This is a genomic window from Colwellia sp. 75C3 (assembly GCF_002836255.1).
In the GTDB taxonomy this organism is placed as follows: Bacteria; Pseudomonadota; Gammaproteobacteria; order Enterobacterales; family Alteromonadaceae; genus Colwellia.
In genome coordinates this window covers 115,344-173,014 of the sequence record NZ_PJAU01000055.1, presented here as the reverse complement: position 1 = coordinate 173,014, position 57,671 = coordinate 115,344, and the positions used below count along the sequence as shown (strand labels likewise).

The 57,671-nt window shown below is 37.4% G+C and carries 40 protein-coding genes (2 of these 40 cut by a window edge); 10 read left to right on the top strand and 30 right to left on the bottom strand.

The genetic code is table 11. From position 1 onward, the window contains the following. Positions 1-1,348, bottom strand: partial view of an adenylate/guanylate cyclase domain-containing protein gene (locus CXF85_RS14855; protein ID WP_269801187.1) — the 5' portion only. The gene continues 473 nt to the left of window position 1, outside the view; only the first 1,348 of its 1,821 coding nucleotides appear in the window; the start codon lies at positions 1,346-1,348; its stop codon lies off the left edge, out of view. A 454-nt stretch (positions 1,349-1,802) separates the two neighbouring features. Between CXF85_RS14855 and CXF85_RS14850 the strand changes: the two genes are divergently transcribed. Further along, the gene (locus CXF85_RS14850) at positions 1,803-3,359 is read left to right on the top strand and encodes a GAF and HD-GYP domain-containing protein (protein WP_101229428.1); all 1,557 of its coding nucleotides are present in this window, start codon (positions 1,803-1,805) and stop codon (positions 3,357-3,359) included. 32 nt (positions 3,360-3,391) lie between these two features. Here CXF85_RS14850 and CXF85_RS14845 read toward each other — a convergent pair whose 3' ends face one another. The 4 genes from CXF85_RS14845 to CXF85_RS14830 form a co-directional block, all read right to left on the bottom strand. Next, on the bottom strand, positions 3,392-4,396 hold the full coding sequence (locus CXF85_RS14845) for an adenosine deaminase (RefSeq protein WP_101229427.1): 1,005 nt from the start codon (positions 4,394-4,396) through the stop codon (positions 3,392-3,394). Positions 4,397-4,657: 261 nt separating this feature from the next. Continuing rightward, positions 4,658-5,908, bottom strand: a complete 1,251-nt coding sequence (locus CXF85_RS14840; protein WP_198555652.1) for a GGDEF/EAL domain-containing response regulator — start codon at positions 5,906-5,908, stop codon at positions 4,658-4,660. Next, the gene (locus tag CXF85_RS14835; RefSeq protein WP_101229425.1) at positions 5,901-9,926 is read right to left on the bottom strand and encodes a PAS domain S-box protein; all 4,026 of its coding nucleotides are present in this window, start codon (positions 9,924-9,926) and stop codon (positions 5,901-5,903) included. Before CXF85_RS14835 ends, CXF85_RS14840 begins: the two co-directional genes overlap by 8 nt. 98 nt (positions 9,927-10,024) lie before the next feature. After that, entirely contained in the window at positions 10,025-10,597 is a 573-nt protein-coding gene (locus CXF85_RS14830; protein WP_101229424.1) for a response regulator, read from the bottom strand. 218 nt (positions 10,598-10,815) lie between these two features. Between CXF85_RS14830 and CXF85_RS14825 the strand changes: the two genes are divergently transcribed. After that, the gene (locus CXF85_RS14825) at positions 10,816-12,804 is read left to right on the top strand and encodes a methyl-accepting chemotaxis protein (RefSeq protein WP_101229423.1); all 1,989 of its coding nucleotides are present in this window, start codon (positions 10,816-10,818) and stop codon (positions 12,802-12,804) included. Between the two features lie 454 nt (positions 12,805-13,258). Here the strand turns inward: CXF85_RS14825 and CXF85_RS14820 are convergent, their stop codons facing one another. The 5 genes from CXF85_RS14820 to CXF85_RS14800 all read right to left on the bottom strand — a co-directional run bounded on the left by CXF85_RS14820 (position 13,259) and on the right by CXF85_RS14800 (position 20,776). Continuing rightward, a complete protein-coding gene (locus tag CXF85_RS14820) occupies positions 13,259-13,591 on the bottom strand; it encodes a PBPRA1643 family SWIM/SEC-C metal-binding motif protein (protein WP_101229422.1) in 333 nt (110 codons plus the stop codon). Positions 13,592-13,859: 268 nt separating this feature from the next. Further along, positions 13,860-16,271 (bottom strand): ABC transporter permease, encoded by a 2,412-nt coding sequence (locus tag CXF85_RS14815; protein WP_101229421.1) that lies wholly within the window; start codon positions 16,269-16,271, stop codon positions 13,860-13,862. Next, entirely contained in the window at positions 16,264-17,034 is a 771-nt protein-coding gene (locus tag CXF85_RS14810; protein WP_232771214.1) for an ABC transporter ATP-binding protein, read from the bottom strand. Before CXF85_RS14810 ends, CXF85_RS14815 begins: the two co-directional genes overlap by 8 nt. A 108-nt stretch (positions 17,035-17,142) precedes the next feature. Further along, complete coding sequence (locus CXF85_RS14805) at positions 17,143-18,423, bottom strand: efflux RND transporter periplasmic adaptor subunit (protein ID WP_101229420.1); 1,281 nt, start codon at positions 18,421-18,423, stop codon at positions 17,143-17,145. A 187-nt stretch (positions 18,424-18,610) separates the two neighbouring features. Beyond that, entirely contained in the window at positions 18,611-20,776 is a 2,166-nt protein-coding gene (locus CXF85_RS14800; RefSeq protein WP_101229419.1) for a winged helix-turn-helix domain-containing protein, read from the bottom strand. Positions 20,777-21,593: 817 nt separating this feature from the next. On the opposite strand from CXF85_RS14800, the gene CXF85_RS14790 reads away from it, so the two are divergent. Further along, entirely contained in the window at positions 21,594-22,169 is a 576-nt protein-coding gene (locus tag CXF85_RS14790; protein WP_101229417.1) for a type 1 glutamine amidotransferase domain-containing protein, read from the top strand. A gap of 128 nt (positions 22,170-22,297) precedes the next feature. Here CXF85_RS14790 and CXF85_RS14785 read toward each other — a convergent pair whose 3' ends face one another. The 3 genes from CXF85_RS14785 to CXF85_RS14775 form a co-directional block, all read right to left on the bottom strand. Beyond that, complete coding sequence (locus tag CXF85_RS14785; protein WP_101229416.1) at positions 22,298-22,984, bottom strand: MaoC family dehydratase; 687 nt, start codon at positions 22,982-22,984, stop codon at positions 22,298-22,300. Positions 22,985-23,134: 150 nt separating this feature from the next. Continuing rightward, positions 23,135-24,595, bottom strand: a complete 1,461-nt coding sequence (gene rimO, locus CXF85_RS14780) for a 30S ribosomal protein S12 methylthiotransferase RimO (protein ID WP_101229415.1) — start codon at positions 24,593-24,595, stop codon at positions 23,135-23,137. Between the two features lie 301 nt (positions 24,596-24,896). After that, positions 24,897-25,478 (bottom strand): TetR/AcrR family transcriptional regulator, encoded by a 582-nt coding sequence (locus CXF85_RS14775; RefSeq protein WP_101229414.1) that lies wholly within the window; start codon positions 25,476-25,478, stop codon positions 24,897-24,899. Between the two features lie 128 nt (positions 25,479-25,606). Between CXF85_RS14775 and CXF85_RS14770 the strand changes: the two genes are divergently transcribed. Beyond that, positions 25,607-26,662 (top strand): alkene reductase, encoded by a 1,056-nt coding sequence (locus CXF85_RS14770; RefSeq protein WP_101229413.1) that lies wholly within the window; start codon positions 25,607-25,609, stop codon positions 26,660-26,662. Positions 26,663-26,860: 198 nt separating this feature from the next. Here the strand turns inward: CXF85_RS14770 and CXF85_RS14765 are convergent, their stop codons facing one another. From CXF85_RS14765 to CXF85_RS14745, 5 genes are all read right to left on the bottom strand, one after another. Further along, positions 26,861-27,265, bottom strand: coding sequence for a hypothetical protein (locus CXF85_RS14765; protein ID WP_101229412.1), 405 nt, complete (start codon positions 27,263-27,265; stop codon positions 26,861-26,863). A gap of 102 nt (positions 27,266-27,367) precedes the next feature. After that, the gene (locus CXF85_RS14760) at positions 27,368-29,338 is read right to left on the bottom strand and encodes a serine protease (protein ID WP_101229411.1); all 1,971 of its coding nucleotides are present in this window, start codon (positions 29,336-29,338) and stop codon (positions 27,368-27,370) included. A 342-nt stretch (positions 29,339-29,680) separates the two neighbouring features. After that, entirely contained in the window at positions 29,681-31,054 is a 1,374-nt protein-coding gene (locus tag CXF85_RS14755; RefSeq protein WP_101229410.1) for a sensor histidine kinase, read from the bottom strand. Beyond that, a complete protein-coding gene (locus tag CXF85_RS14750; protein WP_101229409.1) occupies positions 31,047-31,733 on the bottom strand; it encodes a response regulator transcription factor in 687 nt (228 codons plus the stop codon). Before CXF85_RS14750 ends, CXF85_RS14755 begins: the two co-directional genes overlap by 8 nt. Positions 31,734-32,127: 394 nt before the next feature. Then, the gene (locus CXF85_RS14745; RefSeq protein ID WP_101229408.1) at positions 32,128-34,077 is read right to left on the bottom strand and encodes a BCCT family transporter; all 1,950 of its coding nucleotides are present in this window, start codon (positions 34,075-34,077) and stop codon (positions 32,128-32,130) included. A gap of 237 nt (positions 34,078-34,314) precedes the next feature. On the opposite strand from CXF85_RS14745, the gene CXF85_RS14740 reads away from it, so the two are divergent. Together CXF85_RS14740 and CXF85_RS14735 are read left to right on the top strand one after the other, a co-directional pair. After that, positions 34,315-36,966: a TonB-dependent receptor gene (locus CXF85_RS14740; protein WP_101229407.1), complete on the top strand. Its 2,652-nt coding sequence runs from the start codon at positions 34,315-34,317 to the stop codon at positions 36,964-36,966. Between the two features lie 133 nt (positions 36,967-37,099). After that, positions 37,100-39,085, top strand: coding sequence for a tetratricopeptide repeat-containing sulfotransferase family protein (locus CXF85_RS14735; protein WP_101229406.1), 1,986 nt, complete (start codon positions 37,100-37,102; stop codon positions 39,083-39,085). A gap of 86 nt (positions 39,086-39,171) precedes the next feature. Here the strand turns inward: CXF85_RS14735 and CXF85_RS14730 are convergent, their stop codons facing one another. From CXF85_RS14730 to CXF85_RS14695, 8 genes are all read right to left on the bottom strand, one after another. Beyond that, positions 39,172-40,497: an aspartate aminotransferase family protein gene (locus CXF85_RS14730; protein WP_101229405.1), complete on the bottom strand. Its 1,326-nt coding sequence runs from the start codon at positions 40,495-40,497 to the stop codon at positions 39,172-39,174. A gap of 225 nt (positions 40,498-40,722) precedes the next feature. After that, the gene (locus CXF85_RS14725) at positions 40,723-41,199 is read right to left on the bottom strand and encodes a MarR family winged helix-turn-helix transcriptional regulator (RefSeq protein ID WP_101229404.1); all 477 of its coding nucleotides are present in this window, start codon (positions 41,197-41,199) and stop codon (positions 40,723-40,725) included. Between the two features lie 52 nt (positions 41,200-41,251). Continuing rightward, entirely contained in the window at positions 41,252-41,956 is a 705-nt protein-coding gene (locus tag CXF85_RS14720) for a TorF family putative porin (protein WP_101229509.1), read from the bottom strand. Between the two features lie 34 nt (positions 41,957-41,990). Next, positions 41,991-43,208 (bottom strand): choline transporter, encoded by a 1,218-nt coding sequence (locus CXF85_RS14715; RefSeq protein WP_101229403.1) that lies wholly within the window; start codon positions 43,206-43,208, stop codon positions 41,991-41,993. Between the two features lie 523 nt (positions 43,209-43,731). Beyond that, on the bottom strand, positions 43,732-45,414 hold the full coding sequence (gene betA / locus CXF85_RS14710; RefSeq protein WP_101229402.1) for a choline dehydrogenase: 1,683 nt from the start codon (positions 45,412-45,414) through the stop codon (positions 43,732-43,734). A gap of 111 nt (positions 45,415-45,525) precedes the next feature. Further along, positions 45,526-46,989, bottom strand: coding sequence for a betaine-aldehyde dehydrogenase (betB, locus tag CXF85_RS14705; RefSeq protein WP_101229401.1), 1,464 nt, complete (start codon positions 46,987-46,989; stop codon positions 45,526-45,528). A 159-nt stretch (positions 46,990-47,148) separates the two neighbouring features. Continuing rightward, positions 47,149-47,748: a transcriptional regulator BetI gene (betI, locus tag CXF85_RS14700; protein WP_101229400.1), complete on the bottom strand. Its 600-nt coding sequence runs from the start codon at positions 47,746-47,748 to the stop codon at positions 47,149-47,151. 487 nt (positions 47,749-48,235) lie between these two features. Beyond that, entirely contained in the window at positions 48,236-49,159 is a 924-nt protein-coding gene (locus CXF85_RS14695) for a LysR family transcriptional regulator (protein ID WP_101229399.1), read from the bottom strand. 132 nt (positions 49,160-49,291) lie between these two features. Here CXF85_RS14695 and CXF85_RS14690 point away from each other — a divergent pair, with 132 nt between their 5' ends. Then, on the top strand, positions 49,292-49,744 hold the full coding sequence (locus CXF85_RS14690) for a VOC family protein (RefSeq protein ID WP_101229398.1): 453 nt from the start codon (positions 49,292-49,294) through the stop codon (positions 49,742-49,744). After that, positions 49,741-50,856: an alkene reductase gene (locus CXF85_RS14685; RefSeq protein ID WP_101229397.1), complete on the top strand. Its 1,116-nt coding sequence runs from the start codon at positions 49,741-49,743 to the stop codon at positions 50,854-50,856. Before CXF85_RS14690 ends, CXF85_RS14685 begins: the two co-directional genes overlap by 4 nt. A gap of 34 nt (positions 50,857-50,890) precedes the next feature. On the opposite strand, the gene CXF85_RS14680 is transcribed toward CXF85_RS14685, so the two are convergent. Both CXF85_RS14680 and CXF85_RS14675 read right to left on the bottom strand, forming a co-directional pair. Then, the gene (locus tag CXF85_RS14680; RefSeq protein WP_101229396.1) at positions 50,891-52,270 is read right to left on the bottom strand and encodes an ATP-binding cassette domain-containing protein; all 1,380 of its coding nucleotides are present in this window, start codon (positions 52,268-52,270) and stop codon (positions 50,891-50,893) included. 183 nt (positions 52,271-52,453) lie between these two features. Next, positions 52,454-54,052, bottom strand: coding sequence for a cation:proton antiporter domain-containing protein (locus CXF85_RS14675; RefSeq protein ID WP_101229395.1), 1,599 nt, complete (start codon positions 54,050-54,052; stop codon positions 52,454-52,456). Between the two features lie 610 nt (positions 54,053-54,662). Here CXF85_RS14675 and CXF85_RS14670 point away from each other — a divergent pair. Further along, positions 54,663-56,129: an ATP-binding protein gene (locus CXF85_RS14670; RefSeq protein WP_101229394.1), complete on the top strand. Its 1,467-nt coding sequence runs from the start codon at positions 54,663-54,665 to the stop codon at positions 56,127-56,129. Positions 56,130-56,202: 73 nt separating this feature from the next. Further along, a complete protein-coding gene (locus CXF85_RS14665) occupies positions 56,203-56,880 on the top strand; it encodes a response regulator (RefSeq protein WP_101229393.1) in 678 nt (225 codons plus the stop codon). A gap of 214 nt (positions 56,881-57,094) precedes the next feature. Here CXF85_RS14665 and CXF85_RS14660 read toward each other — a convergent pair whose 3' ends face one another. After that, a complete protein-coding gene (locus CXF85_RS14660) occupies positions 57,095-57,511 on the bottom strand; it encodes a type IV pilin protein (protein ID WP_101229508.1) in 417 nt (138 codons plus the stop codon). Positions 57,512-57,526: 15 nt separating this feature from the next. Further along, positions 57,527-57,671, bottom strand: partial view of a type IV pilus modification PilV family protein gene (locus CXF85_RS14655; RefSeq protein ID WP_101229392.1) — the 3' end only. 1,868 nt of this gene lie beyond the right edge of the window; the window shows 145 of its 2,013 coding nt (coding positions 1,869-2,013); its start codon lies off the right edge, out of view — the gene reads right to left on this strand; its stop codon occupies positions 57,527-57,529.

Genomic DNA, 57,671 nt, shown 5'->3' with positions numbered 1-57,671 from the left:
AATATTGATTAAGTAACTTAACAACTGCTTCGGCTTCACTTTGTTCTGCAAGCTGGGTAAAATTTCTAATATCCGAAAACAACACTGTGATTATTTGCTTTTTATTCATTTTTTCAGGTAATAATGCATTATTTTCAAGCAACTTATAAACGACTTTAGGATCTAAAAAACGTCCAAACATGGCTAGTGCTTGTTGCCTGTGTCTATATTCTAAGTAGCCATAAAAAAAAGAAAACGTAAGGAAAGTGACCAAGATAACAAACAGTATTCCTCCAATAAATAACACCTGTTGCTGCATTAACAATAAAGTACTAATACCTATTAACGCTAAGCTACTGGCTACCATAAATAACAAGGCGTAAACAACTTGTTTTACGAAGCTATTAACTAAAAGAAAACAAGCGCAAGTGAGTATAATTAACGTAATAGCGATGAGTATTTGGCTATAAAGACTTACTTCAATTAAATAGCGTTCATTTTTAAGATTATCTATCGCGGTGGCCAACATATAAACACCGGGTAAATTGTCGTTTAAGGGGGTTGTTCGTTCATCAAATAGACCTGATGCTGTAGCGCCAATTAAGACTATTTTTCCCGATAACGCCTGCAATGAGTCAATATCATTATTGATTATCGCCTGGTAAACATCAGCATAACTTAAGGTGAGATAAGGTTGCTCAGCTGCGCCTCTCCATTGTAATAATATTTGCCGTTTTTTGGGTATTGGTAGCGATAATGAACTAACCAACTTTACCGGTAGTGATAACAATTGCCAACCAGAAATATCTCTATAAACATCGTAATAGCGACCGACGCCGTCAAATTCTGCACTAAAATTAATACTACCCAGTTGCCAGTGTTTTCTATTTATTGCCCTAGGTAGAATAAAGTTGCCTTTGGCATTATCACTCGCTAAAGGTGTTTTTATTAAGCCTAACTCCTCGGGCAGCTGTTTTAGTAACACACCACCGCCCGCAACAAGTCTTTGTTCTAATGTAGAAAAATATACGTTACTTGTACGTGCTATTACCTCATTAAAATAGCTGTCTGCGTCCGGTCGGTAAATATCTTGCTCAGCAAAAAGAATATCAAAGACTATCGCCGTTAAAGACATTGGTTGTAACGCATCAATAACTTGCCCGTGCACCGTTCTGGGCCACACCCATCGTCCAGCGATTTTATTCATATGTTTTAAGCTGTAATCATCTATAGCGATCACCACAATATCTTCATCAACTGTTAACTGACTTGCCAAATACTTTGATTGTCGATCAAAAACAGTAAAATCAACCGTTTTCAAAAAATGTCCTTGCTGAGCGATAAGATAAAATATGATTATGAAGGCCATAATGCATAATGATAGAACTTGGATTCTAGGTATTATCATAAAGTGAATACTATTCTTTATCGGCCAAGGTTAATGGAAAAATATGTATACCCAATACATAGGGATGCAAACTTCAATTGGGTTCAGATACGCCTTAAGCAACGCTACAACGCCATTTGGGACATACACCACAAAACATTTCGAGTCATCAGTATAGAGCGGTAATTCAAATATTTTATACGTTGAAATTAAGCCCGCGAATCAAAGACACAATTAACCGTTAAAATAAGTAGGTACATACTTTGGCAAGTATAGGAGATAAATGGAAAATGTTTATTTTGCTAACGTTCAAACAACATAATTTCGGTTTAATGGGATCTTATCTCATTTATTAGTGCGCTAACTTTTCAATTTCTTTACTGCGAGCCTATACTTTTTAATAACTCATTGCGGTTAACTCTCTACAGGACATAAAATGAATAGCATGGAACATTTTATTGAAATAGGCATCGCGTTATCGTCAGAAAAAGATCACCACGTACTATTAGAAAAAATCATTAAAAGTGCGATGGAGCTAGCCAATGCCGATGGCGGTACTATCTATTCTATTTCTGAGCAAAATGAATTAGTTTTTGAAACTATCATTAATAAAACTTTACAGCTTCATTTAGGCGGAACTACAGACAATACAATTAACTTTCCCCCTATCCCTGTATTAAAATATGGCGAAGTGAATGAGAGTGCCCTGGTTTCAATAGCAGCAGCGACAGGAGAAGTGATAAATATTGAAGATGTTTATGACTGTCAGAATTACGATTTAAGTGCAGCTAAAACGATGGATAAACAAACCGGCTATAGAACTCAATCAGTTTTAACCCTACCAATGAAGAATCATCAAGATGATCTTAACGGCGTTATTCAACTCATTAATGCCAGTGACGCTCAAGGAAATATCATCCCTTTTAGCAAAGAAAGCGAAAAGTTAACTCACGCGCTTGCCTCACTCGCCGGGGTTATTATTACCAACAAGCAGCTTATTGATGAAATGGAGAATTTATTCTCTGCCTTCTCAAAACTTATTGCTTCGGCTATTGATAAAAAGTCTCCTTATACCGGAGGTCATTGCCGCCGTGTACCACTCATTACTATGATGTTGGCTAGAGCTTGTAATGAAATAGATTACGGGCCACTTGACGAATTTTCCATGAGTAAAGAGGATTTCCACGAACTAGGTGTAGCCGCCTGGTTACATGATTGCGGTAAAGTTGCCACACCTGAATATGTCATGGACAAGGCTAAGAAACTTGAAACAGTATTTGACCGAATAGAGCTCATAGATGCTCGTTTTGAAATAGCCTCTAGAGATATCTATTATTCTGATAAATATGATAATAACGATAAAGCTTTACGATTAAAATCTTTAGAATCCGACCGTGAGTTTATCCGCGTTGCTAATACCGGCGGTGAATTTTTTGATGATTCGAAAATTGAGCGTGTTTATAAAATTGCTAAAAATTATCAAGTAAACATAAAAGGAGTAAAACAAGACATCATAAACGCTGATGAGATCTACAATTTAATTACCAAGCGAGGTACCTTAAATCCAAAAGAGCGCAGAATTATTAATGGACATATGGATGTTACCGTTGAAATGCTTGAATCTATGCCCTTTCCAAAACACTTAAAACGAGTGCCTGAATACGCCTGTGGTCATCATGAAAAAATGGATGGCACTGGTTATCCGAAAGGCTTAAAAAGAGATGAAATGTCTATACCTGCCCGAATAATGGGTATTGCCGATGTTTTTGAAGCATTAACCGCAAACGACCGACCATACAAAGATCCAAAAACCTTGTCCGAAACCCTTACCATTATGGGAAGAATGAAATTAGGTGATCATCTTGATCCTGATCTGTTTGACGTTTTTATTCAAGAAAAAGTCTACCTGGTATTTGCAAAAGAGTATTTAGAAAGCAGCCAACTTGATGACTTTGATATTACTCAAATACCTGGCTGCCATAATAACGATTAAGTTTATAGCTATTATCAATCAAAGTGCGAGTATCAGTTCTGTTCTAGGTAATTCAGCGTTAACGTTAATAATCGCTGTTTTTCCTGATCTGAAATGAAACTGGCTTTAATGGCATTAATGGTAAATTGCGCTATTTCAGCTTTTTCCATTGGATGAACATCCGCTACCGCATTAAAGTTATCCGTCATATAACCACCAAAGTATGCCGGATCATCAGAGTTTATCGTCACGCAAACGCCTTGACGAAGTAGCTCAACAACATTGTGGTGAGCCATTTGCTCAAATACTTTTAATTTAGTGTTCGATAAAGGGCAAACCGTCAGAGGAGTCCCCTGATCTATAAGTTGTGCTAACAAAACCTCATCTTCTGTGCATCGCACACCATGGTCTACGCGATCAACTTGTAGTAACTCTAAGGCGTCACGAATATTACTTGCTGGCCCCTCTTCCCCTGCATGGGCAACAGATTTAAAGCCCTGTTTTATCGCCTCTTGAAAAACGCGTTCAAATTTCTGTACTGGATTACCTATCTCTGACGAGTCTAGCCCCACCGCAATAATTTTATCTTTATGAGCGAGTGCATGATTTAGCGTTATAAAAGCATCATCCTCATCTAAATGACGTAAAAAACACATTATTAATTGGCTACTAATGCCTAATTCTTGTTTTCCTTGAGTCAAAGCCTTGTGAATTCCATTAACGACTGTTTCAAAAGCAATGTCTCTAACCGTATGTGTTTGTGGGTCAAAGAATATTTCAGTGTGCAATACGTTATCTGCTTTACAGCGTAATAAATAAGCCCAAGTTAAATCATAGAAGTCTTGTTCATGAATAAGAACATTCGCCCCTTGGTAGTAAATATCTAAGAATGATTGCAAGTTATGAAAATCATAAGCGGCGCTTACTTCTTCATAGGAATTAAAAGGGATGTCAATATTGTTTCTTTTGGCTAACTCGAACATTAGCTCAGGTTCAAGTGTGCCTTCTACATGTAGGTGAAGTTCAACTTTTGGCAAAGATTCGATGAATGCTTTCATAAATTAGCTCTTAAGCGAAGGTCAGGGTAGATAAACAAATTAACAAGATGTTGTTATGAATATCCAGGATGAATAAAACAAAGAGTTAAGGGGGCAAGTAGTCCTTTGTCTTAATATTTAAGGGACTATACGAAAATAAATTAATAACCTGCTGCGATTAAACCCTGTAAATTATTTTATACCCGCTCGACTTCATGGCGCAAGCACTCAATGTTTCATAAAGTGGAAATTAAACAGTAAAGTATTAATATACTTTACTGTTTAATAATAGTGCAGAATTGAATCTTTTACTTTACTTACACCACTATGCATTAAAAGTTCCCGTTCACATTGCCATTTATCAAATTCATTTACAGGCATAGGTTTGGCAATATAATATCCTTGCGCTATATCACATCCTTCGGCTAATAATAAATCCCATGTTTGCTTATCTTCAACACCTTCAGCGACTACTTCCATATTAAGCTTATGTGCCAACATAATACAGGTTTCAACAATGGCCTTACTCTCATGCTCTTTTTTCATATTAGCAACAAAAGACTGGTCAATTTTTAATTCAGTAAAAGGTATTTTATGTAACTGAGACAGTGAAGAATAACCCGTTCCAAAATCATCAATAGACAGTTGAAAGCCCTTTAATCTAAGACGAGTTAGAATATCTAATGAAGTGACCTCACTGTCCATTAAGGTACTTTCGGTCAACTCTAAAACAATCAAAGAGGGATCAAGTTCGTACTGCTTAACAAGCATTTTTAGCTGTTCTGGCAGTTTCAAACTATTTATATTTTGTGCAGATATATTAATAGATAAGCGAATAGCTTTATCTACATTTTGCCACTGTACACTTTGACTTATGGCTGACTGGATTACTACTTCAGTAACCTGCTCTATTAAGCCAGTTCTTTCCGCAAGGGCAATGAACTTGTCCGGAGGAACTATGCCAAATTCAGGGTGTAACCAGCGGATTAACGCTTCAGCGCCATGAATGCATTGAGTTTCCATATTAATTTGAGGTTGGTAATATAAAACAAGTTGCTTGTTATCAATAGCGTCACGTAAATCTTTTTCTGTTGGAATGAATTCAAACGTATCTTGCTTAAATTCATCATTATGTGTACCGGAAAATTCTCTTTTCGTTTGTTCATCCGATAATGTTGTCAATAAATCCGTTAATACGTTGGTATTAATGGGTTTGGTAAAGGTCTTAGTGACATTTAAACCACAACTTAGTGCTAACGTTTCAGCTGAGTGCAATACCCCGCTATCATAACCACTGATTAACATTAAGCTTGCCGGACAATTTTGCTGGGCTAAGTGACGAATAACTTCAATTCCATCCATTTCTGGCATCATCAAATCTAATAAAATAATGTCTTCGGAATTTAGAGCTAAGGTCAAAAACTCAAGCGGATGTTGAAATATTTCCACCTGCTTAAAAATAGGCTCAACGATAGTTTTCAGTAAATTACACGTTAACCTATCATCATCAACAATAAAGACTCTATTATGCATTATCATCCCCTTCGGCAATTTTTTTTAATACATTGCCCTCTAGTCCTTTGTTTTTCATAAGGTACTTATGTAATGGTTTATCCATTACCATGAAGTGGTCAACTAGCCATTCGCACATTTCTGTACTTAACCACAATAGAATTTCTTTGTCTGAACAGGAGTTAAGCTTTTGGCTCAGCTGTTTAACAATCATCTGATGAACGTCACAATGATTTTTGGTATAGGGATAATGGCAACGTCTCATCGCCGATTCTTCTCTAGCAAAATGATCCTGAGTATATTCAACTAACTCAGTAATGATTTCTTGTAAGGGTTGGTGAAAATCGTCTACCACTAACAAGTCTTGACAACGATTAAGTAGGATACACATAAACTGATGATCAACATCAAGTTCTCCTCCATCATCAATACTCATTTCATCCGTCCATATTAATCGTTTCATTGATGAAATTTCAGCGACATTTTGAGTTATCGGCTTATTCTGTTCAATTGCATCGACGTTTGGTTTGTCTAAACACTTTCTAATTCGACTCAATAAAAAATTATTTTCATAGGGTTTTTCAATGATAACTTCGTCTAACTTTATTTTATTATCTGCTGGATTTCCTTGAAAACCACTAGCTAATAATATTTTCACGTTGGGGTATAATTGCTGTACTTTTTCGGCCAAAAGGTAGCCGTTCATTTTAGGCATAATAATGTCTGAAAACATCAAGTCTATTGCGTTATTTTCTAGAACTTTTAACGCTTCGATACCATTCTCAGCGGTTAAAACACGATAACCTTTACCCATCAAGATGGTTTTAGCTAGGGTACGTAATTGAGGTTCATCATCGACAACAAGAATGCTTTCAATCCCTTCTAAATTTAGGTTTTCATCTATATCAACTTTTATATTATCTATTTTGTTTTCTGCTTTAACTACGGGGAAGTAAAGTGAAAATCTCGTTCCTTCACCAAGCTCTGAGTAAACATTAATAGCGCCCATCGATGATTTCATAAAACCATACACTTGGGATAACCCTAATCCTGAACCCTGATCTCCTTTCGTTGAAAAAAACGGTTCGAAAATTTTATCTTGCACTGTTCTACACATGCCAGAGCCATTATCTTCAATGGATAATTGAACATATTTTCCCTGAGCAATATTAAAACTGCTCGCTTGGTCTTTTGACAATGTCGCCTCACGCGTTGATAAAGTTAAAACGCCTCCGTTTGGCATTGCATGCATCGCATTAATAGCCATGTTCAATAACATATCTTCAAAAGAGTTTTGGTCTATATTAACCTGACTAATATCATGCTTAAGGTTAAGTACTAATTCTACTGACAGTAAGGTCTTACGCAGCACATCATTATTGCTTTTGATAATATCATTTAGATTTGATTCTTGGCTCGACTCCGGTGTTTGTCTAGAAAAAGAAAGAAGTTTACGGGTAAGTTGTGCACCACGATTACCTGCTTGATTAATTTGGTCAACAAAATCAAACAAGATCGGTTGTTCTTTTAATTGAGCTTTGAGAATATCGCTATAACCAATAATAACCCCCAGCACGTTATTATAATCATGAGCAATACCTCCTGTTAATTGTCCAAGGGCTTCCATTTTTTGTGTTCTATTTAAGAGTTTTTCATGTTGTTTTGTTTTTGATAAGTCATGACATACCCCAACAAAACGTTTTCGTTCGTCAAGGTTCTCAGGTAGTTCAGCAATAGTTAAGTGCAAAGGAAATGTTGTGTTATTTTTATTTATTCCGACCAGCTCCCTACCTTTTCCTATTATTTTGTTTTCACCTGTATTTAAATGGGTCTTAATATAATCATCATGTTGCGAAGCTACATTGTTAGGCATAAGTAAACTAACATTTTTGCCAACTAATTCGTCAGTGGTATAACCAAACATTAGCTCTGTTGCTCTATTACAACTTTGTATCAAACCTAAGTCATTAATAGTAATAACAGCATCAAATATCGCATCAATAGTTTGTGTTAACTCTCTTTGTTTTATAGATATTTCGGCAATATTATCAATGTGTTCTGTAACATCATGACCGATATATATGATGCCATCTATGTCACCATTTTCTTTCTTTAAAGGGTATTTAGAGGCATCAACCACTCTCTTATTTTCATAAATCGACCGACAACTAGAAATAGGAATACTATTGCCTTTTAAGATCTCTTGGTCTTGGATTTTATATTTTTTTATTTGTTCATTAGTAAAACCAAGTTGTTGATCCGTTTTACCCATTAAAAATGATACCGGTTGTTTTAAATAGTGGGCAAAAGCATTATTCGCTAAAATATATTGGTGGTCTGAATTCTTAGCATAAATCAAATCAGGTGTTGAACTAATAACGTTTTTTATTAAGGTGTTAGATTGTTCTAGCTTTATTTCTGCTTTCTTTTTTTCTGTTATATCAACAATAAGACCTTGAAAAAAAGTAACGACGCCATCTTTATCACGTTCAACCGTTGTTCTATCATCTATCCAAAATATTTTACCTGAAGGAGAAATAATACGGTATTCATGGCTAAAGTGTTCTCTTGCTTTTTCAGTGAAATACTTAACTTCTCTTATCACACGCGGTAAATCGTGAGGGTGTACCATCTCTGAATATTTGACTTTTCCACTGAGTAAGTCACTTGCCTGATAACCCAATAAATCAACATTGCTCGATACGTAGTCAACTGACCAGTCCTCATCACCCCGCCAACGAAACGCGATGATCGGACTGTTTTCAATGACAACTTTTGATTTTTCTAGGTTATCTTGATAATGCTTTAATTGAGTAATATCACGTGCATTGACCATAATGCCATGAATATTGCCGTCATTTTGATAATAAGGGGCTATTTCAAGCTCTATAAAAAATTTATGCCCTGAGCGACATTTCATCCACTTTTTTTGTATTATTACTTCTCCAGCTAAACTTCGTTCAGCGAAACTTATAAATTCTGCATCAAAATAGGATTTGCCAAAAATATCGCTAAAATGCTTACCTACCACCTCATCAATGGTTAAATTAAGCTTGTTTACATAGGCCTGATTGACGGCTAAAAATACAAAATTATTATTAAGTAACGCTTGCATGCCCGACGATAAAGTCACCATAGATTTATATTGATGTAAGTATTTATTGTTATTATCCTGAAATTCCATCAACTTTTTAGTGACCAACATAGCCATGAAACCACACATGACAGAAAGTAATGTAAGAACAATAGCCGCGAAAAACGTAGAATTATTAACTGGATTTAATGTGAATATGCCATGTTGAATTAGCCCTGTGATGAAAACACTTAACACGGTAAAAGGGGTAATAAATCGAATCAAAGTAGCCGAGGGTGATAAGTCAGTGAATTGCTCAATTAAATAGTTTTTCTTATCATTTGTTATCAGTATTGCGGCAAGACATAAAAACCCTAAACTGGTGGATAGCGCCATTGGTATTATGTCTTGTGTATTATAAAACAACGGCGACTTATAAAGGTAAGTAACCATAAATAACAATGAGATTAGTAATATAAGCGTGGTACAAATATTTTTGATCCAGGTTGTTACTTGAATAGTGAAGTAATTACCTTCTCTGTTATTCTTTTGATCCAATAGTATCAATAAAACACAACTAGTAAGAAAAAAACAAAAACCTGTTACAGGTGACATTCGAGCAAGAGGAATGCCATCATGGTAGCCCAAATGTGGCACCAGGTAATTTTCAAAATTAAGATCAATTCCAATAAAATACTCAGCGACCTCTAACAAACCAAATAGAGCAACAATCGATAGTGCTAACGTTGCCTGCTTTTTGTAGTGATAAAATTGCCTATTATAGTTAACCCAAATTATTGAGGTAATAATAGTCACTAAAAATGAAACCGCTGTTGACGGAGCCATTGGTATAAAGCCCTCATCAATATTTAAAACAAATTCAAACAAAGGTATATATGAAATCCCTCCGATTAAAGCGAGGCTAAATACACTTATAAACAGCATAAAATTAAATTTTTTATTCACTTACATTCCTATTTTTTATAAAAACATCAAAAGTTTCTATTATCCATTGTTGAATTTCAGACCTTATATCCCTTTTAAAAACGTGCTATGTCAAAAAGTCAACTCAAAGCCAGATGTTTTAATAACGCAGGGACATCTATAGGTTTCTTTAAACAAGTTTCAGCACCAATAGCTTGAAGTCTTTCAATCTTTTCTTGGTTAACGTCGCCAGAAATAGCGATCACCCGAATATGACTTTGAAGAGGATTATTCTTTACACGTTGGCATACTTGAAAACCGTCTAGACCAGGCATTTTAAGATCTAGCAGCATAATATTTGGGGTGAAATCATGTAGTTTATTCGCCGCATCAAACCCATCTAAACTTATTTCGACTTCAACGTTTTTTATTTCTATTTTTAGAAGGGTCTTTAGGTATTCAGCAAAGTGAATATCATCATCAACAATCAAAATGTTAGGGTTTTCACTTGTTTTTGTATTAAGTTGAATGTTTTTCTTGGTGGCAAATTCTTTAATATCATCAAGTTTAAAACGACGATGGCCTCCCGCAGTAAGTCTTGCGTTTAAGTCGCCACTTTCGGCCCATAAACGAACGGCGGCAGTAGAAACCATAAGTAATTCGGCAACCTCTTTAGGTGTTAAATAGCTTTTTACTGACTTTTTTACTGACATTTAGTACCCATAATTGTTAATTTAGCGGTTGAATTATCCGCTAACATATAAGAAGTATCTTAATTTTAAAATCACTTTACGCGTTTTAATTGATTAAAAATGATCCAGATCAAACGACTTTGATGTTTGTTGCGAATTTTGCGAATTTGATTGTTTTCATATTTTTATTCAGTAGACTTTGCATTCATAAATACTTAAATATTTCATGGAAGGCCCTAATGCGACTTATCGATATCTCTTTTAATAAGAAAATATTTGTTTTATTACTTTTCCCTTTATTGGGTTTTTTAGGCGTTGGAATAAACGCTATTATGTCTTCCATTTCGACCAACAATGAAATGGAAAACCTTGGCAAATACACAAAACTTTCTTCGGTGTATAGTGAACTTGTACATGAGCTACAAAAAGAGCGAGGTATGACCGCAGGTTTCCTTGGTTCAAACGGAGATAAATTCTCCTATGAGTTACCAAGCCAAAGAAATAAGACTTCCGATAAGGTATTAAAAAAGTCAAATTACTGGCAAGAGAATCAATTTGAGAATAAAGAAATTCAACAACTACATAACCAGATTAATCAGCGTCTAACTATGCTTACTCAAACGAGAAGTGATGTTGATGATCTATCAATGCCTTTAGCTGATGCCCTCTCCTTCTATACAAAAACCAACGAATTATTGTTAAGTGTTTCAACTATCATTGCTAAAATTTCTACTAATGCTGAGATAACAAAAGCAACAGTCGCTTATTATAATTTTCTTCAAGGTAAAGAAAGAGCCGGTATTGAGAGAGCGGTATTAACGGGAACCTTTGCGGCTGATAAGTTTAACCAAGGTATGTATCAAAAATTCATTCGATTTCTTTCCGAACAAAACACCTATTTTTATAGTTTTAATGCCTTCGCAAATGACGAAAATAAAAATTACTTCAGTCAGAAACAAAATGCCCCATCAATCAAAGAAGTGACAAAACTTCGAAAAATAGCGATAGATAATGCAACAACAGGAAATTTTAATGTTGACGCTACTTATTGGTTTGAACAATCAACTAACAGAATTGGCGTATTAAAAAATATAGAAGATAAATTAAATCAATCGTTATTGACGCTAACCAAAGACACTCAAGAAAAAGCATTTAGTACTTTACTTTACCTAGTCATATCTTCACTTGTCATTCTCTTATTAGTTGCCATGATAAGTTTCTATATTATTAAAGAACTACATAGCCAAGTGTCGGATTTAACGTCTGTGATGTCTAAAGTCAGTAATGAAAATGACTTAACAGTCAGAGCAAAATTTACCGGCGAGAGCGAATTGGGCCAAATTTCTACTGCCTTGAACCTAACACTTGAAAAGTTTTCAGGTGCAATAGATGAAATTTCAACTTCAAGTACAGCTCTGGCTACAGCAGCAGAAGAAACATCACAAACCTGTGAACATAACTCACAATCTTTGGTGGAGCAACAAGACGAAATCACCCTTATTGCTACCGCAATTGAGGAGTTATCAGCCACCGTTAAGGAAGTTGCAGGAAACACTCAATTAGCGGCTGATTCAGCGAAAGAAGCTGATGAGCAAGCACAAAATGGCGCAGGAGTTGTACAAGACTCTTACCACTCAATTGAAAGCCTTGCTGCAGAAATAAATAATCTAGCAGAAAGAATAACAAGTCTGCACGAGAGTAGTAACAATATCACTAATGTAGTTGATGTGATTAAATCAGTAGCTGAGCAAACAAATTTACTCGCCTTAAATGCAGCCATTGAAGCAGCAAGAGCGGGTGAACAGGGCCGTGGATTTGCGGTTGTTGCTGATGAAGTTAGAACATTAGCCCAGAGAACTCAGCAATCAACAAGTGAGATTGAAAACTTTATTTCAGCGCTACAGTCAGATGCCAACTCCGCATTTAGTGTGATAGAAAACAGTCAAAAGATGGCAAGTAATGCCGTAGAAAGTTCAAAGAATGTAGAGAAAACCTTAGGTGATATCACCGATTCAGTCAGTAATATTTTTGCGATGACCGAACAGGTTGCGGTTGCTGTAGAAGAGCAAGCAATGGTTACGCTAGATGTCGCTAAAAATGTAGTAAATATTGAACATAAGTCAATGGAATCGACAACTGGTTCAACGCAGATAACGGCGACGGCTAAAGAACAAGCGATGCTTGCGGTTACATTACAAGACATTGCGACAATGTTCAAAATATCTTAGAGATACTTATACCAAGTTGATTAAGTTCTTTCCCACTCAGCGAGAATTAAAGGGTTTAGAAGCAAGGCATTGATTGAAGAGAATGGTTATTCCCTTGTTTAAATCAATAACGCTGCATATAAACCCTTTAAACTCGCCCTTTGGGAGCTTACTCAACGTCCACTAACATCGTTAAATTTATTTGGTTTAGAATGACTAAAATTAAACAAATTCGCCTTGTTATTGAACATTGAGTACAGCTCTGAGTTGGGAAGAAATTTAATCAAATTGGTATTACCTAGCGACAGTAAAATAGAGAGGATGTAGCCAACATATATCAATGTAATGGCAGAACTACAACAATGGATTGTCGTAATAGGTGAAAGTGCGAGAGGATATTGATTATTATAACCAAGGCGCCTCAGAAAAATTGAGTGGCCTTGGTTTAAAGAAGTGTCGGATAACAGGGAGTTTATTAGCCGCAACACTTTTTATATTTTTTGCCACTGTTGCATGAACAAGGATCATTACGGTTCGGCGTTTTGTCGAACGTAGTAGTGCTTATCTTGTTTAGTATGGCGTTAAGTTCAATGATATTTTCATCGATAGCGCTATCTACGGTAATGTCAGCAAATAACCCATTATCAGCAACTAATACTGCTACTTCGATTTTTCTTTCATCACTATTAACCGATAAAGTTAATGGATATTTTTCTGTGCCGAGCTTAGCGGAACGCTTAGTATTATAACCTGTTGTTACATGGTTTTTTCTAGTGTGGATACGCCCTTTGTAATACAGATCGTGCATAATATTAACTCCGCTAATTAAATACTTGGTTTGAGCGCGGCAGTATACCGTAATACAGTAAATAGTCACGGTAGATTTAAGGAAATAGTCCTTGTTTAGCTTTTATTTTGGTTTTTATCAAAAAATACCTCTCTATCTGCAATAGCACAGCTTTCTTCTGCACCAACTGACTAGATAGAGAGAACCACGGATTATTTAGCGTATTTTCTAAAAAGCATGATGATTTTTTTATTGAATAAATTTGATAGCTAATTTATCACTCTTCTGATTACTCACAATGTAATGAATCTACCGGTTTGGCTGTTGCTGCTCGATAAGCTATAACCATTACTGTTATGTAAGCGATCACTAAACTAAAAACAGCACTTAATATAAAGGCGCTATAGGGCATATCAATGCGGTAAATAAAGTTATCCAACCAGTCTCGCATTAAAAAATAGGCTAAAGGTAGTGCAATCACATTGGAAATAATGACTAAGCTTGAAAATTGATTTACTAGCATGAAACATAACTGCCCCGTACTCGCACCTAATATTTTACGTACAGCAATTTCTTTCACTCTGCGTTGTGTATTAAATGCTGCTAAGCCAAATAAACCAATGGCCGTAACCACAATAGCTAACAGAGTAAAAACATTTAGCATCTCTGTCTGCTGGTTTTCATTACGGTAACTTGAATCAAATAAATCTGTGATCCAATCATATTTAAAAGCTAAATTTGGTGCTAATCCTAGCCATATCTGCTCAACTTCTTTTAAGCTTTGTAAACTAGTACCCACCTTAAAGCGAATTGATGTCCAACGTAGTGATAAGTCTTTTGGCTCTGCTGATAATACGTAGGTCATTGGTGCGACAGTATTTTTAACATTAACATAATGGCTGTCTTCAACTACACCAATAATTTGATGGTTGTGTAAACCGTCTTGACCGCCACCTAAGGTAAGTAATTGACCCACAGCTTCTTCAGGACTCCAACCTAAAGTAGCCGCTAATGTTTGGTTGATAACCAACTTACCTATTGATGATTGCCAATCGTCTTTATTTTCTTTATACGCATCATTAACATAGGCCTTAGAGAATATACGACCACTTAATACTTTAATGCCATAGGTTTTGAAAAAATCTAAGCTTACCGGGTTATTGCCTACCCAAATTTCATTGGTTATATCATCTAGTCGTCTTACCGTGTTTGAGGTTCTTGTTGCCTTGGTCGGTACCGTATGAGACATAGTGACTGAAGTAATGTCTGGATGCCGCAATGCTTGGCTTTTAAACGCGTTATAAGTGTTATCACCTCGAGACACAACAATCACACCCTCACGGTTAAAGCCTTGTTCCATGTTCTTTATATATTGCATCTGCCAGTTCACCACTAAGCTGGCGACCAATAAAAAAGCCGCAATAGCAAACTGCAAAATAATCAGTGATTGTCTCAAAAGTACACCCGATTTGGACGTACTCACTAAGCCTTTCAGTACATGGGCTGGTGACAGATTACTTAAATAGAATGCTGGGTAACTACCTGCTAATACCCCCACTAATAAAGTCAAAGCAAGTAGCTGTAATAATTGTGCGATTGAAACATTAAAGACCATTTCGGCAGTCATTAATTGATTAAAAGCAGGCAGACAAAGATAAACTAATACCAGAGCAAGCATACAAGCTAGGGCAGATAACATAACGGCTTCTGACAAGTATTGAGTGACCAATTGTATTTTACTGGCGCCTAAGGCTTTACGAACACCTACATCCTTGCCTCTGCTCATTGCAGCTGCGGTTGAAAGGTTAGTAAAATTGACACAAGCCAATAACAATATCATGAATGAAATAATGCTAAACACCGTAACCATCACTTCACTACTGGGTGGCGTTAAACTACTGGTAGTAGTGTTATCAAGATAGATATCTAATAACGGCTGAATAATGACACGATTTGTTTTAAATGATGACAGCCCTTTAGCGCGACTATCGTAATAATCACTAACGGTTTGGATTAAGGTATTAATATTTGCTGGTTGTCTAATTTTGGTATAGGTTCTGGTGGCATTAAAGTTCCATGCTTCAATCCACTCTTGAGAAAGTTGTCCATAAAAGTTCTCCATAGGTAATATCATCGTTAAGGGCATAGTAGTGGGTGTTGTTGGTTTTTTCACAACGCCCGTAACCTGATGTTCTTTACCATTAATAGTTAAACGCTTGCCAATCACGCCTACTGTTGTTGAGAAATATTTAATCGCTAAGTCTTGATGCAGTAGTAAACTATCGGGTGCATCTAGTGCTGTATTCACATCCCCTTCTATTAATTGAAAGTCAAAAAAATCTAAATAGTTAGCATCGGCATAAAGTGCACGTTCTGAGTAAACCCCTTGTAAATGCTTCACTGAAACACTCGATGGTGAAATGCGGGTAGCGTCTTCTACTTCGGTAAAGTTTTGTGTTAGCTCTTTTGCAAGTCTCAATGGTGTTTGCGCTTGTGGTTTATTCTCACCACGAATTAAATTAATTCGATATATATCCTTCGCATCCGTAAACGCGGTGTTGTAGCTTTTTTGATGATCTACATAAAACTGAATTAAGATAAAGCTGGCAATGCCAATAATTAAGCCTGTTAGTTGTATGAAACTGGTTAGCTTATCTCTACAGAAGTTTCTCCAGGCAACTATAAATAATAACTTACCCACAAGTCACCTCCGCTACCGCTTTTATTGTATTTACAACTTCTGTTGAGCCAGCATCGACAATCTGACTTGTTTTATCATTAAGCTTTTCTTTAACTAATTGATCATTAACCACTTTGCCATCAAGTAACTCAATAACTCGAGTTCCATAAATAATATGCTCAGGTGCATGGGTAACCATCACTATGGTTGCCCCTTCTTGATTAAGCTGTTGCAATAACTCCATCACCTGGGTTGAATTTTTTGAGTCTAAGTTACCGGTAGGCTCATCCGCTAGAATTAAATCTGGATTAGTCACTATGGCTCGTGCAATAGCCACACGTTGCTGCTGACCCCCTGATAGTTTTGCCGGTAAGTGCTTACGACGATGGCTGATATCAACACGCTTTAATACCGCATCAACCAAACGCTTACGCTCAGCTTTTGCTACATTATGATAATAAAGTGGCAATTCAATGTTTTGTTCAACGGTTAATTCATCAATTAAGTTAAAGTTTTGAAAGATAAAACCTATATGCTGTTTTCTTAAACGAGCACGTTGTTGCTCGCTATATTTATCAACCGGATTTTCTAAAAAGCTAAACTCCCCTGAATCTATGCTATCTAACATGCCTAGCACGTTCAGTAAGGTAGACTTACAGCAACCTGACGGCCCTAGAATAGATAGAAACTCACCTTCATTAATGGTTAAGTTCATTTGGTCTATGGCTACTGTTTCTACTTCATCACCAATAAAAGATCGGCTTATTTGGTTAAATTTAATCATAGTGATTCCTTATTTTCCCTTAGAGGAAGTTAATTGTCTGCGTTATTTGAATACTTACTTAGTGATTTACTCAATTATTTACAGCTTTTTTTATTGGCTTTTAATGGGTTAATCGCTCGCTGAAAGGCTTAATTGTTCCGCATCAGCAAAGCTGGCATATGAGGAGGTAATGACGCGTTCTCCTGGGGTTAATCCCGAGAGTACTTCAATGCTTTGAGGGTTTTTTCTGCCTAAACGAATGCCTCGTTTACTGGCTTGAGTACCATTTTTGTCAACAACAAATACCCAACTACCTGCGGTGTTTTGCATAAAGCCACCATTCGCTATTTGCAGCTTAGATTCGCTAGAAGAAAGGTTTAATTTTAGTTGTACGCTTTGTCCTAAACGTAATTTCTTGGCAATGACTTTATCCGAAAGACTAAAATCAACCTTGAAGGTACCGTTATTGATCCCTGGATAGACTTTAGCAACATCTATTTGGTAAGCTTGCTGGTTGAGTTCAAAACTGGCTGTTTGTCCTTTTGCCACACGGCTGACATAAAATTCATCCACTTGTGCCGTGACTTTGTATTGCTCAATTAAATCGACTTGACCTAAACGCTGCCCATTACTTTTCGCTTCACCGACTTGTGCATCAAGAAACGTTAACTGCCCGTTGCTCGGTGCGCGGATAATCAACTTGTCTAAGCTGCCCTGAGAAATGGCTAAATTAGACTCTAAGGTTTTTATGCTACGCTCAAGCTGTTGAAGTTGTTGGCGTTGTAATAGCGCCTCTTTTTCTTGGCTGTGCTGTACTATTTCACGGTATTTAAGTTGAAAGTCCAATTCATCTTTTACCGTTTCAAAGGTATGCTCTGAGATAAGGTTTTTCGCAATCAGTACTTTATTGCGAGTAAACTGCTTTTTCAGGCGTAATACTTTGAAATCAAGTTCAATAACATCACGCTTTAATGACAGTTGGTTTTGCTCCAGTGCTAGGCGAGTATTGCGCATATTGTTAATTTGCTCTGAGACTTCAGCTTCTCTGGCTAGAACATTTAATTGCAAGTTAGTATTACTCAACTTTAAAATGGCTTGTCCTTGCTTAACTAAAGCACCTTCTTGAATCATTACCTCTTCTACGCGGCCGCCATCAATAGCATCAATAAAAATTGTTTTTTCCGGCTCCACAACACCACGCAATGGTAGATATTCAGCAAACTCTGCTTGCTTAATAGTGCTAATAACTAAATTGTTAGTAGTCACATTATAATTTTTTCCTGAGTTACTTAAGGAAGCATTACTTTGAGTGAAAGTAAAAACAGCTATAAATACGCTAGTACTAAGGCCGGCAAATATGTACTTAGCTTGATATTTTTTGTTTGTTTTTTTTACTAGTGGCTTGTCCATAATTATTCCTACTCATTGATTTGATAAGCAGTGTTAACCAGAACAGCGATGAAATAAGGAAGAAAGTGGGATTAAAGAGTGATTAATGCTGAAAAAGTTGTGACCACCATGATGGTCATAACTTTAATAATGTAAAAACAAGGGGTTATAGTTTTTATTGCGGGTTATTTGAATAATTGAGTTTTACTTAAAGGCTACTTGTTTGCATGATATCCGCAACTGATCGTTTCATTTTTGCGTAAATCACCCCATTTTTATTGACGATAAAATCATTACCCGATGTTGGGCTTTGCCACATCTGGCTAGTTTTCTGAGTAAAGGAGTAGTGACTATATTGTTTATTTTCAGTATTTGATTGACACACTAAGCCGTCAGGTGTTGCTTTTAAATTGAGCTTTCTATTTATAATGCTCGGCTGACAGACTAAACCGGTTGAGAGTGGCTCTGCTGATATTTCAGAGAATTTCATCACTTGAGAACTATCATCAGCGATCAAATAAAAACTATTGTCGACTGCGGAATAAAGCCCGCCTTGATAACCTACCTGCATACGGGATAACTTTTGCTCACGAATGTTATAAGCCATTAATGTCCAATCTGCATTTTTGACGGTAGAAAGCAGCAAGTTATTTTCATCTTGCCAACTTACTGCCACAATCGCGATATTCTCAAATGGCAACTTTTTCATCGACATCTCGTCAATATTCGCAACATAGATTTGATTATCAGCCAATATCATTAGTTGACTATCATTCGGCGAAAAAGCTAAGTCGTATAACTTCACAGGATTATTGAAATGACTTAACTGTTTAGCATTTTCTGTGCTGTTATTTTGTTCACCTGGTATGGTGCCAAGGTAAACCTCTGCTGAACTAGAACGTTTAGAGACAAAGGCATATTGGTTTGTGTTATTTGCCAACGTGGGCAAATAATCCATCACCGTTGAATTATTCAGCTCAACATTGACTTGCTCTTTTGTTTTAGCAATGCTTTTAAAATGAATATCTTTATTAAGTAAATAAGAGACAAAGCTAAAGTCTTCGCCATTATTTACTCGAGAAACTTGTTTTACCCTTGAGGTATTACTGGCCACTACCGCTAACTTGTTACCCGTTAGACTACTTTGCCATAGCTCATAAGCTGGATGAGGCGATGGATGAATAATGGTTTCATTGTCATGATGCCAAAGTACTGAGCGCATTAAATAATCTAACTGAGCAGTTTGCTCAAGGGTTGAACTTTTTATTTCTAAGGTATAAATACGCGTTGTCGGTGAAAATTCACTGTTAATCATCAGCAATCTTTCGCCATCGGGCGAGATATCAAAACTGTAATTACCTAAACCATTAGTGATGGGTTGATTAACAATATCTTTCTCATTATTAGCTAAGTTGACCCTAAAAATTTGATAACCATGACTTGCCGATTGCCTGTCGTTAAAATACAGGTATTGACCATCTGGTGAAAAAACAAAGTGAGGACTCGCTTGAGCACCACATTCAGTAATGTCTTGCCAAGTATCTTTGTTCTTAATATCCGCAAGCTCAGCCCAGAAAATCATACAAACACTATTGTGCTGATATAAAAAGGCCAATTTATCTTGTGTAGGTGACCAAACAGGTTTGCTTAATGCGCCTCTTGCATGAGTAATAGACAGCTTTACATGACTGCTAAGGTTTTCAATGTTGATGTATGACGGTTTACCTGAAATATCTTTACGATAAGCTAACTGTGTTAAATCGGGTGATACCGCCGGATATTGCTCAACCCCAACTTCACGAGTTAGTGGTTTAACTTGTTTTGTTTGTAATAGCACAGTGCTTTTCAACGAGAGTGCATAGATAATTGCAAGAAGTATCATGACAGCAGTTGCTATCAATAAAGTATTTTTAGTTACGCTGAAATTTTTACTGGCTGATGGTTCAATAGGGTCGATATATTGCTGGTTTTCGTTAGCCAGTGTTTCGGATTTTCCACTACGATTAAACCCATCAGTTTGCTCAATAGAGGGTTCACCTTCAGGTTGGTTACTTACCGTATCCGAAGCAACAAAGTCTGCCACCATACGATAACCTTTACGTGGAACAGTGATAATAAACTCTGGATTTTTTGGATCGTCAGCTAACGCTTTCCTCACTTTCACTAAGGTACGACTTATCGCATTTTCAGTAACTAATGTGCCTGTCCATACTTGTTCCATCAGTTCATCTTTGCTGATCACTCTGTGGCTATTTTGACAAAGAAATACCAATAGGTCATATACTTTAGGTGCCAAATTAATAGTTTCACCTTGGCGATAAAGCAGTTGGTTGTGGGTATCAATGCAAATATCAGCAAAGTGTAAGTAGCGCAAAGTAAATCCTTATTTTGATTTTCATTCGATTAGCTTCAAAGTTAACGCGTTTATGGTACTGCACTTTGATAAAGTTATTAAGGTTTTAAATCGTACTTGACCACCCAAGGGCGACTTATCTGACAAAGCTCCCTGTACAGCCTTTAAATACGGCCTAGGTCACAGTTTGGTCATAACAGTTTCCAACATTGTTCCTAACAAGTCATCCACATTTCATTATTTTCATCAATCAATTATCTAAAATGCTTACACCTTAAACAGTATTGCACTCGAACTATGGAGTAATAGATGAATAATATTCTCGCTATAAACACACACAAGCAACCAAAGGTAACGTTGCGACTTTTTTCAATGATCTTCTTTATCATTTTATTCGTTACTTTTTTTAGCCTAAAAAGTTTTGCTAACATCGACAATGCCCAATCCTTAAAAAACCCAAAACGGCATGGTACAAAACTAAAAGTTATCATCGTAATATCTAGTGATAAACACGGCTATTGGCTACCTGAAGTACTATACCCAAGCCACCTCAAGATGCAGTTTCAGAGTTTCTGAGCGATTTCACTTTTAGGCGCATCAATGTAGTAATGGTTATTCCCTTACAAATTGGTGCAACAACGAAGTGGGATTGCTCAGAAGCTCCCTACGGGCAAGACGATAAAGGGTCATCTCCTGCGTTATTGACTTCGACAAGGGAACAACCCTTCTCTTCAATCAATGCCTTGAAGCTGACCCTTTCTCGACTTGCTGAATCCTACATCTTGAGGTTGTTTGGGTATAGAGCCTTATCAGTTATTGAAACAAGGCTGGTTTTGACATTGATATTGCTAGCCCTTTAGGTGGAAAAGGCAAAGCAAGTGGCAGTGCTAGATTATCATCAGAACAAGAAAAATGGTTTGAGCAATCAAATTTACCCACAAAACTATCCAATTCTTTAACGATTAACCAAGTAAAAGCTAATAACTATCAAGCCATTTATTTTGCTGGCGGCTCAGGGCCAATGTTTGACTTTATTAACAATAAAGCGATGCAAAAACTCACTGCATCGATTTATCAAAATGGTGGTGTTGTTTCTGCGGATTGTCACGGTATTGCCGCTTTGCTCAATGTTTTTCTTGAGAATGGCAACCGCTTAATAGTAGGTAAACAAATAACGGCAAAAGCCAATCATGAAGAAGGTCGGTGGGCACGCAATAATTACCCGTTTTTGCTGGAAAATAAAATCATAGCACTTGGCGGTCGTTATTCATCAATAGTGGGCAAGCCACATGTCGTTGTAGATGGTCGTTTAATCACAGGACAAAACCCTGCATCGGCCATTCCTATGGCTCAGCAGTTAATACAAACATTATTAACGCTAGGGAGTAATCAGCTATTAGAAACTAGTTACTAGTTACTAGTTACTAATAATGCATCAACAAAGAACAATTTACCGGGCCAATTAAAATTATAATTGCCCTACTTATTTTAAGTTGGGCTGTTCATATCCGGTAATGAGTAATTAAAGTTAAAGTTAAAGCACTAAAAATATAAACGTAATACCGTTTCAGCCACACAAGCTAAACGCTTACTGTTTTCAACTTCAATACTTACTTCATTAACCACTTCAATACTACGTTTCATCGGCACTAAATTAACTAATTTAATACTGGCTCTAACACGCGTACCCGCTTTGACAGGATAAGGAAAGCGTACTTGATTTAAACCAAAATTAATAACCATCTTAGCTTCAGGATAAGGGTTATTATCTAAATCAACTGAATTAGTTAATTTAGGGATTAATGACAAGGTTAAAAATCCGTGTGCTATTGTCGCTTTAAAGGGTGACTCTTTCGCTGCACGTATCGGGTCTGTATGAATCCACTGATTATCACCAGTGACTTCTGCAAATTGATCAATACACTCTTGCTCTACCGCGTGCCATTCGCCGACAAAGGTTACTGTATCGATTTTTTCAAGCAGGCTTTTGTAGGTTTTTTCAGCTAGTGGTACTTGTATCAATACCTCTTCGGGTTTGCTTTCTTCTGCATCAACAGGACTAAATTGAGAGAACCACGGGTTATTTAGCGTGTTTCTAAAAGGCATGGTGATTTTATTATTGAATAAATTTGATAAATTCTTAAATTTAGGCTCTAACTTAGCGATGAACTGATCATTCTGGTGTTGTAAATTTCTTTTTTTTTCTCTAATAAATGCTATAACTTTCATATAGTAGCCTTATTTAAATTCACTGTGGCATTAGTATTATTGGTTAATAAAAACTTTTTAAAATACACTTGAAACTATTAAATTTATCGTTTAAATAAATTTAATAGAAAGGCTTAATCTAAACAGTTAAGCCTTTCTAAATGACTAAAACTAAGCCTCTTCATCTTCTACGCGAACACCCCAAACATCATGTTCATCAGCATGAATTATTTGTACCCAGATAAGGTCACCTGGCTCGGCATCAAAATCGTCAGATAAATATACTTTACCGTCAACTTCTGGAGCGTCCATATATGAACGTCCTACAATACCTAACCCATTAATTTCATCAACAAGAATAAGGTACTCTTGACCAATGCGTGCTTGTAATTTTTCGCTGCTAATTCTCGCTTGTACTGCCATAAAACGCTGTAAGCGTTCTTCCATCACGTCTTCTGAAACATGATCAGGTAACGCATTAGCCGTAGCACCTTCAACTGGCGAATATTTGAAACAACCAACACGGTCTAACTGTGCTTCTTCTAAAAACTCAAGTAACTCTTCAAACTCTTCTTCAGTTTCACCAGGGAAACCTACAATAAAGGTAGATCGAATCACTAACTCTGGACAAATTTCACGCCATTTAGCAATACGCTCTAATACGCGGTCTGAGCTACCAGGACGTTTCATTAATTTCAATATACGTTTGTTAGCATGCTGAAAAGGAATGTCTAAATACGGTAGTATTTTACCTTCCGCCATTAATGGAATGATTTTATCAACATGTGGATATGGGTAGACATAATGTAAGCGTATCCAAACGCCCTGCTTCGCTAATTCTTCACATAACTGCTGCATGTGAGTTTTAACAGGCATGCCATCCCAAAAATCTGTTTTGTGCTTAACATCAACACCGTAAGCAGATGTATCTTGAGAGATTACCAGTAATTCTTTAACGCCTGAATCAACTAAGCGTTTGGCTTCACCTAATACATCACCCACTGGACGTGAGTCTAAATCACCACGCATTGATGGAATAATACAGAATGTACAGCGGTGGTTACAGCCTTCTGATATTTTTAAATAGGCGTAATGTTTAGGGGTAAGTTTAACACCTTGTGGCGGTACTAAATCGATAAACGGATTATGCGCAGGTTTCGCTACATGTTTATGTACCTGTGCTAATACTTCATCATAAGCATGCGGGCCTGTAACACCAAGAACATTTGGATGAAGTTCAATAATTTCGTCTTTTTTAACGCCTAAACAACCGGTAACCAATACTTTACCATTGGCCGCTAACGCTTCACCGATGGTATCTAAAGATTCTTGTACTGCTGAATCAATAAAACCACAAGTGTTTACGATGACCAGTTCAGCATCATCATAACTATTAGTAACGTCATAACCTTCGGTGCGAAGTTGAGTAAGAATACGTTCACTATCTACTAAGTTTTTTGGACAACCAAGTGAAACAAAACCGACTTTCGCGCCTTTTGCTGCACCTGAATCGATAACAGCTTGATGCTGTTCTTCAATCATTTTCGATGGAATATCTAAGGTGGTTGTTTGGCTTTCGGCCGAGTTACTGCTTTTCTTTGGTGTTTGTGGGTCGAATTGTTCTACGGTCATAATGCTCTCAACTTACTCTTAACTTTTATGGGTGATTTTACTTCCCTTTAAATAAGAAAAGAGTAGCGTCATAAATGGTGGTTTAACTGCCTTTATCGCAAACTCAGGGTATTTGCTAAGGCTGTTGTTTAATACGTAGGATTATACAGGAATCTTGAGAGAGGATGAATGATTAGTTTGTCGATATTGTTTATTGATTGATAACTTATGGCTAATGGAAAGATGGCAACAGTCTCAACTAGGTCATACATTGTAAAACAGAATGATAATAGCGCCTATTTGCCAAATTGATTAGCTAAATTCAAGCACAAATATCAGCATAAAGTTGTTCTGCTAATTGCTCTAAAACTTTAGCTTCAGGATGGGTATGAGCGAAGGTTCTCAAACCATATATGCCCATCAAAAAATAACGTGCTAAATGATCACTATCTTTTTGCTCGCTTAACGCTTTTTCACTTTTTGCTAGTTCAAATTTTTCCGCCAATGCTTGCTGTAACATAGACAAGTTGTCACTAATAATCTGTTGAATTTCTGTGTCTTGATCGGAAATTTCATTTAATGCTTTAGTCAATAAACAAGCTTGTGCACTATCACAACTGATACATTCCGCCACAACATTATCAAGATAGGCTTTTAAATTATCTAGCGTCGGTTGAGTACCCGAAAAATACTGTTCGAACTCGGCTTTTCGGTCTAAACGATATTGCTCAAGCGCTGCGAGTAATAGACCACGTTTGTTTTCAAAAGCACAGTAAATAGATCCTGGGTGTAGTCCCGTTGCTTTTTTAAGATCCTGCATACTGGTTTTAGCATAACCTTTATGCATAAACGCATTCATTGCCGATCTTAGTACTTTTTCTTTATCAAACTCTGCACTACGCATAAATTATTAGTCTTAATATATCTGGACATTGATTGTACGCTTATTTGAACGTACATTCAAAACAGTTGTTGAATGATTGTTCAAATAAGCGTATCTTGAACGAACATTCAAGAAGAGAAACGTCCTCCATGACTGATAACTTATTTACTCCTTATGCACTAAATAGCACGATTAATCTAAACAACCGTATATTAATGGCACCACTAACACGCTGCATGGCAGACGATGATTTAGTACCAACCCAAGCTATGGTGGAATATTATGCTCGTAGAGCTGAAGCCGGACTCATTATTTCAGAGGCTGTAATTATACGTCCTGATGGTCAAGGGTATCCCAATACTCCAGGGTTATTTAGTCAAGCTCAAATAGAGGGCTGGCAAAAGGTTACAACTGCGGTACATAAAAATGGTGGCAAAATATTTGCCCAACTCTGGCATACTGGTCGTGTTGCTCACCCTTATTTCTATGGTAACGGTGATGATAATGCTACGGTGTTGGCGCCTTCGGCCATTGGCGTTGAAGGTAGCGTACCAATAATGCGTGAACTAACCTATAAAACCCCAAAAGCGGTAACGATTGATGACATCAACACCTTAATTACTGATTATGGCCAAGCTGCCACTAATGCGATTAAAGCCGGTTTTGATGGTGTTGAGATCCACGGGGCTAACGGATATTTGATTGACCAATTTCTACATCACGATAGTAACCATCGTAATGATGAATACGGTGGTAGTAGTGAAAACATGGCCCGTTTTGCATTAGAAGTTATTGATGCCATTACCAGCCGTATTGGCAATGACAGAACCGCCATCAGAATAACGCCAGGTGCTTATTTTAATATGGCAGGCGATAGTAGAGACCGTAATGTATTCGACTATTTCTTACCTGAATTAGAAAAGCGTAATTTAGCCTTTCTTCATATCGGCATATTTGACGATAGTATGGAGTTTGACTACTTAGGTGGCCGTGCATCAAGTTATGTTAGAGCGAACTATAACAATACCTTAGTGGGAGTGGGTAGTTACAGCGCAGAAACGGCTAGCACTGCTATTGATGCAAACAAGTTTGATCTTATCGCTATTGGTAGACCATTCATCGCTAACCCAGATTATGTCAGTAAAGTACGAAATAATGAGCCATTAGTCAGCTATTCTGATGAAATGTTAACAAGCTTAGTTTAACGTTAACTCATTAATAAAGAGCATGTTGAAATACAGTAAACTAACTGTTTATGCTTAAAAAAATAAAAAGCACCATTGATATGGTGCTTTTTACTGTCTGGATTTTAGCAAAATAACCTAACGGTTTATAACAACTCTGAGTAATATAAAACACATTACTTATAGTAGTGTCACAGATTATTATAACTAGGTCATACCTTAACGTTTTTCTTTAAGCAATTTTGGCGCAAATGGATTATTGATGATTATGCTATTTTCTTCTCTTTCTTTATCAATAAAAGGCATGCTAATACTTATCATCCTAGTCAAACCACGACAGAGATCTCGCTTAGTCCGATAGAGGCTAACCTCTACCCTATTGTTGTCTAGGTCATTAACCGCTAGTCTAAAACTCTCTGCGCTAGTACAGCCATTCGACTTAACTTGAAACCATAATGATTCCTTTTTTATGTCAAATTCGTAAATGGTCTCTAAAGTGCCTGTGCCACTTTGCGATACCACATTGACCTCTTCAACTTCCTTAGAGACGACAGCACAAGATGTAGTTAACATTACAAACAAAATTAAAAGCGTGCTTTGCGCAGTTTTTAGTGATTTTTTCATAATTTCTCTTAGTAATTTATATTAATTATTTATATTAGTTATATTAGTTATTTATGTTAATAATGAAATGGATGGGCAGTTACTAACTACCCAAAAGCATGATTAATACTTGTTACGTTTCAAAGATAATAGAAGCAGTGAAATAATAACTACAAATCCACCAGCTCCACCACTCTTTTTCTTCTCTACAACAACATCCTCAGTGATGGTTACCGTTCCAGTGACATAGGATGATGCACCTTCGGGGTCCGTTGTTGTTACTTTAAAGGTGACTTTACCTGCTTTATCACCTGCAATAAAGGTAGCTTTATTTAACGTTTTATTATTAATCGTTGAACCTAAACTATCACCGATAATCTCCCACTTATAACTTATAACATCACCATCGGCATCGGCACTTTGAGAAGCGTCTAAAGTCGACTCACTTTTCACTTTTACTTGGTAATCAATTTTAGTCATTTTAGCTGTTGGAGCGCTATTGGCCGTAATACTTTTTACAAGATCAATATAAGCTGTATCAAAGCCAACAGCATCTTCATCGGTTTCATCTTTTGAAAAGATAAAAGCAATGCGGTCAGTACCGTCTTTTAGTTTTATTATTTCTTCTTTGAATTCGGTTTGAGTAGTACCTGTAGCAAAGAAAGCCGTTTGCTGACCGTTAGCGGTAATTTTTAAACCATCGTAGCCCTCTTCCGCTTGTACTAAATAGTTAAATGAAAGATCTGTTACCTCAGGGTTTTTAATGACAGCCAGAAGCACAGAGTTTTGTGAATCCTTAATATCTCCTGATGCAATAGCATTATTACCCTTTAGTGTTTTCGTCGTTTGAGCTTCCCATATTGCATCGCCACCAGAGTACCATTGAATATCATCATTATTCATATCGACTAGGGTTTTCATGTCTAAACTCGATTTTTCAAGCGTATTAATCGAGAAGTATTGGAGGGCTAAACTGTTTTCAGGGTGATTTGTGTGAACTTTCAAATCAAAGCCGCCTTGACCTAACGCGGTACTTGTTACTTTAACGGTAAATTCACAGCTTTCATTTTGTTTTATTGCAGCACTATTACAACTATTAGATTCTATAATGGGTTGCGATACTTTATTTAAGTCAGAGAATTCAATCTTGGTAATAGCGTATTCTGTTGAGCTTAAGTTCTTAAAGGTAAAACTAAAGATATCCTCAAAACCGTTTTCAACATAACCCGGTGTTATTTTTTGTTGGTATGAAACACCCGCTTTCTTTTGTTTTACCCAATCAATAAATTTGGAAACACGGGCATAAACCCCTGGAACACCTGCGACAGCACAACCGTCTCCAAAACTAACTACGCCGGCTTGATACCATTCATTGTTTTTCTTTATTACCAAAGGTCCGCCACTGTCACCTTGGCAAGAGTCTTTACCGCCCGCTTCAAAACCAGCACACAGCATAACATCAGTAATTCCACCATTATACGCGGTATTACATTTCTCTTGATCATAAAGGGCAACGTCTACTTCTTGCAACACATTAGGATATGATGGTTCGTCAGTAACAGACATGTTCCCCCACCCCATCACTGTCATTAAATCGCCGACTTTTAAAGAGGCTTCTAACTCTGGGGTCAATGGTTTAATTGCCGATACGTTGGTTATTGCTGTTTCTAATTCAAGAATAGCAATATCATTATTTGTTGCAAGTGCATCATATTCTTCATGCATATAAATTTGTGCAACCTTATAGCGTACACCACTGGTGCTGTCTTTAAGATCGTGTTCACCTACAACGACATCAATATCGGCAGCAATAGAGCCATCAACACAATGCGACGCAGTTAAAATATAATGACTACCAATAAATGATGCGCCACAAAAAGGAGATATTTCACCTCCTTCTTTTGTCGATGAAGCAATTAACCCGACAATAAATGGGTAATTGTCTTTTTTAGCTTCAACACCATTAATAATGCGTTGCGAAACTTTTTTATTTTTTTGTTTTTCAAGGCCTGACAAAGGTGCCCCGATACTCGAGTGACTATAAAGCGCGATAGCCGAGCTAACAAACGCGATAACAAGATTATTAAATTTCATTAAATTTACTCCAAAACGAATTACTGGTTAAGTAAAAAGACGACTTATGAAGACTACCAGTTAGAAGGCACTTACTAAGTAAGGCCATGTAAGAGAAACGAGGGATTTGTAAGCGGGTGTAAGCGTTATATAGATGGGTTCTGGGTAAGCGGATAGTTGCCGAGAGCACTGTAATATAAAAATCCTTTAAATAAAAAGGAGCTGTTTGCATAATTAATCTTTCAAAATATCGATGTTATCAAATAGTGTAACCGACATTACATTTGCACCACAACAAATGTTATAAAAACATTATCAATATGTTAGTAAATAATTACAAGGTGGCGAAGTCTTAGTACGCCATCAAAATAGACAGGTAAACTTAGCGCCTGCTGTCGCGCTATTCTCAACCGTTAATTGACTATTCATTCTTTTACAAGCCGCTTTAGAGATAGCAAGACCAAGACCTAAGCCACCAGTTTTTCGACTTCTACTGACATCTAATCGCGAGAAGGGAATGAATATAGTATCAAGAAATTTAACGGGGATACCATCGCCATCATCTTCAATGGTCAGTTCAATATGTCCATTAGAGCTATTCACAGAAACTATTATCTGATTTTTACCATGAATACAGGCATTTTTTAATAAGTTATCCACTAATAATCGAAGGTAAACTGGGTTGGTGGTAATTTCTAACGAAGCATTGAATTGGCGAATAACCTTGAGTTTCTCTTCGCATTTGGTCGCCTTTATTCTTGATTCAATAAATTCGCTCAATTCAATTGATTGGTGTAAAGAGAATTCACATTCATCGTTTACTGCATTTAATTTAGAAAACTCGACAACCTGGCTAATCAGCTCATTGATATCTCCAATGTAAGTATCAATGTTACCCAGTAATTCCATTTGCTGTTTATTACCATTATTTCTACTCAGTAGGCCTACCGCCAATTGAATTCTGCTCAGTGGCGTGCGTATCTCATGAGGCACCGCTTGGGCAAACACTTGATTTTCATTAACCGTATCGGTAATTGCACTCGCCATAAAATTAAAACTTGCTGCAAGTTCATTCAATGGTTTAGTAAATTCATTATTCGCTCTGGCATGCATATCCCCCACGCCGAATTGATGCTGTGTTGCAATCAAACTTTCAATTTGACGCTGTATGGCTCGAATAGGCCAGTAGATAGCTGTTGCGATAGTGATTAATACGATAAACAATAAAACCATTGGGGCAATGTCATCCAACGACAATTCGATAACAACATCTTCAGCTAAAAGCTCTGTTTCTATTGAGCCTTCTTCCTCTTCATCGCCAAAAAATATGACATCATCTTCACTGAACACCAGCCAAGCATTGAGTTTAGGTAATTTATATACCGCGAAAAATTGCTCGTACATATTACTATAAACATCTACCTTTCCTGAATGGCCAATTAATTCACAATCATCACAAGGAGCGTTCTTTTCTAACATCACTTGCCAACTCATTGAAAAATCCGCAAGGTAGTTCTTCTTTTTACTGAGGCTTTTCAACTCTGCATTAGCCGTTATCTTTCCTTGTTTTAATAAACCTTGGTAAACATAATCGGTAAAAATAACATACTCATCAATATCATTTTGCTCGTTTAGTTTTTCAATAGCAAAAAACGATACTGTCCCGCTAACAATAACGGCAAGCGCAATGATTATATATAAGCGGGTAAAAAGAGAAAGTGCAGGTAATCTAGCCATTTAATAACATATAACCTTTGTTTCTTACTGTAGTGATGATTTTATACGGCATTTGATCATCTTGAATTTTTTTTCTTAAACCACTGATACGCATATCAATTGATCTGTCATTAAAGTCATGTTCAATACCTCTTAACGCCTGACAACAATCGTCTCTGGAAACAGGAATACCAATATTGTTCTCCAACACAATCAGCATTTCATATTCGGCTCCCGTTAAGCTTAACTCGTTCCCATCAAAGCTTACCTTTTGACTTTCAGCATCTATATCGAGCCTGCTATGTTTCTTTTTACCCGGCATACTTTGCTGAGGTTTTATTCTACGCATTAACGCTTCTATTCTAGCAACCAGTACATGAGGTTTTAACGGTTTCGTTAAGAAATCATCTGCACCTAATTTAAGTAGACTAACTTCACTGACATCATCGTTACACGCAGTTAATACAAGTATAGGCCCTTGATAAAATGCCCTAGCTTGCTTACATATCTCTACCCCTGACAAACCGGGCAGCATTAAATCTAATATAATCAAATCGGGTAAATAATTTTCTATCGCGGCTATCGCAGCCAAACCATCATCAATAACTCGTGTATCGAAGCCCTCTATTTCTAGATACATCGCCATTAAACGCGATATTTCTGCATCATCTTCGACAATAAGAACTTTTGTCTTTTCCATCATATTTCCTGTGACTATTAGCTTATTACTTATATGTTTTAACAATTGAGACCAAAGCATTACACTATTAATACCTTGTTTTTATATTCACTACCATTTTTACTTACGTCGACTGATTAGACGACTATATACCGTGGGATTTAGGATGAGAAAATATTTGACAAGGAAATACTCAATCAGCTCTTATTACCAATAGATATTATCCAAAAATTTTATACCAATAGGGGTAAGCACACGTAAGCGTTTGTAAGCGTGCGTAAACATCAAGAACTTAGAACGTGACGGCCTCAAGACAGTCTGGATGTAGCTAAAGTAGAGATAAGGCATTAGTAGAACACAATATTATGAGCGACAGTCTTATCAGGGATACCAATAAAACTGTCGCCTTTAAGCATTAACGTAACAAATGTAAGAAGTGCAGATGTTTGTGGTATTGATCAATAATATTATTGATCACAGCAGTTTTCGACCAACCCATAATGTCATAATCCTGTCCACCTTCAACCAAGTGAACTTCTGCTCGATAATAACTTTGCTCATCATCACTTTCTTCATTGACATAATCAGGTTGAGAATATTTTCGAGCAAGTATTCTATAAACAAATGCTTGATCATCGCCATGGTCGACAATTAAACTCAGGCCATTTTTATCAGAAATTTCTACATTAATTTGATTTTCTCTGAGCTCTTTAGCTACTGAATCAAGTGCTGGTGCAACGATCTGGCTAATAAATTTATTAACATTGCTCTTGTTTGGAAAATCTACCACGTTCTTTAATCGAATTTGCCAACTATCATTATTTTCAGAGCCCGAATGAGGTATAGCTGTTATTAACTGACTTTCTTGTTTAAAGCCTTCAACCTTCAAGGCTTTAATTAGACCAGCAATGGCGAGCAATAATACAATAGTAAACGGCAAAGCACTGGCAATAGTCATGGTTTGTAGTGCACTAAGCCCACCCACCAACAGCAATACCGCCGCAACAATACCAATACCAACCGCCCAATAAACACGTTGCCATAACGGTGTATCATTTCTGCCGTGTGAACAAAGCATGTCAACCACCATAGCGCCAGAATCACACGATGTGACAAAAAATATCACTATCATTAATACGCTAAAAAATGACAGTAATGTGCTTAATGGGAAATTTTCAAGAAAGACAAATAATGCCACTGATGAGTCTTTACTTACCATATCACCTAGCGCAACAACGCCTTGGTTATGCACTAAATCAATGGCACTATTACCAAAAATAGTCATCCAAAATAAAGTGAATACTGTCGGTATCAACATTACCCCTATGATGAATTCTCTAATAGTGCGGCCACGAGAAATCCTAGCAATAAATAAACCAACAAAAGGTGCCCACGCAAGCCACCAGCCCCAATAAAATATGGTCCAGCCTCCTATCCATTCGGTCTTCTTGTAAGCAAATAAGTTAAAAGTGTTATGGACTATATCAGCTAAATAATCACCAATATTTTGCAAGTATGCCTGCAATAAAAATACCGTTGGGCCAAGCACAAAAATCAATACTAATAAGATAATAGCTAGCACCATATTGGTTTCAGATAATATTTTAATGCCCTTATCCAAACCAGTCGCAACAGATATAACCGCCAATGAAGTAATTACACACATAATAATTATTTGATTGGTGGTAGAAACGTCAATGCCGAACAAGTAGCCAAAACCTGCATTAACTTGAGAGGCACCTAAACCAAGTGAAGTCGCGACACCAAAAACGGTACTTACTACCGCAAAAACATCGACTAAATGCCCTGGCCATTGATAAATTCTGTCGCCAATAAGTGGATATAAAGCAGAACGTAAAGTCAGCGGTAAATTATGGCGGTAACTAAAATACGCTAATACCAGAGCAACAATGGCATAAATAGCCCAAGCATGAAGTCCCCAGTGGAAAAAAGTCATCTTCATCGCTTCTTGAACTGCTTCAACTGTACCTGTTTGTGCTGTTGGTGGTGATAAATAGTGCATCAAAGGCTCTGCCACACCAAAGAACATTAATCCGATGCCCATGCCTGCAGCAAATAACATCGAAATCCAAGAGGCTAATGAATAATCGGGGGTTGAATGGTCTGGCCCTAAACGGATTTCGCCATAACGAGAGACGCCTAAGAAAATAACAAAAAAGAAGATAAACGCGACGGTAAGCACATAAAACCAGCTACCATTTTCAATAATACCCGCCTGAACAACGCTAAACAAAGCCTGAGCCTGTTTGGGTAAAGCGGCGGTATAAAGTAAAAGCGCAATAATAATGGATGAGGCACCAAAGAATACCTTTTTATTTAATTGACTCTTAACCGATAAAGACAAAACGTTCCCCTAAATTTAATTTCAATTGATATTATATTGGCTGAAATAATGACGTAAATAATAGCACATTCAGATAATTTCTTCGATAACCCCCGATATTTATTAAGATTTTGATAAAAAACAGATGTGTTGCTACGCTATAACGAAGGATAAAAATAGTTAGAGCACTAATAGTATTAATTAAAATGTAAATAAATATAAATATAAATATAATTATAAAACAAAGGGATCATTAACATGAAGCTCACTAAACTGCATTGCGCTGTATTAACAGCCATAGCGGCATCAGGCTCACTCTATGCTGAAGAAGAAAAAAAGCTGGATAGAGCAACTGTCGAAGTCATTGAAGTTACCGCCACTAAACGGACAGAATCCATTCAAGAAGTTCCTGTTACCGTCACTGCAATAACAGGTGATAACTTAGAAACTCTTGGCGTTTCTAATTTTGACCAGTATGTCGAGTTTTTACCTAACGTTGTTTTTCAGGGTACTGGCCCTGGCCAAAATGAAATATATATTCGTGGCGCGGCAACAACGCAAACCAACATTTCTGTTTCATCAGTTCAAGCACTTCAACCCTCAGTTGCTTTTTATTTAGATGAGCAACCTGTATCAATGCAAGGGCGTAATTTAGATATTTACGCGACTGATGTTGAACGTATTGAAGTATTACCAGGACCACAAGGCACACTTTTTGGTGCTAGCTCTCAATCAGGCACGGTCCGCTTAATAACTAACAAGCCCAATCATGATGGTTTTTCCGCAGGTTTTGATACTAGCACTAGTTCTACAACCGGCGGTGACATGAGTAATTCTGTTGAAGCTTATTTCAACATGTCTTTATCTGATTCGCTTGCCGTACGTGTTACCGCCTACAATGATCATCAAGGCGGTTGGATAGATAATATATTAAATGTCCCTGGTGAAGGTGGTTACAGTGGTAGTGCTGAAGTTATTAGCCGAATTTCCGGTGGTGCCTTAACAAACCCAGAAAATGTTTCCATTACCGCGCCACAGAATCATGCGTTAGTAGAAGATAATTTTAACACCGCTGATTATGCCGGAGCACGCTTTGGCTTAGCTTATATAATCAACAGTGAATGGGATCTTTTAGTACAACATACTCAACAGTCTCTTGATACCGAAGGTGTGTTTTCTTATGATCCAAACCTTGAGGGGGAGTCATCAACTAACCGTTTTACCCCAGAAAACAACAATGATGATTTTGGCTTAACTACTTGGACATTAGCAGGACGACTTGAACATCTCGATATTGTTTATACCGGTGGTTATCTTGATCGGGATATCAATTCAACCATTGATTATACCGGTTATACCAATGGTGGTTCATTTTCTGCTTATTATGTTTGTAACTATTCTGGTATACCTGAAGCAGACCAAGAATGTCTTGACCCAACTAAGTTTTATAAAGAAGCAACGAGTTCATCACGCATGACTCATGAATTTCGACTCAATACCTCGGCTGAAAATCGCTGGCGTGTAACAGCCGGAGTATTTTATGACTCGCAAGAATTATCTACCGTTGGCCAATTTAAAATAGCCAATACTGAGAAATTTCCTGATCTAGCAAGAACCCTTGCAGGTAATGAAGGTATTAATAGTAATGGCGGACCCTTTCCTTCTGAAGTGAGCTTCGTCAATGATGTTAGCCACACCATAGATCAAATCGCCGTTTTTGGTCAGTTTGAATTTGATATAACTGACACAGTGACGGCAAGTTTTGGTGCTCGTTGGTATCAAATTGATGACATTTATAAAGGAGCGACTACAGGTGACGATGTTAGTGGTAGATTGCGAGCATTTGGTGACGGTAGCGATGCGGCATTAACTGAGTTTTTTGGTGCCGAAGACGCGGAAAAATATAAAGCAGCTATTGCCAGTGGTCAATTAGAAACTAGCTTGCTTGATAATAATGGTAAATTAACGGTAGATGATACGATTATCAAAGCATCAATTGATTGGCAAGTTACTGACAACATGATGTTATTCACCTCATATTCAGAAGGTTTTAGACCACCGGTTACCAATCGAGTAGGTGGTGGTGCCGCGAAAATCCAAGAAGGCGCTTTTGAAGGTTTCCGTATTCCTGTGTACTCAACCACGGATAGCTTAGATAACGTAGAATTAGGTTTCAAATCAACATTATTTGATCAAACATTGCGCTTTAATGCTACCGCGTATTATTCAAAAATATCTGATCTGCAAACCTCTCGATATGATCCAACCAATATCAGTTTCTTGGTGTTTACTGATAATGTTGGTGATGCTGAAATTAGAGGTATTGATGGTGACTTTACCTGGGTAGCAACTGACAACTTAATCATTTCCGGTGCTTTTAGCTTTATAGATAGCGAGCTAACCTCAGTGAATGATCAGCTTGATGGTATTGCACCGTCAGCAGGAGCCAGATTACCGTATTCAGCTGAGTTTTCCGGTAATTTACAAGCGCAATATTTCTATCCAATTGATAAAGATATGACCGGTTATATTAATGGTTCAATAAGTTATACCGGAGACAGACTTGCAGGTATGACCATGGATGCTTATATGATAGAAGATGCCACCAATTTAATTTATGGTACTGGCTCAGGTTTAAGTATTCAAAAAGAATCAGACGACTATAAAGGTGTCAATTATCAAGACCGTAACGGAGAAGCCTTCGCGGGTGGTCGTTATATACAAGATAGTTATATTCTGGCCAATGTAAGCTTTGGCGTGACTAACGATGAATGGAAAGCTGAAATTTTCATCGATAACCTAACTAATGAAAGTGCAATACTGTATATAGATACGCAACAGTATACGCCAAAAGTTGTTTCTAACAGACCTCGCACCATCGGTTTTAGATTCTCTTATGACATGTATTAAGTCTTAGTAAATCACTAACGCCTTAAAAATTTAATAAAGCCGTTTGATATTTGTATCAAGCGGCTTTTTATTGATAAGGTAACTAAAAGTAGGTATTACAAAAAATACGCTAATCGTCTATGGAGATAAATCATTGGAAAAAACATCCCCCTCTTCAATTGAAAACCAATTAAAATCTATTCAACAATTGATCCAACAGGCAAAATTCAATGACGCTATTAAATTAAGTAAACAACTGCAAGCACAAACAACAGATCAGCAAGTTCAAATTCAATTGTGGTATCTCATCGCTATTGCTCAACGTTATGGTAAAGAGTTTTCCAGCGCCTTAATCAGTATTAATGCATTACTTAAACTTGATGAATCACACAGCCGAGCGAATCAAGAACATGGCTATATTAACCTTGCTTTACAGCAATCTAATCAGGCTAAAATATGCTTTGAAAAAGCCGTAGCACTCAACCCTATCTTAGTCGCTAGTTGGCAAGAGCTCATTGAACTTTATCGAGATCAACAGCAAATGGTTGATGTGCAAAAATGTGCAAACCAATTAGCTAAACTAAAGAAATTACCTCCTGCTCTACTGGCTGTAACTGAGTTAATGCATGAAGGTAAATTATTAAAGGCTGAACAAATTTGTCGGCACTTTTTACAAAATAATAAACGCCATGTCGATGGCATGTGTTTACTCGCTGAAATAGGTATTGAGCTAAAAATTTATGACGATGCTGAATTTTTACTTGCCAGCGCCCTTGAATTATCGCCTAACCATGTTCATGCACGCTCCTTGTATCTCAATCTGCTTATCCGTTTAGGTAAATACAAAGCAGCAGAACTGCAGGTTGACAGATTACTTGTTGAACAACCCGAAAATCTAAGCTTTAAAGTAGCCAAAGCCAATGTCTTAACCGGCTTAGGAGAAATAGACCAAGCCATTATTTTATTTGAGCAAGCCATAACAAAAGATAGCCAAATTGCTGGTTTCCATTTACAGCTAGGACATGCACTTAAAACTAAAGGTGACATAGCGCAAGCGGTTGCAGCTTATCAGAAAGCCTATCAAATAAGTCCTAGTTTTGGTGATGCCTTTTGGAGTTTAGCTAATACTAAAACCTATCGTTTTAGCGATGAGGAAATTGAAAAAATGCAAGTGCAGCAAGGGGATAAAGACTTAGCGTTAGTCGATAAAGTTCAGCTACATTTTGCTACAGGTAAAGCCTTTGAAGACAGGAAAGAGTATCAGCAAGCCTTTCAATCTTATCAACAGGGAAATACATTACAGCATGCTCATAATGGCTTTGACATCAATAAAATAGAACAACAGATCACAGAACAAATTAGCTACTGCACTCGTGAATTATTTGAAGTACGTGGAAATTTAGGACTTAATTCAGCTGATCCTATTTTTATTGTCGGTCTGCCTCGAGCAGGCTCAACTTTACTCGAACAAATACTTGCCTCTCACAGTCAGGTTGATGGCACGATGGAACTGCATAATATTTTGGGTTTAGCCGCACGATTACGAGGCCAAAATAATAAAGAAGGTCAATACCCCAAAAATTTAGGTGAAATCAATCCTGATTATTTTAAACGTTTTGGCCAACAGTTTATTGATGAAACTCAAGTATACCGAGAACAAGCACCATTATTTATAGATAAAATGCCCAATAACTTCATTCACATTGGCTTGATACGTTTAATACTGCCTAATGCTAAGATTATTGATGCAAGGCGATCACCAATGGCTTGTTGTTTTAGTGGTTTTAAGCAGTTATTTGCTGAAGGACAATATTTTAGCTACAACCTTGAAGACATTGGTCGTTATTACCAAGCTTATCTAAAGTTAATGGCGCATTGGGATAAGGTTTTACCGGGTTATGTTTTAACCGTTAATCATGAAGATGTCGTTGATGACTTGGAAAGACAAGTACGAAGAATGCTTGATTTTTGTGGTTTGGAATTTGAGCAATCATGTCTTGATTTTCATAAAACGCAGCGCAATATTAAAACGCCAAGTTCAGAGCAAGTTCGTCAACCCATTTATAAAAGTGCCACCGAACAATGGCGACACTTTGAACAGTATTTAGCGCCATTGAAAGAGATAGTAAACATAGACTGAGCTATTGCTTGAATCCAACTGGACAACGTTGGATTCAAGTTAATAACAATCTGAATTAACTACATAGACGTAGATTATTGCTTTACTTACTTTGCGTTAATAGCATCAGCCATTGATTGCTCAGCAATTTTCTCTAACCAATTAAGATCAACTGTTTGGTGAGCTTCACAGATAAACCAAGGTTCACGTGAATCTGGCTCTAACATTACACCATTGTCGATTAAGTTAAGGGCGAATTGCGTGTAAAGGTCACTGTTGGTTTGTTTCCAGTCACGATAATTCTGCGGTACTTTACTACCAAAGTGTACTCCAAACATTGCATCAGGGCCTGCAAAACAATGCTCAACGCCAAATTGTGTAAAAACACGCGAAAGCAATGTCTGAATTTTTTGACCTACACTGGCAATAGTTTCAAGAGCATCGGTTTCTTTAAGCACGGTTAACGTCGCTTTTGCTGCACTTAAAGCAACCATATTGGCAGTATAAGTCCCGCCGTGAGTAACGCCATCTTTATCAAAAGATATAGTGTCCATTACTTCCGCTCGCCCGCCAAAAGCAGCAACAGGGTAACCATTGCCCATAGCTTTAGCATAAGTGGTTAAATCGGCAAAAATTCCATACAGTGATTGTGCGCCACCTTTAGCAACACGAAAACCAGTTTTCACTTCATCCATGATCAACAACGAGCCTTTGCTATCACAAACGTCTCGTAATTTTTGCATATAAGCTTGAGTTGAGGCAATAGAGCCACAGTTGCCCATAATAGGTTCTATTAATATAGCGGCAATATCATCGCCATACTTTGCAAAAACAGCATCTATGGCATCACAATCATTCAGTGGTACGCTGACTTGATGTTCGCGAGTACTTGTTGGAATGCCGCCACCAAAAGGTACGATTTCAGGGTCTTCTTGCGTGTTAACATCCCAGTTATCAACATCTGATTTCCACATAACTTCATCATGCAAACCATGGAAACCACCTTCCACAACAACAATCTTGTTACGTTTAGTAAAACCACGTGCCGTACGCACTGCACCAATAACAGCTTCGGTGCCTGAATTAGAGAAGCGCATTTTATCGATATTAGGACAAAGTGATTTCACTAACTCAACTACATCAGAATCAAGGCCAGTCGAAAAGCCAGAAATTGTGCCAACCTGAGTAATCGCGTTAATCACTTCGTTATCAACTCGCTCATCACGATAACCTAAAATAATAGGGCCATAAGCTAGGCGAAAATCGACAAAAGTCTGCTCGTCGCAATCAGTAATAGTACAACCTTTCATGCTACTTAAAAATACGGTGTTTTCTTCACCCCAGTAACGATAGCTATCCGCTACACCTAACGGCATATTATTAACGGCTCTTTTAAACAGTGCGTTGCTATTTGGTTTGTTTTTCTTCGTCATGGGGAATTCTCCATCTTAATAAATTATTTTTAATAATAGCTGTAAATTTGAGTCCAAAGACTTAATTTTGGCGCTGATAATACAGCGCTAATGCAATGACTGGAAGCGCTATGCGCATTATTAGAGATTGAAAGGCTCAATATTAACAATTCTTAACTTAATAGCGTAAAAATCAACCTTCGGTAACTAAGATAATCGACAGTGGACCATGGTTATAACGGTTAATTACTGTCCTTCTTGGATTTGTCCAACAATGAGTACTGGTGCAGCATCAAGTTCTTCTGCATCCATCATTGCAGCAATACGCTCAACTGAGGATAATAACTGACTTTGTTCCCAAGATTCGAGTCCCTGATAACGTTTGATAAAATGTTCTTGCAGTGGTTTTGGCGCACCTTGCAGTAGCACATCCCCAGTAGATGAAAGGTACAGCTCGACTTTACGCTTGTCTAACTGACTACGTTTACGTATAACTAATTCTTTTGCTTCTAAACGGTCAATAATACTGGTAACTGTTGCAGGGCTCAGATTAATTTCGTTAGCAACCTGTTTTGCCATTGGTCCATCTAACTGGGCAATCTTGGTCATTACCATCAACTGAGGACCCGTTAATCCTGATTTTTTATTCAGTTGTTTAGAATGTATGTCTATCGCACGGATCACTTGGCGTAATGAAATTAAAAGCTGTTCGTATTTTTCCATAGTTATCTACTCATTTAGCCCCTGAAAATTCAGGGACTATCATCTAAGTAGATTATAAACTAAATGTATGAGATACCGATAGCACTACACGTGCATCAGCCGCATCATAATCCATAGTCGTGTTTTCAAAAGCAAGATCAAAATCAAGCGTTTTCCAACTTGTCATGTACTCAACACGGTAATGGTTGTAGGCATCTTTACCATCCCATGCCCATTTATTTTCATCCGCTGAAGTTGAACGATCGAAAGTCACCTTAATGTTGTGCCCTGGCGATACTTCTACGGTATGAGCAATCATGGCGATGTAGTGACTCACATCTAAACCAAAATAATCCCAGCTATACCAAAAGTTTACTTCACTATCACCCAAAGATGAGCTGTAACCAAATTTAGCATAAGCTTCAGGGTAATTGTAAGTGTCAGAGGCGTCATCACCATGATAAGTGTAATAAGCGATACCTGTATCTAGACCTATTTTGTCATTAAGCTGAAAATATTGTCCTACGTAAGCATCCCACTCAATGTTGGTATCTTCACCTGAGCCAAAATCAACATTAGAAGCCCAAGTGCCCGCATAAAATCCGCTGTCTGCAGCATAATCCAAACTCGCTTGTAGCGCAGGATCATTACCTGTTTGGCTAACACCGTTAAAGGTGTAATCAGAAGCTAAGTTAACTGTTGCCGATACATCAGCTAAAGCGCTAGTAGAAAGTGTTAGTAAACAAGTTGTTGCTGCTGCAATTAAAGTTTTATTCATAATTTTTATACTCATTAATTTTTGACTGATGAAACTAGTTTATTAGTTCTATTTTATTAAAATCGATTTCATTTTCTTCTGGTGAACACTTTATCTCACTGACTTCTTTAAACTTGGTCAATAGGATATAACCAAAACAAGTGAAAAACAGTCCGATAACTACGGCACCAACCCATTGAATTTGTAGGAAATCCAACTTAAATAACAACGTAAGTAAGCTTAGCGCAATTATATTGCCCAAAAAGTATTTTACTTTGCCCACGCGGTCCACACTTAAATTTAAGTTATCCGTGTATAAGCGAATTAAGGAATCAAGCGAGTTGATCACAAAAGTAACACCTACAATAGCCATCATTATATTATAAAAACCCGCAGTTTCCAGTCCGTTAACACTGTAGTAATACAACACTGTGAACCATATCGCGATAGGGATTGATGGGAATATCAACATTGCTGCCAACACCTGATAAGTACGTAAACCACCAACAAAACGAGCAGTGAACTGGCCAATCATAATACTCCAAGCAAACCACCAGTATAGGTAGAATTCATGATAATCATTTAATGGCAGAACGAATTCGTGGATATTACCAAAATAACCGCCAAGTAAAGAAAGCGTACTGGCAAATTCACCTATACTTGAACCTTCAACAAGAAAAGCACCACTCCACATCACGGCAATCAAACCGATAAACAACCAAGTAGTCGCTAGGCTAAGCAAACGTACATAACGTATGCTAGTACTTGAATAGACAGCAGCAGCAATCACTAAGAAAACAATCAGATAGAAACTACCAATAATTGATTCGCCATCACCAAGCTCAGGTACATACCACGGCAAGTTGGTGAGCAATAAATACGCGGTAAACGCACAGGTGCCTATGATGACCACATTGTTAATCAACTTAATCAAAGGTATTTGAAAAAATTGTACCCGTGGTTCAATAACACAGAAGTAAAAACACGTTAGGAAGTAGAAGCCCCAAATAAGAAAAGCCCAAAAACCAAATTCGATAGACAAAGCATTAGTAAACGAATACTCAGGACTCGCTGCTAAATCGGCATAACCCGCAAATTCTGTCAACGGGAACATGATAAGTCCTACATCAAGCCCAGATGTGAACAAAATAGCAATGAAGGTAAATGTTTTAACGGGCGTCACACCAACACAGCGAATATTTCCCCAGCGATATAACACAAAGGCAATGGCGGCAAAGGTAAATAAAATCCCTGCAGATAACCAAGCGGTCATAACTGACCACCGATGATGGTTTTAATAAATGTAAACACGTATTACTCCTCTTTCTTTATTGTATACCCGTTATCATTCAAGATGCATGTTTCAGAGTGCTTGAGCAATTTCAATTCAAGGCGCTGTGATGAAATAAGGGTTATTCCCTTATAAATCATAGCAACGATGAAGTGATGTTGCTCAAGCGCTTCTACGATGGGTTTAAAATGACTTTATACGTCGGTTAATAATCAAACCATAGAATGACTATGCTTTAATTATCAACCTTGCCTAAAGGGCATTTTAATTCCCACTGACACCTGCACTTTGAATGGTAACGGGTATTGTTAAAGCATTCGGTTTTACCTCAAACAGCAGTGAATTAATTAATGCATATAGTTTGAAGCTTCAAATTTTAAATATCGTCACCATGTATACCCGTTTCAGCTGAAAATTTTTTCTTCATATGAAACGGGAATAACTCTATTGATAGCTATAATTAACGCCTGAAAGAATGCTCACGGTTAAACTGGTTTAATTATTTTTATATTTTTCTTTTTGGCTCGTTCGCACGTTGTTGTTGCTGCCAATTTGGTGCAATCTTAACTTCAGCTTGGGATGGTGCTAATGTTTCACGACCTAAAATAAGATCAGCCGCACGTTCGGCAACCATTATCGTCGGCGCATTAAGATTACCGTTAGGAATGGTTGGGAAAATAGACGAGTCGACAACGCGTAATCCCTCAATACCATGCACTTTAGTGTCCGAGTCAACAACTGACATTTCATCACTGCCCATTTTACATGAGCAAGATGGGTGATAAGCACTCTCAACAGATTGGCGAACAAAGGCATCTATTTCTTCATCACTTTGAACTGCAATACCTGGCTGAATTTCTTCGCCACGATAGTCATCAAGTGCACTTTGGTGAATAATTTCTCGGGTTAAACGCACACAGGCGCGGAAACCTTCGCGATCTTCTTCATGCTCAAGGTAATTAAAACGAATTTGTGGATGTGCTTTAGGGTCGGTTGATATCGCTTTAACAGCACCGCGACTTTTCGGTTTGTTATGGCCAATATGCACCTGAAAACCATGACCAGCAAAGGCTTCTTTACCATCGTAGCGCATTGCTGCCGGTAAAAAATGGTATTGTAAATCTGGCCATTCAACATTCGCTTTAGAGCGAATAAAACCACATGACTCAAAGTGATTGGTAGCGCCTAAGCCTTTTTTAGTGAAAAACCAACGGCTGCCAATCAAAAATTTGTTCCACAAACCTAGCTGACCATTAAGTGAGATGGGTTTTTTACATTTGAATTGAAAGTAAAATTCCAGATGATCTTGTAAGTTTTGACCAACACCAGGTAAGTCATGTTTAAGCTCAATGCCCGCTTCTTGCAATACTTCTTTAGGACCGATACCTGATAACTGTAACAGATGTGGTGAACCAATAGGCCCAGCCGATAAAATAACGTCTTTATCAACACTTACGTCGAATATTTTTCCTTTACGTTCATAACGTACGCCAACGGTTTTTTTACCTTCGAGTAAAACCTTATGTACTAAAGCGTGGGTTATTACGGTTAAATTACTGCGCGTCATTGCTGGGCGAAGGTAAGCATTAGAAGTTGAACAACGCACACCGTTTTTAACCGTCATGTGCATAGGACCAAAACCTTCCTGTGCAGCAGCATTATAATCATCGGTAGCAAAATAACCGGCTTCAACGCCTGCATCAACAAACGCTTGATACAGCGGGTTTTTCATTTCGTTGCCGTTATTTACCCCTAATGGCCCGGTTTTACCACGGTATTCATTACCGTCGAAAGCCCAGGTTTCAGCTTTTTTAAAATAAGGTAAACAATGAGCGTAATCCCAGTTTTTAGCGCCATGTTGCTGCCATTCATCAAAATCTCTCGCATGACCACGAACATAAACCATGCCATTAATAGATGAAGAACCACCTAAAACCTTGCCTCTAGGACAATGCATGCGGCGTTCATCAAGATATGGCTCAGGTTGGGTTTCAAACTGCCAAGCATATTTCTTGGTATTCATTGGAATTGACAATGCCGTTGGCATTTGAATAAAAATACTTTTATCACTTCCGCCAGTTTCAAGTAACAATACGCGATTATTACTGTCTTCACTTAAACGGTTAGCTAGTACACAGCCCGCAGAGCCGGCACCAACAATAATGTAATCAAATTTTTCGCTATTCATGTAAAACTCTTACCTGTTACTTTTTTTGCTACTTTTTTCTACTTTCATTAACAGTAATCCACATACTTAACACTGTGGATTAATGTCCGAATATATTATCGAAAATCCTCTTTAAAAAGGACTATCAAGTGGCTGTAACCCAACATAGACTGCTTTAATTTGAGTGTAATGATTAAGCGTAACAAGGCCATTTTCACGGCCAATACCAGATTGCTTATAACCCCCAACAGGCATTTGTGCAGGTGATGCACCAAAGCTATTTATCCAGCAAATCCCTGCTTGCATTTGATGGATAACACGGTGAGCACGAGTAATGTCTTGGGTAAATACGCCTGCTGCTAAGCCAAATTCAGTTGCGTTAGCTCTAGTCACTACTTCATCTTCATCAGTAAAGGTTAGTACAGACATCACTGGACCGAAAATTTCTTCACGGCAAATTGTCATATCATCCGTACAATCAGTAAAAATAGTCGGCGCAATAAAATAGCCATCCGGTGCATTTTCTGGTTGTAGCGATGTACCGCCATGAAGCAGTGTAGCGCCTTCTTTAATGCCGATATTGATATAATCTAATACCAGCTTAAAGTGCTTTGACGAGATAAGCGCACCAAAATTAGTCGCTGGATCCATTGGATCACCCACTACAATATTTTGGCGAGTACGTTCAACTAGTTTCTCAATAAAGGTTGGATAGACAGATTCTTGCACGAATACCCGCGTACCATTAGTACAAACTTCACCTTGAGTATAGAAGTTACCTAACATAGCCGCAGAAACCGCATTGTCGATATCAGCATCATCAAAAATTATCAGCGGTGACTTTCCGCCAAGCTCCATGGTGACATCTTTAAGCGTAGTAGCGGCACCTGCCATGACTTTCTTACCAGTACCGACTTCACCGGTAAAAGAAACTTTAGCAATCTCGGTATGATGAGTTAACCAAGAGCCTATCTCTCCTGCGCCCTGAACAACATTAAATACGCCATTAGGAATACCTGCTTCGGTAAATATTTCCGCAAGTTTTAATGCGCCTAACGGTGTTTCTTCTGATGGTTTAAAGATCATCGAATTACCACACGCTAGCGCTGGGGCAGCTTTCCAACAGGCTATCTGTATTGGGTAATTCCAAGCACCAATACCTGCGCAAATACCCAACGCTTCACGACGAGTGTAATAAAAGTCACCATCAACTTGTTGTTGATTACCTTCAATACCAGGGGCTAAGCCCGCAAAAAATTCAATAGAATCAGCACCTGACTCCACATCAACCACTGAGGCTTCTTGCCATGGTTTACCGGTATCAAGTACTTCAATTTCTGCCAATTCATCATTACGATCACGTAATAAGGCTACCGCTTTAAGTAAAATTCGGCTGCGCTGTGTAGCGCTCATTGCAGACCACGTAGCAAAACCACGCTGGGCACTTGCTATTGTCTCTTGTTTAATTTTTTCATCAGCAACTTCAACCTGATAAATAACTTTTCCCGTTGCAGGGTTAATCACATCAAATGTTTCACCACTGTCATTCGCCATGTAGGCACCATCGACAAAATTTCTATAACGTATTAACGACAATTGACATCTCCAGACTGTTTAATACCAATATCACTAACTATGTGATCATTTCTACTTGTTAAAATCACCAACTACTTTGTTATTTATTTAATAATTAGAACAACTAGTTATTAAAATAAATGCCTAGTAATTGGCAATTTTCCCTACGTATAAAGTAGATCACCTAATTAATGAAACTGGTATAAGCAGATCATTTATAAATTTTTTACATAATTGTTGAGCCTGTTTAAATTCTTCTTCAGGCCTCGGACTTAATGCGCTTCGTAACCAGAAACCATCAATCATCGCAGCGGTTTGTTTAGCCGCTATAACCGCTGAATCATCTGTTAATAATTGTCGAAAAGAAAAAAGTAGGTTGCTGTACAAGCGTTTACTGTTGATATGTTGTAACCGAGCTAGTCCGGGTTGGTGCATAGACTGCGCCCAGAAGCTTAGCCAGGTTTTTGTTGCGGGTGCTGAACGTTGTAATTGGGTGAAGTTTGCCTCAATGATCATTTCAAGTCGTTCAGTCGCACTAAGGTTAGGCTGACTAACACGTTCTAGTAAGGCTGACTTCAATTGATCCAACAGATGTTTAACCGTTGCTTCGACTAATCCCTGCTTACCACCAAAATAATGACTAATGATGCCTGACGATAATCCGGCGATCCTGCTAATGGTAATAATAGTGGTGTTTTGTAAGCCGTATTGCGCCACAGATTCTAAAGTAGCGTTAATTAATTGCTGTTTTCGTAGTGGTTTCATTCCAACTTTTGGCATTCATCTCTCAAAATCTTTTTTAATTGAACGTTCAATTAATTATAATACTAACGATTTTAACCAAAAACATCAAGTGACAATAATTATAAAACGATCGAGAAATGGCTTGAAACAGCTAAAAACAACGTAATAATTAGCACTAATGACTAAGTGAAAATTTACCATTGAAAGTAAAAGGTTCGTATTCTAACTATCTCTATTGAGTTTTATTAATGAATAAAATAATGAATAAACCAGTTGAAAATAATTAGAGATAAATGAGGATTAACAAGAATTGATAAGAGGGTAATCTAAAATATTCAAATACCACTAAGTACCACATCCTATTTCATAGTAATATTCATGACTAATTTAAGTTATAAAATACATTTGAAACAATAGCTTGATAGTTAATTGTCATTTTTCTTAACGACATGAATTAACAACCGCTAAATACGGTATTCAAGAAATAGTTGAGCTGTGCATAAAGGCTTTATTGATATCTGGCTTATTCGCTGTTCACTGAATAAAAATAATCCTTTAAAGCATCAATAAATGCAGTAGTACGCTGTGAAATGAATTTTCTATTAGGATAAAGAACATGAAGATCAGCTCCTCCTGAAGTTCCAGTTCTACTAAAATCATATTGGTAATTATCCATGATGGTCACTAAGCGTTTCGCTTTTAGATCATCGGCGATATCCCAATATGACTTTAGTGCAATGCCAGCGCCTTCAACGGTCCAACGCCGAATCAAAGCACCATCATTGGAAGCACGAGCCCCTTTAATTGAAACAGAACTATTTTCACCCGTTCGTTGAAAATACCAAGTAGTTAGAGGTTCGGTCATACGTACCATGGTTAAACAATCATGATCTGTTAACTCTTCTGGTAACCTTGGTGTGCCTTTTCGTTTCAAATAATCAGGTGAGGCACATAATACTCGGCGATTGCTCGCCAATCTACGTGCTATTAGCGTACTGTCTTTTAGGTTGCCATAACGGATGCCTAAATCGAAACCGTTTCCGACTAAGTCAACAACACTGTCAGATAGATAGAGATAAGGTGTAATGCCAGGATGCTCTTCTACAAACGTTGATAATACCGGTGCTATATGTTGTTGACCAAGATCAGACGGCGCAGTTATATGTAGTGCACCAGTAAAACTTGTTTGGCCTGTTTGTAATGACGTTTCAGCCTGCTCGACTTCAGCTAAAATACGCTCACAAGAGATGTAGAATTTTCGTCCCTCATCAGTTAAAGATACCTGACGAGTTGTCCGGTTAAGAAGCCGAACGCCATATCTTTCTTCTAACCCGTTTATTCGCGCTGTCATTCTTGCAGGTGAAAGTCCTACTTCCCTTCCTGCAGCAGCCAAACCTTGATTTTTTATCACCCTGACAAACAAGTCAATATCGCCGAGCTTATCCATATCGTGTTGTCTTGCTCATATTATTCCGAATTACAGAAGAATGTTTTAACAATTATGGTAATTGTTTTGTTTATTAGCAAGACCTATTATTTAACTCACAAAACACATGGCAAGTAATTAAAGGGATAGAACATGCATATTAATCACGTTTTAGTGCTAACGACAGACCTTAAAGCAATGGAGGAATTTTGGACCAAATTGATTGGTTTACACATAGGAAATCGTCCACCTTTTCCATTCAATGGATTATGGATGTATAACGAAGAAAAGCCATTAATACATATCGCCGAGCAACCTCACTCAGTTTTTAGCAATGGTTCAATTGCCCATGTTGCACTTGAAGGCGCCGATTACAGTGCACTACTGAAGCGACTTAATGATAGCACTCACACCTTTACCGAAAAGGTAGTACCTATTTCAAATGAACGACAGGTATTTATTATCGGCCCTGATGGCTTAACTGTAGAAATGCTTTTTCCCCTTAATGGCCAACAAAAGCTAATTAAAGAAACAGCAGAAATAAAGACTCAACTGACATATCAAACTAACGAAAATCTACAATTTTTAGGAGGAAAAATATTATGAAAAACTCAATTTTATTTAGCTCAAAGAAGTTAGGTACATTCAAAGCAAGTAATAGGATTGTCTTAGCACCCATGACGCGTTCACGTACCGCTCAACCTAACGATATCCCCACTGACTTAATGGCGGAATATTACGCACAACGCGCCAGCGCAGGTTTTATTATTACAGAAGCAACACAAATATCTGCACAAGGAAAAGGCTACTCATTTACCCCTGGTATGTTTACAGCTGAGCAAGTAACGGGTTGGAAAAAAGTGACTCAAGCTGTTCACCAGGCAAACGGCCATATCGTTTCTCAGTTGTGGCATGTCGGACGAATGTCTCATGCCTCATTCCACGCCGATGGACTACCTGTTGCACCATCAGCTATAGCGCCAGATGCACAAGTCTGGGTTGTTGGTGTTGACGGTATTGGCCGAATGCTAGATTGTCCAGTACCACGTGCGTTATCAAAGCAAGATATTAAAGAGATTATTCTCGATTATCGTCGCGCAGCCAGCAATGCTATCGAAGCGGGATTTGATGGTATTGAGATTCATGGTGGCAATGGTTATTTGATTGACCAATTTTTGCGTCGTAGTTCAAATAAACGTGACGATGAATACGGTGGTTCAATCACCAATCGATTACGGTTTGTTATGGAAGTGCTCGAAGCGGTAGGCGACGAAATTGGCGCAAATAAAGTAGGCATTCGCCTTGCTCCTTTCATAACACAACGCGGTATGGATGACGCTGAAGCAATAGATGCTATTTTACTCGCTAGTAAGAAGTTTAATGAAATGGGTTTAGATTACATTCATCTTTCAGAGGCTGATTGGGATGATGCACCAATGGTAAGTGATGAATTTAGACATGCCCTTCGTGCTAACTTTAACGGTAGTATTGTTGTTGCTGGTAATTACACTGCAAAAACAGGCGTTGATCTCATCGATACAGGTTTAGTAGACTTCGTCGCTTATGGACGAAAGTTCTTAGCTAACCCTGATTTACCTTACCGCTTTGGTCATGAATTGCCTTTAAACGAGATTACTGACACATCAACATTGTTTGGTGGAGATGCACGGGGTTATACCGACTATCCAAACTATGCTGACACTAAGTCAGTTAACTAAAGGCGTTTATATCGCTGTAACGACTTGAGAGCGGTTACAATTTTATATGCTGCTTAAATATTGAAAGATATTCATCTTTACGGTGACTAACGAGTAACATAGTACTGTGTTTTTGTTCGGATAAGTGTTCTAAAAAATTAAGCACTCTATGACGATTAAGTTCATCTAAACCTTGGGTCGGCTCATCTAAAATCAATAAATAGGGAGATTTAACCAAGGCTCTAGCGATTAAAGCTAAACGTTGTTCTCCATAACTTAACGTTCGAAAAGAACTATGTTGTTGCGCCAATAAACCTATTTTGTTTAACCATTGTCGAGCGATTTCTATTTTATGCTGTTCCGGTTGTTGGTAAAGACCAATAGAGTCATAAAAACCGGAAAGTACGACCGTTAACAAATCCCCATTAACTCGGTATTGTCGGTGTAATTCCGCACTGACAATACCCATGTCTTTCTTAAGTTCCCAGATGCTTTCACCCGAGCCTCTTTTGTAACCTAACACATGAATATCATTGCTATAACATTGAGTGCAATCGCCGGTAATTAACTGCATTAATGTCGACTTGCCACTGCCGTTCGGACCCGTTATCAGGGTATGCTGCAATGGCGTGATGCAAACATCTAAATCTTCAAAAACACTCACGCCCTTGTACTGAACTTTTCCCTTAATCAGTTTTACTAAATGGGGGTGCTTATAATCACACAATTCTTGCATGTTAGTTGGCCAACTAACATCGTCAGACACTGGCGCTAATAAAGCATCAAGTTGTCGCTTAGTTTCATCCGTGTCTAGCTTACCAACAACGTCAAGCTGTCCTCGTTCAATAAAAGCAATCTTGTTGCACCATGGGGGAATATCTTGTCGATTGTTTAGCATCAGTAAAACATTAATACCTGTTTTCGATAACCGCTCTAGCGCATTTGATAAAGCTAAGCAGGACGCTTCATCTAAGCTATCAAAGGGGTTATCGCATACCAAAAGCTCTACGCCATTAAATATTGCTTGTAAGATTAAGAGCTTTCTCCCCTCACCTGTACTTAGCTGACGATAACCACTTTCAAGTCGATGACTTAAACCAAACTCACTGATCAAAACATCGTTGAGTTTATCTTCGGGTAAAAAATCTTTCGCTTTAGTACCACTATCGTTGTCATTACTATTACCGGAAACATCAATTTTAAATTCATTTTCATAAACATCTTGTTGGCTTTCAAAAGAAACCATGCCTACTTTATCTGCATGAGGAATTTTAAACTCACTTACTGAGTCAGGCTGTAGAGTGCCCGTTAAAAGCTGATCAAGATATTGTTTTCCAGCGCCATTTCGCCCCAAAATACACCAGCTTTCATTTTCAAGTATTTGCCAACTTTTAATCGCTAACTTGGTGTGTTCAAAATTTGTAATGTTTATCATAAAAGAGTTCGGCTCAATGCTAGGTTTATTATTATTTATTAGATTAATAGCATTAAATTATCATCTACAGCTAAAAATAAAACCTACTTATAAAATATAAGTCATAACATCTACGATAAATTTACAGCTAAACTTCATTTAAAACCGCAAGAAAAGTAATCGAAAACAAATTATTAGACTAATTTAAGCCAAACTCTTTTTAACTAACAATTTTGCTGTTTCCTGTTGAGCATGCACGAAATATTTAATGTTAATATCTGCCAAGGCAACCTTTTCTTCAAGGGTGTTCACTTTAACCACTAAGTTTGCATCTGGATAATAATCCAGCACTGACTCACAAATTATTTGTTTATTTTTTAATGAGTTAACCGTGATAATAATACTGCTCGTTTGCTCTACGTTGAGTGATTCTAATACCGGCAGTTTATCTAAATGACCAAAATAAGCATTATAACCACGCTTTTTAGCAAGTAATACGTGTTGTAAATTATCGGAAATAATTAAAAAATCACCCCCTCGTTTAGCTAGTTCTTTAGCGACAATTCGGCCAATAATAGCAAAGCCACAAACGATGGTATGATTAGTTGTTTTTACCGCGGTTATGTTGTCTGCTTCAAAAAATTCGACCACAAAAATTGACGCTATTTTATAAATTTTGTTCACCATAAAAGGCGTTAGAATCATTGATAGTACCGTTATTAATATCAGGAAACTGCCTAACTCGTCGGTAATAATATGCTGATTTAGCGCCAGCGCAAAGATAGCGAAAGAGAACTCCCCTACTTGGCATAAGGCAACCGCAGATTTTATTGAGTCACTTTTATTCGATTGTTTTCTCATCAGCATATAAATGATTATTGCTTTGACAGCCATGACCAATACTAAAATACCCAGCACCCAATGCAGGTGATTAATAAAGTAATCAATATTTATTTTTGTGCCAATAGAAAAGAAAAATGCGCCTAAGAACAGATCTTTATATGAAGAAATGTCCGATTCTACTTTTATATGAAATTTAGTTTCAGCAATGATCATACCGGCGATAAATGCGCCTAATGAATAAGTAAAACCCATTTCATGGGCAAACAATGACGCCCCTAAAACAATGGTAAAAACAGAACTTAAAAACAACTCTTCCATTCGGGCATTAGACGAGAAATGCAGTAACCAGGCGATTATTTTTTTTCCCAAGGTGAACATGAAAATAATAATACCACTGGCATACAATAGTGTTTTTAATAAAACGTCGGTTAGTGATAATTCATTATTTGATAGGAAGCTCATTAGTAATAAAATAGGAATCACCGCTAAATCTTGAAAAACTAAAATAGCGACAGATTTTTCACCATAAGGGGTGACAATATCTTTTGATTTTTTGAGGTAAGGTAATACGATGGCCGTTGAAGACAAACTGAATGAAAGCGCAATAACTAATGACGATATAGCATCAAGATTAAAAGCATAAAATGCCAAGATAAAAATAATTAAAGCGCTAAATGCCACCTGCATAAAACCATTATAAAATATTAGTTTTTTCATTTTGCCTAATTTAGCAAAAGACATTTCCAAACCGATAGTAAACATGAGAAAAACAATACCAAACTCACCAATAAGTTCTAGGGAGTCAAGATTTTCACTGCCATTAAAGTCGAAAAGCGTGCTAACCACAGTGCCGGTAATGATGTAGCCAATAATATGGGAAATCGAAAATTTGGTTAATATAATATTTATAACGCTAGCAATGGCTAACGATATGGCAATGATTACCAGAATGGAATCCATTTTGTCTCCTAAAGTGAAACTAAAAAGTTACACCAATTATTTATAAAGGGTTATGTGGGTAATTAAAAATTGATGAATAAATTTACTTATTACTCTTATGCACATTACAGACCAGTAAAAGTGCAAAAAGCATCTACTACCCACAATAAATAAACACTAATTTTCAATCACTTAAAATAAAATAACGTTTTTTAAAATTAAACATTTGATAAACGAATAATTAGCTGTTTATTTTGAGGCAAAAGCACCTTTATAGTGCAATCCAATAGTCTTGGGGGGTATTGTATTTACGTGGTCAATGACAGGTAGGTTAACCGAATATTACGCTGGGATTACTCGACAACTTATACATAAGCACTAAGCAATTATTTATACTTATGCATATTTTTTGCACATTGTTTTGTTATGCTATTTAAAAATAGAACCTTGTTACACATACGCATTATGTTCACCTTGAAATACTGTACCCTCAACGCTGCGTTAAAAGCATTTTTGGAAGGTATTATTTCACCTATTATATAAAGATGAATAAGCATTTTTTCATCTTTATATAATAGGTTTTATGCACTAACAACTTCATATTACAGCTCTTAGGATTATTAAGTGTTCAATGAAAATTCAAAATAAATTGTTTCTTTTTTTGTTTGGCTTTAGCCTGACATTAGTCACCGTTTTGGTATTACTGATGCAATGGAGCATTGGTAAAGGCATGGTTGAATACGTTGTCTCTAAAGAAATTGAAACATTTAAACCTATTATGTCTAAGCTGTCACAAGTCTATAAAGTTGAAAGTAATTGGCGTTCAATGACAGGAGATCACGCTAAATTCCGTCGGTTAATATCACAGCAACTTGATGGTAGTGACTTTGATGATGCTCAAAGAAAGCGGGATCCTGAGCATAGACGATTGAGAAAACAGGACGGTATGTCACCACCACTAAAACATAACAGACCACCCTCTCGTAACGATTTTAACGGTAGGAACCCTCCAAAACGAGAGTCGCATTACGCCCTACTCGATATTGACGAAAAACTTATTGTCGGAAATTATCATCAATCATTGGAATATGTAAAAACGCCGGTCAAGCTTAACAATAGTATCATTGGTTTTTTCGCGATTTCTAAACGTAACCAACTAACCCAGGGCTACGAAGTCGACTTTATCGAACAACAACGACACTATTTATGGCTTATTGCCCTGTTTGTTATGGGCCTAGTCGCTTTAGTGACATTTCCCCTTGCCCGACATGTTGTTGAGCCAATAAAGCTCATAACACGAGGTATGCATAAATTAACACAAGGTGATTATCAGCAAACGATAGATCTAAAGCGACAGGATGAGTTAGGGCAGTTGAGCCGAGATTACAATGAATTGGCGTTAACGCTGACAGAAAATGAATCAGCAAGGAAGCGCTGGCTGGCCAATATATCTCATGAATTACGCACACCCGTTGCTATTTTACGTGGCGAGTTAGAAGCAATGCTTGATAAAGTGAGACCACTGACTTTGAGCAATATAACTTCAGCAAATGATGAAGTAAAACACCTGCAACGTTTAATCGATGACTTAAACTTACTGACCAGTGCTGACATCGGCGGCATGCGCTACCGTAAACAGCACGAGGATTTAGTGTTATTAATGCAAGGTGAAACAGAGAAGTATCGTGGTTACTTAGCTGATGCTGACATATCATTAACGCTTGAGTTTAGCGTCCAAGAAGTCAATATTTATGCTGATATAAACCGATTAGTTCAGTTATTTGAAAACATCATTAACAATTGTATTAAATACTCATCGGCTACTCAACTGAACATATCGGTCAAGCTAGACGAGTTAACAGCTAGGCAAGTTATTATTGTCTTTGACGACGATGGTGTTGGCGTAGATGATAAACATTTATCACATTTATTCGAGCATCTATATCGCGTTGAAGATTCTAGAAACCGTAAAACAGGTGGCTCTGGTTTAGGTTTGTCTATTTGTCGTCATATTGTTGTTGCTCATCAAGGTGAAATTAGCGCTGGCCATTCTATGTTGGGTGGTTTAGCTATCATGATTAAATTACCACTAGCGTAATGAGTAACCATTATTTAATTATCTATAGTTTAATTATCTATAATTTAATTACCCATCATTTTTAGGGGCTGATATGTCAAATTCGATTTTAATAGTAGAAGATGAAGTTAAGTTAGCGAGTTTATTAGCCGACTACTTTGCCCTGACTGAGTATAGTCCGCATCTAATCCATCATGGCGACGAAGTAATCGACTGGGTTAAAAGCAACCAACCTAAAGCCATTTTACTCGACATTATGTTACCGGGTAAAAATGGCATTGATTTGTGCAAAGAAATTAGACAATTCTCGAATGTCCCTATCTTAATGGTTACTGCCAGAGTAGAAGAAATTGATCGCTTACTTGGCTTAGAGTTAGGGGCAGATGATTATATTTGCAAACCCTTTAGCCCGCGTGAAGTCGTTGCGAGAGTGAAAGCAGTACTTAGAAGAACAGAAAGACCAACACAAACACTCGAAAACACCTCAGATATGATCATACTTGATGAACATCGATTTATGGTGAGTTTTCATCAGCAAGAAGTATCCTTAACCGCGGTCGAATTTCAGCTATTGAAACCATTAGCTGACAACCCAGAACGTATTTTCACCCGCGAGCAGCTAATGCAAAATATGTATTCCGATCACCGTATTGTTAATAACCGCACCATTGATAGCCACATTAAAAAACTGCGTAAAAAACTCAGTGATATTAGTGACGGTAAAGACTGGCTACAATCTGTATATGGCACTGGGTATCGTTTAGTGTTGTAGTTTTTGTATAAAAGTGAACATTACTTACAGAAGTCGTAGCTGAAAGAAAACAAGCAAATATGGCAAGATTGGATCACAAAAGAATGCTCGTAAAGATGACAGGAAATAATAGTTTGGGTTTTGTGTATTCTAGTAATGTGATGACAATAGCTCATTATTTATGGCTTAGTAAGTAACCTAGTCGATGAGATTACTTACTAATAAAATTGACTTATTACCAACAACTTTCAGGCTGTTTCAATCCATTTGGATTAACCGCATTTACAGTTAATGTCATTGGGTTACATTCCTTATCCGCTGATAACGTACCTTGCGGCGTCGCAGTAATAACATAGGCATTACCCGTCACTTGCGAAAGTGATAACTGATAATGTCCTTCTGAGCTGACTTGTCCGTGTTCAATACTTAGTTCATTACAGCTATTATTGTTACCAAACATGGAAGCATATTTAGGGCAGCTTCCTCGAAATTTTTCTTGCGCTAATTGCAATGATAACACGGCAGCGATGCCATCTGAGCGCTTTGCTGCTCTTATTGATTCTTGAAATGAGGGGAACGCTATTGCGGCTAAAATCCCTACAATAGCGAGCGTTATCATTAATTCAATTAAGGTAAAACCATTATTTTTCATCTGTTTACTCCCTGCTTATTGACAAGTTTTATTTGAAGACACTACAAATAATGACAAGTTAACATTACTCGCCGGGACCGCTTGCAACGTTATACTTGCGGTTGAACTAGTACCATCTAAAATTGAATAGGAACCTGATAGTAAGTTTGGTTCATTGATG

What these genes read in the sequence shown, in the direction of transcription:
- betA (WP_101229402.1), bottom strand. Translation starts at nt 45,414, where the DNA reads ATGAATAGCGAAAAATTTGATTACATTATTGTTGGTGCCGGCTCTGCG.
- CXF85_RS14670 (WP_101229394.1), top strand. Translation starts at nt 54,663, where the DNA reads ATGAAAATTCAAAATAAATTGTTTCTTTTTTTGTTTGGCTTTAGCCTG.
- CXF85_RS14825 (WP_101229423.1), top strand. Translation starts at nt 10,816, where the DNA reads ATGCGACTTATCGATATCTCTTTTAATAAGAAAATATTTGTTTTATTA.
- CXF85_RS14715 (WP_101229403.1), bottom strand. Translation starts at nt 43,208, where the DNA reads ATGACCGCTTGGTTATCTGCAGGGATTTTATTTACCTTTGCCGCCATT.
- CXF85_RS14680 (WP_101229396.1), bottom strand. Translation starts at nt 52,270, where the DNA reads ATGATAAACATTACAAATTTTGAACACACCAAGTTAGCGATTAAAAGT.
- CXF85_RS14805 (WP_101229420.1), bottom strand. Translation starts at nt 18,423, where the DNA reads ATGGACAAGCCACTAGTAAAAAAAACAAACAAAAAATATCAAGCTAAG.
- CXF85_RS14810 (WP_232771214.1), bottom strand. Translation starts at nt 17,034, where the DNA reads ATGATTAAATTTAACCAAATAAGCCGATCTTTTATTGGTGATGAAGTA.
- CXF85_RS14660 (WP_101229508.1), bottom strand. Translation starts at nt 57,511, where the DNA reads ATGAAAAATAATGGTTTTACCTTAATTGAATTAATGATAACGCTCGCT.
- CXF85_RS14750 (WP_101229409.1), bottom strand. Translation starts at nt 31,733, where the DNA reads ATGGAAAAGACAAAAGTTCTTATTGTCGAAGATGATGCAGAAATATCG.
- CXF85_RS14775 (WP_101229414.1), bottom strand. Translation starts at nt 25,478, where the DNA reads ATGCGTAGTGCAGAGTTTGATAAAGAAAAAGTACTAAGATCGGCAATG.
- betI (WP_101229400.1), bottom strand. Translation starts at nt 47,748, where the DNA reads ATGCCAAAAGTTGGAATGAAACCACTACGAAAACAGCAATTAATTAAC.
- rimO (WP_101229415.1), bottom strand. Translation starts at nt 24,595, where the DNA reads ATGACCGTAGAACAATTCGACCCACAAACACCAAAGAAAAGCAGTAAC.
- CXF85_RS14695 (WP_101229399.1), bottom strand. Translation starts at nt 49,159, where the DNA reads ATGGATAAGCTCGGCGATATTGACTTGTTTGTCAGGGTGATAAAAAAT.
- CXF85_RS14760 (WP_101229411.1), bottom strand. Translation starts at nt 29,338, where the DNA reads ATGAAATTTAATAATCTTGTTATCGCGTTTGTTAGCTCGGCTATCGCG.
- CXF85_RS14720 (WP_101229509.1), bottom strand. Translation starts at nt 41,956, where the DNA reads ATGAATAAAACTTTAATTGCAGCAGCAACAACTTGTTTACTAACACTT.
- CXF85_RS14845 (WP_101229427.1), bottom strand. Translation starts at nt 4,396, where the DNA reads ATGAAAGCATTCATCGAATCTTTGCCAAAAGTTGAACTTCACCTACAT.
- CXF85_RS14740 (WP_101229407.1), top strand. Translation starts at nt 34,315, where the DNA reads ATGAAGCTCACTAAACTGCATTGCGCTGTATTAACAGCCATAGCGGCA.
- CXF85_RS14840 (WP_198555652.1), bottom strand. Translation starts at nt 5,908, where the DNA reads ATGCATAATAGAGTCTTTATTGTTGATGATGATAGGTTAACGTGTAAT.
- CXF85_RS14675 (WP_101229395.1), bottom strand. Translation starts at nt 54,052, where the DNA reads ATGGATTCCATTCTGGTAATCATTGCCATATCGTTAGCCATTGCTAGC.
- CXF85_RS14665 (WP_101229393.1), top strand. Translation starts at nt 56,203, where the DNA reads ATGTCAAATTCGATTTTAATAGTAGAAGATGAAGTTAAGTTAGCGAGT.
- CXF85_RS14820 (WP_101229422.1), bottom strand. Translation starts at nt 13,591, where the DNA reads ATGCACGATCTGTATTACAAAGGGCGTATCCACACTAGAAAAAACCAT.
- CXF85_RS14765 (WP_101229412.1), bottom strand. Translation starts at nt 27,265, where the DNA reads ATGAAAAAATCACTAAAAACTGCGCAAAGCACGCTTTTAATTTTGTTT.
- CXF85_RS14690 (WP_101229398.1), top strand. Translation starts at nt 49,292, where the DNA reads ATGCATATTAATCACGTTTTAGTGCTAACGACAGACCTTAAAGCAATG.
- CXF85_RS14785 (WP_101229416.1), bottom strand. Translation starts at nt 22,984, where the DNA reads ATGAAAGTTATAGCATTTATTAGAGAAAAAAAAAGAAATTTACAACAC.
- CXF85_RS14770 (WP_101229413.1), top strand. Translation starts at nt 25,607, where the DNA reads ATGACTGATAACTTATTTACTCCTTATGCACTAAATAGCACGATTAAT.
- CXF85_RS14725 (WP_101229404.1), bottom strand. Translation starts at nt 41,199, where the DNA reads ATGGAAAAATACGAACAGCTTTTAATTTCATTACGCCAAGTGATCCGT.
- CXF85_RS14730 (WP_101229405.1), bottom strand. Translation starts at nt 40,497, where the DNA reads ATGACGAAGAAAAACAAACCAAATAGCAACGCACTGTTTAAAAGAGCC.
- CXF85_RS14830 (WP_101229424.1), bottom strand. Translation starts at nt 10,597, where the DNA reads ATGTCAGTAAAAAAGTCAGTAAAAAGCTATTTAACACCTAAAGAGGTT.
- CXF85_RS14755 (WP_101229410.1), bottom strand. Translation starts at nt 31,054, where the DNA reads ATGGCTAGATTACCTGCACTTTCTCTTTTTACCCGCTTATATATAATC.
- CXF85_RS14685 (WP_101229397.1), top strand. Translation starts at nt 49,741, where the DNA reads ATGAAAAACTCAATTTTATTTAGCTCAAAGAAGTTAGGTACATTCAAA.
- CXF85_RS14850 (WP_101229428.1), top strand. Translation starts at nt 1,803, where the DNA reads ATGAATAGCATGGAACATTTTATTGAAATAGGCATCGCGTTATCGTCA.